Source organism: Mitsuaria sp. GD03876 (assembly GCF_029840635.1).
GTDB lineage: Bacteria > Pseudomonadota > Gammaproteobacteria > Burkholderiales > Burkholderiaceae_C > Roseateles.
Window position 1 is genome coordinate 113,156 of record NZ_JAOCCU010000004.1, and the last position, 57,455, is coordinate 170,610.

A 57,455-nucleotide genomic window follows, 5' to 3' on the forward strand; every position below is an offset into this window, starting at 1 on the left:
CGACGTGCTGCATCTCCTCCAGGCTCGGCGTGATCAGGCCGGACAGGCCGATGATGTCGGCGCCCTCGACCTTGGCCTTGGCCAGGATGTCCTGGCACGGGACCATCACGCCCATGTTCACGACCTCGAAGTTGTTGCACTGCAGGACCACCGTGACGATGTTCTTGCCGATGTCGTGCACGTCGCCCTTGACCGTGGCGATGACGATCTTGCCCTTGGAGCGCACGTCGGCGCCGGAGGCCGCCATCTGGCGCTTCTCCTCCTCGATGTAGGGCACCAGGTGGGCGACGGCGGACTTCATCACCCGCGCGCTCTTGACCACCTGCGGCAGGAACATCTTGCCGGCGCCGAACAGGTCGCCCACGACGTTCATGCCGGCCATCAGCGGGCCCTCGATCACGTGCAGCGGCCGGCCGCCGCCGGCGCGAATCGCCTGCCAAGCCTCCTCGGTGTCCTCGACGATGAAATCGGTAATGCCGTGGATCAGCGCATGCGACAGCCGCGCGCCGACGTCGCCCGCGCGCCAGGCCAGCTTGGCGCTGTCGTCCTTGGCGGCGCCCTTGACCGACTCCGCCACCTCCAGCAGCCGCTCGGTCGAATCGGGGCGGCGGTTCAGCACCACGTCCTCGACGCGCTCACGGAGGTCGGCGGGGATCTCGTCGTAGACGCCGACCATGCCGGCGTTGACGATGCCCATGTCCATGCCGGCCTGGATCGCGTGGTACAGGAAGACGGTGTGGATGGCCTCGCGCACCGGCTCGTTGCCGCGGAAGCTGAACGACACGTTGGACACGCCGCCGCTGACCTTCGCGCCGGGCAGGTGGCGCTTGATCCAGCGCGTGGCCTCGATGAAGTCGACCGCGTAGTTGTCGTGCTCCTCGATGCCGGTGGCGATCGCGAAGATGTTGGGGTCGAAGATGATGTCCTCGGGCGGGAAGCCGATCTCGTCGACCAGCAGCCGGTAGGCGCGCTCGCAGATCTCGGTCTTGCGCCGGTAGGTGTCGGCCTGGCCGGTCTCGTCGAAGGCCATCACCACCGCCGCGGCGCCGTAGCGCCGGATCAGCCGGGCCTGGCGGCGGAACTCGGCCTCGCCCTCCTTGAGCGAGATCGAGTTGACGATGCCCTTGCCCTGGATGCACTTCAGGCCCGCCTCGATCACCTCCCACTTGGACGAGTCGATCATGATCGGCACGCGGGCGATCTCGGGCTCGGACGCGATCAGGTTGAGGAAGCGCACCATCGCGGCCTTGCTGTCGAGCATGGCCTCGTCCATGTTGATGTCGATGACCTGCGCGCCGTTCTCGACCTGCTGGCGCGCGACGCCGAGCGCGGCCTCGAACTCGCCGTTCAGGATCAACCGCGCGAAGGCCTTGGAGCCGGTGACGTTGGTGCGCTCGCCGATGTTGACGAACAGCGTGCCGGCGCCGATGTTCACCGGCTCCAGGCCGGAGAGCTTCATCGCCGGCGGCGCGGGCCGGGTGGACAGGTCGGGGGCGGAGGCGTCGGCGGAGGTCGGGGCGGACATGGCGGCGGGTTCTTGCCGCAATGCCGCGAACGCGGCATTGCTGGTAGCGGAAACGGCGTGCATTCTACCGGTCGAGCCCGTCTTTGTTGGTGCCGGAAAGCCCGGCGACACCGCGTGCGCGCCTATGCTCGCGCGCAAACAACGACAACGGGAAGACCACGTGGAATTGGTCCAGCTTCCTTCCAACAGCCTGCGCGTGGGACAGGTGCTGACGTTCTCGCTGCGCGACGCGGCGGGCCATCTGCTGTTCGCCGCCGGCCATCCGCTGCCCGACACGCCGCAGGTGCGCGAGCTGATCGCGCGCGGCCCCTGGGTGCAGGCGCACGAGACCCGCGAGTACCAGCGCGCGCTGGCCCACAAGCTCGACACGATGATGCTGCAGGGCGCCTCGCTGTCGGCGCTGGCCGCGGCCAAGGCCGAATACAAGCCCACCCGCCCGATGCCGCTGCCCGCGCAGGCGGGGCCGGCGCACGCCGCCATCTGGGCCGACCTGCAATGGCATGCGCAGCAGGTGCTGCGCGATCCGCGGCGGCCGGACTTCCTGCTGCGGCTGACGCAGCTGCTGGACACGGTGCTGTCGCGGCTGACGCAGCAGCCCGACGCGTCGCTGGCGATGCTGATCCACGACGCCGGCCAGGAGCCGCTGCACTACAGCGCGCGGCATGCGCTGCTGTCGCTGGTGCTGGCCGAGATGACGACCCGCCAGCTCGGCTGGGGCGAGGGCCGGCGCCGCGCGCTCGGCCTGGCGGCGCTGACGATGAACCTGGACAGCGGCGCGCAGCAGGACCAGCACGCGCTGCGTTCGGAGGCGCTGGGCGACGCGCAGCGCGAGCAGCTCGCCGGCCATGGCGACCGCGCGGCGGCGACGCTGCGGGAGATCGGCGTCGAGGACGAGTCCTGGCTGGCCGCCGTGCGGCTGCATCACGACGCCGGCCCCGGTCCGCTGACCGGCCGCGCCGATGGCGAGTTGATGGCGCGGCTGCTGCGCCGCATCGACGTCTACGGCGCGCGGCTGAGCCCGCGGCGCAATCGCCGGGCGCTGTCCGCGGCGCAGGCGGCGCGCGCGGTCTACCTGGACGAACTGCAGCAGCCCGACGAGGCCGGCGCCGCGCTGATCAAGGCGATCGGCCTGTACCCGCCGGGATCGCTGGCGCGTCTGGCCAACGGCGAGGAAGGCATGGTGCTCAAGCGCGGCCACAGCGCCAACGAGCCGCTGGTGGCGTCGCTGGTCGGGCGCAGCGGCACGCCGCTGACGGTGCCGGTGCTGCGCGACGCGCGGCTGCCGGCGCATGCCATCACCGCCAGCCTCGCGCCGCATGAGGTTCGCCTGCGGATCCACATGGACGCGATGCTCAAGCTCTACTGAAGGGCATGGAGGCCGAGGGCCTCAGGAGAAGCGGCCTCAGGGGGAAGCAGCCTCGGGAGAAGAGGCTTCAGGGAAAGAGGCTTCAGGCCTCCTCGGCCACCAGCTCGCTGAACAGCTTGCTGCCCCAGCGGCGCGGCTGGTAGGCCGAGACCTTCTGCGCGATCGCCCGGATGTGATCGGGCGTCGTGCCGCAGCAGCCGCCGGCGATGTTCAGGAACCCGGCGGCGGCGAACTCGCCCACCAGCCGGCCGGTGACATCCGGCGTCTCGTCGAAGCCGGTTTCGCTCATCGGGTTGGGCAGGCCGGCGTTCGGGTAGCAGGAGATCGGCGTGTCCTCGGCGGCCTTCGAGAGTTCCTCGATGTAGGGCCGCATCAGCGCCGCGCCCAGCGCGCAGTTCAACCCGACCGCGATCGGCCGCGCATGCCGCACCGAGTGCCAGAACGCCGTCACCGTCTGGCCCGACAGGATGCGGCCCGAGGCGTCGGTCACCGTGCCGGAGATGATCACCGGCAGCCGCTCGCCGGTGTCCTCCATCAGCTCGTCGACCGCGAAGATCGCCGCCTTGGCGTTCAGCGTGTCGAAGATCGTCTCGATCAGGAACAGGTCGACGCCGCCCTCGAGCATCGCCTTGGCCTGGTCGTAGTAGGCGGCGCGCAGCGTGTCGAAGTCGACGTTGCGGGCGCCCGGGTCGTTGACGTCCGGGCTGATCGACGCGGTGCGCGGCGTCGGGCCGAGCGCGCCGGCCGCGAAGCGCGGCTTGTCCGGCGTGCTGTACGCGTCGCAGGCCTCGCGGGCGAGGCGCGCGGCGGCGACGTTCATCTCGTAGGCGTAGTCCTGGAGCCCGTAGTCCTCCTGCGCGACGGTGGTCGTGCCGAAGGTGTTGGTCTCGATGATGTCGGCGCCGGCCTCCAGGTACTGCCGGTGGATCTCGCCGATGACCTCGGGCTTGGTCAGCACCAGCAGGTCGTTGTTGCCCTTCAGATCCTTGGGGTGATCGGCGAAGCGCGTGCCGCGGAAGTCGGCCTCGGTCAGCTTGTAGCGCTGGATCATCGTGCCCATCGCGCCGTCCAGGACGGCGATGCGCCGCGCCAGGATGTCGGGCAAGGCGGCGCCGCGGGTGTAGGCGACGGCGGGACGGGCGGAAGTCGGGGCGTTCATGGCCCCGATTGTAGGAAACGCGTCAAGCCATCGCGCGGCGCCGGCGTTCTTGCCGCCCGGGCCGCGCGCTCAGCCGCCGAAGACCTTCTTCAGGATCGCGCTGCCGGTGCCGACCGGGTCCTGGCGGATCTTCTTCTCCTCCTGGCCGATCATGAAATACAGCCCGTCCAGCGCCTTGTCGGTGACGTAGGACTGCAGGTTGGCGTCCTCCTTGCGGATCAGGCCGAAGCCCGAGGCCTTGCCGGCGACGGCGTTGTACTTCTCGCTGAGCGACTGGCGCTCGGTCGCCTTGGTCACGATCGGCAGGAACTTGGTGGTCAGCGGCGAGCGGGTCTTGTCCTCGAAGAACTGCGTCACCGCGTTGTCGCCGCCGCGCACGATCCGCACCGCGTCCTCGACGCTGATGTTGCGCACCGTGCTGACCAGCAGCTGGCGCGCCTCGGGCATCGCCTGCTCGGCGGCGCGGTTCATCGAGGTGATCAGGTCGTCGATGCGCTTGCCCTGGCCGGTGGTGCGCAGCAGCCGCGCGGCGTCCTTGAGCGCGCCGGGCAGCTCGATCTTCACCTGCGGGTTGCCGAGGAAGCCGTCGGTGCGCCCCAGGTTCGCGAGCGCCGCCTGCGCGCCGCGCTCCAGGGCCGCCCGCACGCCGGAGGCGGCGTCGCCCTCGCTCAGGCTCAGCGCCATCGCCCAGGGCGAGGCGCATCCGGCGCCCAGCAGGGCGATCAGGTCACGGCGAAGCAGGTTCATCGGTGTCTCCTTCTTGAACGGGGGCCGGGGCGTCGACGCCGGCCGTCTCGGATGTCTTGGATGCATCGGGCGCCGAGGCCTGCGCGGCGCCGTCGCCATCGTCGTCGAGCAGCGGCGCGTCGTCGTCCGGGGCGGCCTCGGCGGAGGCCGCATCTTCCGACTCGGCGAGGTCCATGTCGATGGCGCCGAACGGTCCGGGGCCGTCGCCGAGCTTGAATTCGATGCGCAGGCTGTCGCCCGCCTCCAGCGCGATCGTCCGGCCCAGCGCCGGCGAGCCCGCGCCCACCAGCGTGCCGGCGCGCAGCGGCCGGTTGCGGACCGCCTCGGCCAGCAGGTCGCCGAAGGACCACTGCATGCCGGTCTTCGCGTCGACGACCGCCTGCTTGCGGCCGTTGCGCATCACCTGCAGCTGCAGCGCGGCGCGGCCGAGGTACCAGGCGCCCGGCAACTCGTCCGGCGTCACCGCGACCGGCGCGAACTGCAGCGCCGGGCGGCTGTGCAGGGCCGGCCAGCCGTTGGCGAGTTCCTCCTGCTGCACGGGCCGCAGCACCCAGTCGCTGACCAGCAGCAGCAGGCGGACCGATTCCAGCGCCTGCGACGGCACCGCGCCCTGCGCCAGGTCGCCGGTGAGGACGGCGAGCTGCGGTTCGGGCTCCAGGCCCGGGGCGCGCAGGTCGAGCAACTCGGACGGGCCCAGCAGCGATTCCGCGCCGCCGGCGCGCAGCAACGGCGCGCTCAGCCGCTCGGGCCAGGCCAGGCCGCGCTCGCGCAACGCCTGGCCCTGGTCGGGATAGGCCTCGCCGGCGATCCAGCCCGCCAGCCTCGGCAGCGGCGCGAGGCACTGCTTCGGATCGAAGGCGAACGCGTGCCGCGCGCGGCCCTGGTTCAGCGACAGCGACAGCGTCTCGAGCTGCGGCGCCATGAAGTTCCAGTCGTCCAGCACCTGCTGCAGGCGCGTCGCGATGCCGTTGGCATAGCATGCCTGGCTCAGGTCCTTGGACACGACCACCAATTGGCCGTCGCGGGACCCGTCGCGGTAGGTAGCGAGTTTCATCGTTGTGATCGGACAGTCATTCGTCGGGCGAGCGGTGGCGGCATTGTCGCCCCAGGATCGGATCGCGATCGCCACGGCGCTGGTGCTCGCGCTGGCGTTGCATGGCTGGGCGATCGGCCTGCTGCGTCACCGGCCGGCGCCGCGCGCCGTCGACGCGCCGGCAGTGACGGCACGGCTCGTCGCCGCGACGGCTACCCTGCCGGCACTGCCGTCCCAGGCTCGCGCGATCCCGGTGTCGGCGATGCCACGCCCCACGCCGGTCGCGGACCGCCGCACCGTCGACCGGACCGCCCGCGCGGAATCGGTTGATCCAGCGATCGCTCCGGCGATCGATCGGCCGGTCGATTCGCGAGCCGACGCGTCGGCCCATCCGCCTTCGAAAACAGCATCCCCTGCCCCGGCCGGGCCGATCCCGCGCGCGACGCCCGAGACCCGCCCCGCGCCACCCCTGCTCGCGCTGCCGCTGCAAGGCGAAGGCACCCTCGCCTATGCGTTCGTCATCGACGGCCGGCCCGGCGAGGCGACGCTGCGCTTCCGCATCGACGACGGCCGCTACGAACTCACGCTCGAGCGCCGCGCCGGCGACCGCGCGCTGCCGGCCTGGCACAGCGACGGCCTCGTCGGCGCGCAAGGTTTGCAGCCGGAACGACATCGCGTGACCCGCCGCGACCGCGAACGCGAGCGGCTGGTCTTCGACCGGACTTCCGCCCCGCCGGCATTGCTTGTAGGCGCACGCGCCTTCCCGTTGCCGGCCGGCACCCAGGACCGGCTGTCCTGGTGGCTGCAACTGTCCGCCCTGATGGCCGCCGAACCCGACCCCCACATCGGCCTGCGGCTGCGCCTGCCCGTCGCCGGCCCCGCCGGCGTGCACGACTGGGACTTCGAGGTCGCCGAACGCGACGGCGACCGCTGGCTGCTGCGGCGCCACTGGTCGCGCGGCCCAGGGCGCCCCGCGCTGCAATGGTCCGCCTGGCTGGACCGCCAGCGCGGCTTCCTCCCCGTCGAACTGCGCTTCAGCCTCGACGACGAGGAGCAATGGGCGCTCCGATTGCTCGATTGACCCCACGAACACGCTGGCATGTCCGCCATGCGACGGCGTCCCCGCACGCGTGACGATCCGCGAATCCGTGAAACCTTGTGCGGTTGGCACCACAAATGCTGGGAACACCATGAATCCGGTCCGGCAAGTTCTGCCACCATGGGGTCATGGCCTGGTTGGGAGCGAGGGGTCTTGAATCCACCGCGTCAGGCCATAACTCCTCAGCAAAGGAGTCCTTCATGCACATGCTCTACGACTCACCGAGCTACATCGTCGTCCAGTTCGATGTGCCGGTCGCCCTGTCACCCGGCGACGCCGCCCATGCCGTCCAGGCAGACCGCGAAGACGTCCCCGCGCTCCAGCGCGACGGGTTCGAGATCGTCGACAAGTTCACCCGCAAGGAAATCTTCATCGAAGGCGCCCTCGCGCAAACCTTCCAGGAAGGGGTCGAGGCGCTCATCGAGCAAGGACCCGACGTCGACGACCTCGACGCATTCATCGCGCAGTACGCCAATCTGGGTCAGCAGCCAGTCATCATGCATTGATCGGCCTCTCCCGTCCTGGCTCGACCGAGCCGGACGGAGCGAGCCCCGGCCGCCGGCGGAGACGGCCTCGGCGCTCAACTCGGGCCGCTCGCCTTCGGCTCGCTACCCTCAAACAGAACGCGCCTGGTCAGTCCACAAGCCGTCTCCGCCGGCGGCCGGGGCTCGCTCCGTCCCCATTCCCGCGCGTGCGGGGGAAGGGACTTGTCGAGGGACAGGCACTGCGCCAAGATCGTGCGCCACGCACCGCGCCCAGCAGTGCGCCTCCCCACCCCCCGCACCACCATGGGCAAGCGCGCGCAGCCTCCACTGGTCTCACCAGGCTTGTCCGACAGCCCGGTGCTCGACCGCATGTGCTCGCACTTCGTGCTCACGCTCACGGTCCGCCACGCCAATCGCTTCAACCCGCGTCGCGACCTCAGCGGCCTGCTCGCGCTGACCGCCCGCCATCTCGTCTGGCCACCACAAGTCCTGGCGCGCCTGCGCGCCTACCTCGCGCGACGCTGCGAAGGCCACGCCCTCTGGGCCGGCCATGAACGCCTCGGCGACACCGCCTTCCTCGCGCGCCACGGCATCTGGCGCGGCCCGTTCGCCGAAGCCACGCTGTTCTTCTACCTCGACGAATACATCAAGGACGCCCCCAAGGACCTCCTCGCCCTGCTCTCCTGCACCTGCGAAGCGCTCGACCGCCAGCTGCAGCGCCAGTCGACGCTGGTCGAGCAGAACATCGACGTGCTCGGGCGCCTGCTCCAACTGAATGCCGCGGAGCGCGCGCTGCTGCTCTACGGCACGCTGGCCCGCTACCAGCGCGAGTTGCGCGGCGCGCTCGTCGAGTTCAAGGTCAACACCGCGCAGGAAGCCTTCGCCGCGATCGCGGAAGTCGCCGGCGTCGACGCGCACGAGGTCGCCGACGCGTTGCGCGCCGGCTCGCGGCTCGAGCGCGTCGGCATGATCGAGAACCTGATCGCCGAGCACAACATCACCGACCTCTCCGACCTGATGAAGGTCAGCGAGCAGTTGCCGCCCGTGCTGATGCGCGCCTATGACGGCCCGCAGGACCTGATGGCGGTGTTCACGCGCCCGGTGACGCCCAGCCCGCTGCAGCGCGCGGACTTCGACTTCATCGCCGAAGACCTGGCGATCGTCGCGACCCTGCTGCGCAACGCGGTCGCGCAGGGCCAGGCCGGCGTGAACGTGCTGATCTACGGCCCGCCGGGCACCGGCAAGACGGAACTGGCCAAGGTCGCCGCGCGCGACGCCGGCCTGTCGCTGTACGAGGTCGAGTACGCCGACCGCGACGGCAACGCGCTGACCGGCCGCGACCGCTATCGCTCGCTGCAGATCAGCCAGGTGTTCCTGAAGGCGAGCCGCGACGTGGCGCTGCTGTTCGACGAGGTCGAGGACGTGTTCCCGCACCTGAGCGGCGACGCGGCCCACCTGATGGCGCGGCTGGACGCGGCGCTGGAGATGCCCGCGCCGATGTCGGTCAACGGCAAGGCCTGGGTCAACCAGATCCTGGAGAGCAACCCGGTCCCGGTGCTCTGGATCACCAACCGCATCGAGCACATCGACCCCGCGTTCCGGCGGCGCTTCCAGTACCACCTGGAACTGAAGTCCCCGCCGCCGGGCGCCCGCCTGGGACTGGTGCGCAAGGCGCTCGAGGACCTGCCGGTGCCCGAGGGCTTCGCCGAACGCCTGTCCGAGCGCCGCGGCCTGACGCCGGCGCAGGTCCGCACCGCGGTGCGCTTCGCGCGGCTGGCCGGCGGCGAGGGCCCCGCCGGCGGCGCGGCCGATGCCGACGCGAACGAGCGGCTCGTCAGCCGGCAACTGCTGCATGCGGACAAGGCGCTCGGCCAGGGCGACGCCGCGCCGCCCACGCGGCCCGCGGCGCCGCGTTACTCGCTCGACCTGATCCACTGCGAATGCCGCTTCGCGCTGCCCCGGCTGATCGAGGCGCTGCGCCGCCGCGGCATGGGCACGCTGTGCTTCCACGGCCCGCCCGGCAGCGGCAAGACCGCGCTGGCCGAGCACATCGCCTCCGAACTGCAACGGCCGCTGATGGTGCGGCTGGCCAGCGACCTGATGTCCAAGTACGTCGGCGAGACCGAACAGAACATGGCCCGCATGTTCGAGGCCGCCGCCGCCGAAGGCGCGGTGCTGCTGCTCGACGAGGCCGACAGCTTCCTGCGCAGCCGCCGGATGGCGGAGCGCCATTACGAGGTCAGCGAGGTCAACGAGATGCTGGCCGGCATGGAGCGTTTCGCCGGCCTGTTCATCTGCACGACCAACGCGTTCGACGATCTCGACGAGGCGGCGTTGCGGCGCTTCGGCTTCAAGATCCGCTTCAAGCCGCTGCGGCCGGACCAGCGGCTGACGATGTTCGAGCGCGAGCTCGGCGTGCCGCCCCAGCCGGGCCACGCCGATCGGCTCGGCGCGTTGGACGCGCTGACGCTGGGCGATTTCTCCGCGGTGCGGCAGCAGGCGGAGATCCTCGGCGAGGCGCTGTCGCCGGACGAATTCATGACGCTGCTCGAGGCCGAGCATCGCGTGAAGCCCGAAGTGCGCCAACGCCGGCCGATGGGCTTCCGCGCCGGCGAGGCCTGACCCCGCGCCCGCCCCCCGACGTCCCCAACGCGTCTCCCGACGCGTTCCCCGACGCATCCCTCCCAAGGCCCCCCACCGCTCCCCTCTCCAGCGGGTCCCCCGTTTGCCTCGGGCCGGCCATGTTCTATGGCATCGTGCCGGCCATGCTGATCGCGTCCCTGTCCCGTTTCCTCGCCCGCCCACTCGCCGCTTCACTCGCCGGCCCGCTTGTCGACTCACTCGTCGGCCTGCTCGCCAACGGCCGGCTTCCGCGCCGGTCCCGCGCGCGGGCCGCGGGGACCCGCCGCCCGTCCGGGCGGTCTGCCTGGCTCGCGCTGTTGGCGCTGCTGTCCGGCCTGGCAGCCCCGGCAGCGCAGGCCGCGCCGACCAGGCCGTCGTGCCCGCCCGAGCCCGCGCCGCTGTCGGCCGAACGCCTCGCCGCGCAGGCGAAGGACCGCGGCCTGATGTGGACGCTGCGGCGCGACGGCCGCACCTCCTACCTGTACGCGAGCCTGCATGTCGGCCGGCCGACCTGGGCCGCGCCGGGCCCGCGGCTGCGCCAGGCGCTGGACGCGGTCGACGCGGTGGCGCTGGAGCTCGACCCGCTGGACCGCGACGCCTGGAAGATGCCGCCGATGCCGGAGCTTCCGCTGGACGCCTCGATGCGCCAGCGGCTGGACGCCCAGGCCGCCGCCGTCTGCGCCGACCCGCAGGCCTTCGCCGCGATGCATCCGCTGCTGCAGACCAGCACCTACATGCTCTTGCGCGCGCGTTTGCTGGGGCTCGACGTGCGCTACGGCCAGGAGGTGCTGCTGAGCCAGTGGGCCCGCGACCGCGGCCTGCCGGTGCTGGCGCTGGAGACGCTGCAGGGCCAGCTCGAGGCGCTGTTGCCGGCCGACGCCGAAGCCGCGCGCCATGAACTGCGGTCCAACCTGCGACAGCTCGAGCGGCCGAAGTCGCTGCTGCGCACGCTGGACGCGATGGTCGCGGTGTACGACCGCGGCGACCTCGCCCGGCTGAACCGCTACACCGAGTGGTGCGACTGCGTGACCGACGCCGCCGACCGCGCCGCGTTGCAGCGGATCAACGACGGCCGCAATCCGGCGCTGGCCGATCGCATCTCGGAACTGCACCAGCGCGGCCAGTCGCTGCTGGTGGCCGTCGGCGCGATGCACATGACCGGCCCGCAGGCGTTGCAGGCGCTGCTCAAGGCGCGTGGCTTCGAGGTAACCCTGATGCCGAGATCGGGAACGCGATAGGCCAGATGCGGCACACTGAGCCGCCGCCGATCCGGCGTCCGTCCTTCCCGTTCCCCCTCCTCCGGAGTCCCGCATCTTGGACCCCCTGCCGTCCTTCCTCCAATCGCTGTTCCTGGTGCCGCTGACGCTGCTGCCGATCATCAACCCGGTGGGCGTCGCCCCGATCGTCATCGGCGCGGCCGGCGGCGACGACAAGGTCCTCAAGCGGCTGTCGCGCCAGGTCGCGATCAACGGCTGGGTGGTGATCATGGTGTCGCTGCTGGTGGGCACCTACGTGCTGGACCTGTTCGGCATCTCGCTGCCGGTGGTGCGCGTGGGCGGCGGCCTGCTGGTGGCCTACAGCGCCTGGGTGATGCTGACCCGCAACGAGACCGACGACGTGCAGACCGCCGTCGTGCACTCGTCCACCGGCGACATCAGCGAGACCGAGATCGTGCGCCGCAGCTTCTTCCCGATCACCTTCCCGCTGACCACCGGCCCGGGCTCCATCGCCGCGGCGATCGCGCTGGGCGCGCAGATCCCCAGATCGCCGGTCCCCTACGTGATGGGCGCCGGCATCGCGGCGATCGGCGCGGCGATCACCGCCGCCGTCGTCTACCTGGTCTACCGCAACGGCGGCCGGCTGCTGATGCGCATGGGCGAGGTGGGCACGCTGGTCATGATGCGGCTGATGGCCTTCGTGCTGCTGTGCATCGGCATCCAGATCCTGTGGACCGGCTGGGCCGACCTCAACCACATCCCGACCTGAACCCGTCACCGCCCGGACGTAGGATCGAGACCCCGCGGCCGCCCGTGGGGCAGGGCCCCACGCGCCGCCCGCGGCACACCGAGGAGACACCATGGCGGACACCGACTTCAGCAGATTCGTTCCCGGCTTCGACTTCCTGCAAGGGCTCATGAAGAACGCCGGCGCGGCGATCCCGGGCTTCACCCAGTGGGTCGCGCCAACGCTGGACCCGCAGGAACTGGACAAGCGCATCGACGAGCTGCGCACCGTGCAGTTCTGGCTCGAGCAGAACGCCCGCATGCTGGCCGCGACCATCCAGGCGCTGGAAGTGCAGCGGATGACGCTGTCCACGCTGCACGCGATGAACGTGCCGATGGCCGACCTCAAGGAGGTCCTGAAGACGCCGACCGCGGGCTGGCCCTCGCCACCGGCGCCGGCGTCCACGTCGACCTCCGCGCCGCCCTCGCCTTCGCCTTCGCCTTCCTCCGCGTCCGGGCCCTCGTCCAAAGCGCCAGGCGCGCGGGACCAAGCCCGGGACGGGCAGGACTCGCGGGACCGGGCCGCCGACGCGGCCGCCAGGTCCACCGAGGCCCGGACCGCCGCGCCTGGCGCGGACAAGCCCGCGGACGCCGGCCCCCGGCCCGCCGGCGCCGATCCGATGCAGTGGTGGAACGCGCTGACGCAACAATTCACGCAGGTGGCGGCCAACGCGATGAAGACGGCGCAGACCACCGCCACCGCGGCCACGACGGCGGCGGCGAATGCCACGGCGGCAGCCACCGGCGCGGCGAGACCCTCGGCCAAGTCCGATCCCGCGCCGGCGGCGGCCAAGCGGGCCGCCAAGACCGGGAAGCCCGCGCCGAAGCCGGCCGCCAAGGCGGCGCCGGCGCGCAAGACCGCAGCCCGCCGCAAGACCCCCTGAGCCTCCCGCCTGCCCCCGAGGGCCGTCCATGCCTCGCTTCATCCAGGCTCACGCCACCCATCCCGATCCCCACATGGCGCTGGCGCTCGTCGGCGCGCAGCTGGAAGGCCAGCGCGACGGCATGACGCCCACGCTGGGGTTCCTCTACCTCACGCATCCGTATGTGCCGCAGGCGCAGGCGCTGCTGGACGAGGTCCGCCAGCGCTGGCCCGGTTGCGGCTGGGTCGGCGCGTCGGCGCTGGCGATCAGCGCCAGCGGCGTCGAGTACTTCGACGAGCCCGCGCTGGTCGTCATGCTGTGCGACCTGCCCGCGCACCAGTGGCAGGTCTTCTCGGGCGTGCGCCCGCTGTCGTCCGACCGCGAGGCCCGCAGCCTGCTGCTGCAGGCCGACGGCGCCACGCCCGACCTGCAGGACCTGATCGCCGAGCTCGCCCAGCGCTGCAGCAGCGGCTACCTGTTCGGCGGCCTGGTCAGCGGCGGCGACGACGCGGTGCAGATCGCCGACGGCGTGTTCGAGGGCGGCCTGTCCGGCCTGGCGCTCGGCCCGGACGTGCGCTGGATCTCGCGCGTCAGCCAGGGCTGCCAGCCGCTGGGCCGCGAGCGCCGCGTCACCGCCTGCGACGGCCCGCTCGTCACCGAGCTCGACGGCCAGCCGGCTCTGGACGCGTTGCTCGAGGACCTGAAGCTGCCCGCCTACACCGGCGAATCCGGCTCGCTGCGCCAGGCGATGCCGCTGTTCCGGCGCACGCTGGTCGGCCTGAACGACGAACCCGGCGCGCGCCGCGAGTACGGGCCCGAGGTGCGCGTGCGTCACCTGGTCGGCCTGGATCCGGGCCGGCGCGGCATCGCGGTGGCCGAACAGTTGCGCGAAGGCGAGCTGCTGAGCTTCTGCGAGCGCCATCCCGACGCGGCGCGGCGCGACCTGGTCCGCATCTGCACCGAGATCCGCGCCGAGGCCGAGGAACGCGGCGCCCGCATGGCCGGCGCGCTGTATTTCAGCTGCACCGGCCGGGGCGGTCCGCACTTCGGCGCGCCGTCGGCCGAACTGCAGTGGGTGCAGCACGCGCTGGGCGAGGTGCCGCTGGCCGGTTTCTTCGCCAACGGCGAGATCGCGCATGCGCGGCTGCATGGCTATACCGGCGTGCTGACAGTGTTCCTGGAATCCTGATGCCGGCGCGTCGCGAGCTGCTGCAGGCCGGCGCGGCCCTCACCCTCGCCAGCGCCCTCCCCGGCCTGCCCGGCGTGGCCCGGGCGGCGCGCCCCCCGTCGACGTCCGCCGTCCTGCCGCCCGAGCCGACGACGGTCGTGTATCCGCGCCACCTGCCGCAGCAGGACAGGCAGGTCGACTACTTCATCAGCCTGCTGCATGCGGCGCTGCAGCGCAGCGGCGCGCGCTACGCGCTGGTCCAGACCCAGTCGGAGATGGTGCAGAGCCGGGCGCTGCTGGAGATGGCCAGCAACGAACCCGGCGTCGACGTCTTCTGGACGATGACCGACCCGCAGCGCGAGAAGACCTTGCTGCCGATCCGGGTGCCGCTGGACCGCGGGCTGATCGGCTGGCGGCTGTGCCTGACGCGGGCCGCCGACCGCGACCGCCTGCGCGACGTGCGCGAGCTGCGCGACCTGGCCCGGCTGATCGCCGGCCAGATGCACGACTGGCCCGACACCGCGGTGCTGCGCGCCAACGGGCTGCCGGTGCAGGTCAGCACGCATTACCAGGGCCTGTTCCAGATGCTGTCGCAGGGGCGGTTCGACTACTTCCCGCGCTCGATCTTCGAGATCGACGCCGAACTGACCAGCTTCGCCGACCAGGACCTGATCATCGATCCCCACCTGCTGCTGCACTACCCGGCGGCGCTCTACATGTTCGTGCGTCCCGGCCGGCCGCGGCTCGCCGCGGACCTGGCGCGCGGGATGGAGGCGCTGGTGGCCGACGGTACCTTCGAGCGGCTGTCGCGGCAGCTCTTCGGCGACCTGGTGAAGCGGCACCGCGTCGACCAGCGCCGCGTGCTGCGGCTGCGCAATCCGCTGCTGCCGGCGGCCACGCCGCTGGAGCGCAAGGCCCTGTGGTGGCCGCTGCCCGGCGCCCGATGAGCACTCCCCCGGAGGCGGGGAATCCCTCCCCCGCCGGCCCGCGCGCGGTTCAGGCCGCGGTCAGCGCGCGCGGCTACAGTTCGACGCCATGACCGCCGTCCTCCCTTCCACCCACGAGCCGTCCGGCGCTCAGGCCGCCGCGCTGGCCGAGTTCCGCGCCGGACGCCGCGCGCAGCTGGTCCAGGCCCTGCGGGCGGAGCTGCCGGCGCATGCGCTGCTGTGGCAGGACGAACAGACGCGGCCCTATGAATGCGACGGCCTGACCGCCTACCGCGAACGGCCGCTCGCGGTGGCGCTGCCGGAGACCGAGGCGCAGGTGGCCGGCGTGCTGCGGGCCTGCCATGCGCTGGGCGTGCCGGTGGTGGCGCGCGGCGCGGGGACCGGGTTGTCAGGCGGCGCGATGCCGCATGCCGAGGGCCTGACGCTGGCGCTGGCGAAGTTCAACCGCATCGTCGCGATCGACCCGCTGGCGCGGACCGCGCGGGTGCAGTGCGGCGTGCGCAACCTGGCGATCTCCGAGGCCGCCGCCGCCCACGGCCTGTACTACGCGCCGGATCCAAGCAGCCAGATCGCCTGCACGATCGGCGGCAACGTCGCGGAGAACTCCGGCGGCGTGCACTGCCTGAAGTACGGCCTGACGCTGCACAACGTGCTGAAGGTGCGCGGCTTCACGGTCGAGGGCGAGCCGGTCGAGTTCGGCTCCGAGGCGCTGGACGCCGCCGGGCTGGACCTGCTGAGCGTGGTCGTCGGCAGCGAGGGCATGCTGGCGGTGGTGACCGAGGTCGTCGTCAAGCTGACGCCCAAGCCGCAGCTGGCGCGCTGCATCATGGCCAGCTTCGACGACCTGCGCCGCGCCGGCGACGCGGTGGCCGCGATCATCGCCGCCGGCATCATCCCGGCCGGGCTGGAGATGATGGACAAGCCGATGACCGCCGCGGTCGAGGACTTCGTGCACGCCGGCTACGACCTCGAGGCCGAGGCCATCCTGCTGTGCGAGAGCGACGGCACGCCCGAGGAGGTCGAGGAAGAGATCGGCCGCATGAGCGCGGTGCTGCGCGACAGCGGCGCGACGCGGCTGGAGGTCAGCGAGACCGAGGCGCAGCGGCTGCGCTTCTGGAGCGGCCGCAAGAACGCGTTCCCGGCCTCGGGCCGGATCAGCCCGGACTACATGTGCATGGACTCGACGATCCCGCGCAAGCGGCTGGCCGACATCCTGCTGGCGATCCAGGAGATGGAGAAGAAGTACGCGCTGCGCTGCGCCAACGTCTTCCACGCCGGCGACGGCAACCTGCATCCGCTGATCCTGTTCGACGCGAACGATCCCGACCAGCTGCACCGGTGCGAGCGTTTCGGCGCGGACATCCTGGAGACCAGCGTCGCGATGGGCGGCACGGTGACCGGGGAACACGGCGTCGGCGTGGAGAAGCTCAACAGCATGTGCGTCCAGTTCTCCCCGGCGGAGCGGGAACGGATGCTGGCCCTGAAGCGGGCCTTCGACCCGCAAGGGCTGCTCAACCCGGGCAAGGTGATCCCGACGCTGCAGCGCTGCGCCGAGTACGGCCGCATGCATGTGAAGCGCGGCGCGCTGGCCTTCCCAGAACTGGAGCGATTCTGATGACGGTGCAAGCAGGGGACGCGGCCGAGGCGGCCGTCGCGCTCGACGCGACGCAGGCCGCGGCGCTGCGCGAGATCCAGGACCGCATCCGGCAGGGCGCGCCGCTGCGCGTCGCCGGCCACGGCAGCAAGGATTTCTATGGCGGACCGCTGACGCCCGCGGGCGCGGCCGAGCCGTTGCCGGTGCTGTCGTCGGCGGGATTGAGCGGCGTGCTGGCCTACGAGCCCAGCGAGCTCTACCTGACCGCGCTGGCCGGCACGCCGCTGGCGGAGGTCGAGGCGCTGCTGGCGCGGCACGGCCAGCACCTGGCCTTCGAACCGCCGCGCTTCGTCGGCGCGGCCTCGGGCGGCACCGGCACGATCGGCGGCATGGTCGCCACCGGCCTGTCGGGTCCGGCGCGCGCGACCGCCGGCGCGGTGCGCGACCACGTGCTGGGCCTGTCGATGCTCGACGGCCAGGGGGAGCTGCTGCACTTCGGCGGCACGGTGATGAAGAACGTCGCGGGCTACGACGTCTCGCGGCTGATGGCCGGCGCGCTCGGCGTGCTGGGGTTCCTCGCGCAGGTGACGGTCAAGGTGCTGCCGGTCCCGGTGGCTTCGGTGACGCTTCGCTTCGAGGCCGGCCAGGACGACGCGCTGCTGCGGATGAACCAGTGGGGCGGCCAGCCGCTGCCGGTGTCCGCGACGGCATGGTGGGACGGCGCGCTGGTGGTGCGGTTGTCCGGCGCCGAGGCGGCGGTGGCCGCGGCGGTGCGCAAGCTCGGTGGCGACGCGATCCCGGAGGCGATGGCCGCGCCGTTCTGGCAGGGCCTGCGCGACCAGAGCGACGAATTCTTCCTCGGCGCGCGGCGCGCGGTGCACGGTGGCGCGGCGATGTGGCGCATCGCGGTGCCGGCGACGACGCCGGCGATGGCGCTGCACGGCGAGCAGCTGATCGAATGGGGCGGCGCGCAGCGCTGGGTCGTGACGCCGATGGCGCCGGCGCAGTTGCGCGAGACGGTGGCCGCCGCGGGCGGCCATGCGACGCTGTTCTACGCGAACGACAAGTCGGCGGGCGCCTTCTCGCCGCTGGGCCCGCAGCTGACGCGGATCCACCGGGAACTGAAGCGGCAGTTCGATCCGGCGGGGATCTTCAATCCCGGCCGGCTCTATCCGGACCTCTGACCGTCCCCGCCGCACCGCCCGCCCGAACGCCAGCCCGCCTCCACGATGCAAACCCACCTGGCCCCCGAATTCCAAGACACCCCGGAGGGCCGCACCGCCGAGGCCATCCTGCGCCGCTGCGTGCATTGCGGCTTCTGCACCGCCACCTGCCCGACCTACCAGCTGCTCGGCGACGAGCTCGACGGTCCCCGCGGCCGCATCTACCTGATCAAGCAGGTGCTCGAGGGCGCCCCCCCCACCGAGGCGACGCAGCAGCACCTGGACCGCTGCCTGACCTGCCGCAACTGCGAGAGCACCTGCCCGTCGGGCGTTCAGTACGGCCAGTTGGTCGAGATCGGCCGGCAGGTCGTCGAGGCCAAGGTCGAGCGCCCGCGCGAGGAGCGCCTCAAGCGCTGGCTGCTGAAGGAAGGGCTGACCTCGCCGCTGTTCAAGCCGGCGCTGCGCCTGGGCCAGGCGCTGCGGCCGCTGGTGCCCGGCGCGCTGAAGGACAAGGTGCCGCCGCGGCCCGACCCGCGCGCGCACCAGTGGCCGCAGCGCGCGCATCCGCGCCGCGTGCTGATGCTGCTGGGCTGCGTGCAGCCGGCGATGATGCCCAACATCAACGCGGCCACGGCCCGGGTGCTCGATGCCGCGGGCGTCCAGACGCTGGTCGCCGACGAGGCCGGCTGCTGCGGCGCGATCCGCGCCCACCTGAACGACCACCACGGCGGCCTCGACGACGCGCGCCGCAACATCGACGCCTGGTGGCCGATGGTCGACGGCCATGGCGGCGAGGTCGAGGCGATCGTCATGAACGCCTCCGGCTGCGGCGTCCAGGTCAAGGACTACGGACGGCTGCTCGCGCATGACCCGGACTACGCCGACAAGGCCGCGCGGGTGTCGGCGTTGACGCGCGACCTCAGCGAATACCTGCCGGCGCTGGCCGAGCCCTTGCGCTCGCGGCTCGGCGCCCCGGCGTCCGGGCGCCGGCCCAAGCTCGCCTACCACCCGCCCTGCACGCTGCAGCATGGCCAGCAGCTGCGCGGCGGCGTCGAGGGCCTGATGCGCGACCTGGGCTTCGACATCGCGATCGCGCCGGCCGAGAGCCACCTGTGCTGCGGCTCCGCGGGCACGTACTCGGTGCTGCAACCGATGCTGTCCAAGCAACTGCGCGACCGCAAGCTCGAGGCGCTCGCGCCGATCGAGGCGGAGGCGATCGTCTCGGCCAACATCGGCTGCATCCAGCACCTGCAATCGGGCACCGGCACGCCGGTGCGCCACTGGATCGAGGTGCTGGACGAGGCGCTCGGCACCTGAGCGTCGCATCGGCGCATCAGTTCGCATGCAAACCCTTCCCACCTGAGAAGGAGTTCTCACCTGGAAGGGGTTGCCAAGGGCAAACCCGGGCATGTCCATTGCCTGCGGCCCGCACAATCGCGCTCAATAACAGGAGGGGAGCGCGTCAAGCGATCCAACCAGAAAGCGAAAGAGGCCGGTCACCGCGTGGTGACCGGCCTTTTTTCCGTCCCGCGCCGCTGAACGCGCGGGCGCCGGGCGCGGGAGCGCTCAGGGTTTTCCCGTCGCGCCAGGCGAGCGCCGCGGATCGATGGACGCACCGCTGCGTCGGGTGCGCGCCGATACTGCGCTGTCATATTTCCTTCATCCGGCTTCCCGCGAAGCCCGATCCGCCATGACCCTGACCCGTCGCACCTGGCTGCTGATGCCCGTCCTGGCCGCGCTGGCCGCCTGCAGCACCCCCTCGACGCCTCCCTCGACCCCCTCGTCGACCGCCGCCACGCCCTCCGCCGGGGCAACACCTGGCCCCTTCGCGGCGAAGCAGCCGCCCCGGCTGGTGGTCTTCATGGTGGTCGACGGGCTGCCGATCCGCCAGGTCCTCGGCTACCGCGACCAGTTGCAGCCCGACGGCTTCCTGCGCTTCCTGGACCGTGGCGCCTGGTTCGCCAACGCGTATTACGGCCACGGCTACACGGTGACGGCGGCCGGCCACTCGATCATGCTCAGCGGCGCCTACCCGCAGCGCAGCGGCATCATCGGCAACGAGTGGCGCGACCCGGCGACCGGCACCCCGCAATACAACACCGCGGATCCGCGCTACCACTACCTCGGCAACAAGACCGAGCCGCTGGCCGGCACCAGCCCCGAGAACTACAAGGCCGAGACCGTCGGCGACGTGCTGCGCACGCTGCAGCCGGCGTCCAAGGTGATCGGCATTTCCGGCAAGGACCGCGGCGCGATCCTGCCGGCCGGCCACAAGGGCACGGCCTACATGTACATGGGCGGCACCGGCCAATTCGCGTCGTCCACCTATTACATGGACCAGCATCCGGCCTGGGTCGACGCGTTCAACGCGGCCAAGCCGGCCGACCGCTTCTTCGGCAAGACCTGGGCGCCGATGCTGCCCGAGGCGGCCTACGCGCGCAGCGTGCCGGACGGCCAGCCCTGGCAGGCCAACAGCGGCAACGGCAACCGGCTGCCGGCGGTGCTCGGCGCCGGCATGGACGGTCCGGGGCCCCGCTTCTACGGGAACATCCTGCCCTCCCCGTTCGGCGACGAGCTGACGCTGGCCTTCGCCCGCGCGGCGGTCGAGGGCGAGCAACTGGGCGCCGGCCAGCGGACCGACATCCTGTCGGTGAGCCTGTCCAGCCATGACTACATCAATCACGCGTTCGGGCCGGAATCGCGGCTGTCGCATGACCACTTCCTGCACCTGGACGCCTACCTGCAGGCGTGGTTCCAGTTCCTCGACGCCAAGGTCGGCCGCGACCGCTACATCGCGGTGCTGACCGCCGACCACGGTTTCACCGACACCCCTGAATGGGCGAAGTCGCAAGGCCGCGACGCGGGCCGGATCAATCCGGCGCAGGCGGTCGGCTTCGTCAACGCGGGCCTGGCCAGGCAGTTCGGCGAGGAGCGTTGGGTGACCGGCATGTCCGGCACCGGCTTCATCTTCAACGAGGCCGCGATCCGGGCGAAGGGGCTCGACGCCGACACCGTCTACGCCGCCGCGCAGGCGCTGGTGGTGCAGGTCGACGGCGTGCAGGCGGCTTTCACCCGCGCGCAACTGGCCGGCACCGACACCGCGACGCCCTTCCTCGAGCAGATGCGCAAGTCCTGGTATCCGGGCATCGCCGCGCCGCTGCAGGTGGTGCCGAAGTCGGGCTGGATGTTCGGATCCCGCATGACCGGCACGACGCACGGCAGTCCGTACGAGGTCGACACCCATGTCCCGCTGCTGACCTGGGGCCCGGGCTGGGTCGGCCAGGGCCGGATCGAGCAGCGGGTGGAGATCGTCGACCTCGCGCCGACGCTGAGCGCGATCCTGCACATCCCCGTGCCGAAACAGGCCCAGGGCCGCGTGCTGCCGCTGCCCGCGAAGTAAGCCAGCCGTACGGCGATTCCCCCCATCCAGCGCAAGCGCCCGCCACCGAAGCGGGGGGAAGGTGCGAACGACAAACGCCTCCTGTAGGCTGGTCGGTCTCGCAGAAGACAGGGAGTCCGCCGTGTTTGGCTGGTTCGAAAAACTCGTCGATCCGTTTCCGCAAAGCCCCGCGCCTCAGCCGCCGAAGGGCTTTTTCTCGTTCGTCTGGGCCGGCTCGCAAGGCATGCGCGGACTGGTGCTGGTGCTGGTGTTCCTCACCGCCGCGATCGGCGCGTTCGAGGCGCTGCTGTTCTCGATGCTGGGCTCGGTCGTGGACTGGCTCAGCCAGGTGCCGCCGGCGCAGTGGTGGTCCACGCAGCAGGACAAGCTGCTGCTGCTGGGCGGCATCCTGCTGGCCAGCCCGCTGCTGATCGCGCTGCAGGCGATGAGCAAGTACCAGGGCCTGTCCAGCAACTTCCCGATGCGGCTGCGCTGGAACTTCCACCGGCACCTGCTCGCGCAGAGCATGAGCTTCTACCAGGACGAGTTCGCCGGCCGCGTCTCGGCCAAGCTGATGCAGACGGCGCTGGCGGTGCGCGAATGCTGGCTGATCGTCACCGACATCCTGGTCTTCATCACGATCTACTTCGTGACGATGCTGGGCGTCGTCGGCAGCTTCGACGCGACGCTGCTGCTCCCGTTCCTGGGCTGGCTGGCCTGCTACGTCGTCGCGCTGACCTACTTCGTGCCGCGCCTGGGCAAGGCCGCCGCCGCGCAGGCCGACGCCCGCAGCCTGATGACCGGCCGCGTCACCGACGCGTACACCAACATCAGCACCGTCAAGCTGTTCTCGCACTCGAACCGGGAAGCGGGTTTCGCCCGCGGCGCGATGCAGGACTTCCTGGGCACCGCCTACCGCCAGATGCGGCTGATCAGCGCGTTCGAGATCGTCAACCACGCGCTGTCGATGGGCCTGATCGCCTCGACCGCCGGCATGACGCTGTGGCTGTGGACGCAGGGCCAGGTCGGCATCGGCGCGGTCGCCGCGGCCACCGCCATGGCGCTGCGCCTGAACGGCATCTCGCACTGGATCATGTGGGAGATGGCCAGCCTGTTCGAGAACATCGGCACCGTGCAGGACGGCATCACCACGCTGTCGCGCCCGATCGCGATCCAGGACGCCACCGGCGCCCGCGCGCTGGACGTCACCCGCGGCGAGGTCCGCTTCGAGCACGTCGACTTCAGCTACGGCGGCCGCAAGACGGTGCTGCACGACCTGTCGCTGACGATCCGCCCGGGCGAGAAGATCGGCGTGGTGGGCCGCTCCGGCGCCGGCAAGTCGACGCTGGTCAACCTGCTGCTGCGCTTCTACGACATCGACAAGGGCCGCGTGCTGATCGACGGCCAGGACATCGCCACGGTGACGCAGGACAGCCTCAGACGGCAGGTCGGCATGGTCACGCAGGACACCTCGCTGCTGCACCGCTCGGTGCGCGACAACCTGATGTACGGCCGCCCCGACGCCACCGAGGACGAGATGCGCGCCGCCGCCCACCGCGCCGAGGCGCAGGACTTCATCGACGGCCTGAGCGATCCCAAGGGCCGCCAGGGCTACGACGCCCACGTCGGCGAACGCGGCGTGAAGCTGTCCGGCGGCCAGCGCCAGCGGATCGCGATCGCCCGCGTGATGCTCAAGGACGCGCCGATCCTGCTGCTGGACGAGGCGACCAGCGCGCTGGACTCCGAGGTCGAGGCCGCGATCCAGCGCAGCCTGTACCGGCTGATGGAAGGCAAGACGGTGGTGGCGATCGCGCACCGGCTGTCGACGATCGCGGCGATGGACCGGCTGATCGTGATGGACCAGGGACGCATCGTCGAGCAGGGCGACCATGCCTCGCTGCTGGCCCAGGGCGGCCTGTACGCGAAGCTGTGGACGCACCAGAGCGGCGGTTTCCTGGTCGAGGAAGGCCTGGACGAGGCCCCGGACGGCGCGGCCGCGCAACAGCCCGGCGGCCGCGGCGCCCAGCGGGCCAGCGACGACCGTGACGTCGTGCACGACGAGGCGGACTGAGCGCGCCGCTCCCCCCGGGACCGGTGTCGCCGGAACAGGGGCGCCGGGGATGGCGCGTTCGGCTCAGCGGCGCTTCCGCGCGCCGCGTCACCTTCGCGAGCAGCATTGCCTGGCAACGATTTCCACGTAAGCCGGCGCTGACTTTCAGGAGCTGTGACGGACGCCGCACGCCACCCGTTCAAGGGGTTCGGCGGGGTTTCCGGTCGAGGGCTTGTATGAAACACTGCGCTGGCAGATCGGACGGGAGCGCCGATCGGCTTGACCGTCCGCCCGAACCAGGGCCACGCGCATCACGAAAGCTGAGCATATGGACAACAGCAGCGACACCACCCCGCAGTCTTCGGCCACCCCGACCCCCGTCGCGGGCTCCGTCGTCTCGCAGCGCCGCCGCCGTTTCATCCAGGCGGGCGTGGTGCCGGTCGGGCTGACGCTGGCCAGCCGTCCGGCGATGGCCTGGCACTGCAACACGACCTCGGCCTGGGGCTCGGCGATCCTGCGCAATGGCGGCGCCAGCGTGCAGGCCCGCGCCGACGCGGCGGTGATCAACAACACCGAGTGCTGGTACATCTCCAACTGGTCGGCCAACACCGGCCGGTCGCAGGTGCGCGGCGGCACCTCGCCCTGGACCTACGTGATCGCGCAGTGGTACTCCGGCAAGTCGCTGACCTACGCGCGCAACAACCTGACGGTGGCCAAGGTGTTCCCGGGCGGCCTGAAGAACGTCAGCAGCACCGCCAACGTCTACAACCTGCTGAAGAACGACGCGGGCGGCTACGGCACGATGATGCTGGTGGCGCGCCTGAACACCCTGTTCGCCGGCAACAGCGTCGCGCAGTGCGTGCTGTCGTCGACCGGCCAGGACATGCTGGTGCAGATGGCCACGCAAGGCCCGGGCACCTTCAAGCCGGCGAACTCGACCGGCTCGGCCTGGAGCCAGGCCGACTTCAAGAACTACCTCTACAGCAACTGGCTCGTGGCCTGATGCCCGCGCCGGCGTGGCGTTGCGCGCAGCCGCTCGCTGACGTGCTGCTCGCCTGGGAGGGCGAACAGCACGCGGTCTATTTCGACCCCGCCAGCGGGGACACCCACCTGATCGCCGCGCTCGGCGCGCAGCTGGCCGAATGGCTGGCCGCCGAGCCGCTCGACCGCGACCAGTTGCTGCGACGCCTGGCGCGGGACGTCGACTGGGACGAGCCGCCCGCGCCCGACGCGCTGGCCGAGCTGCTGGACCTGCACCTGACCCGCCTGGCCGAGATCCACCTGCTGAGCGAGGCCCCGGCGGAGGAGTCCGGCGCTTGAAGCTCCAGGAGGTCGGTACCGAGGGGCTGCGGGCCCGGATGCGCGACGGCGGCGTGACGCTGCGGCTGTCGCCGTTCACCGTGCGCGTGCGCTCGGACATTCCCCACCTGGCCGCCGACGTCGCGGCGATGTACCGCGACTTCGAGCTCGCCACCGACGAGGCCTTCGTCGACTTCCACGTCGCCGTGCTGCGCAGCCCGCACTGGCTGAGCCGGCTGCAGGGGCGCGCGGAATTCTGGTTCGACGGCCAGCGCTCGTTCACGCCGCTGCCCGCGGCGCAGGCGCTGGCGATGCTCGAGTGGGGCATCAACTGGTGCATCGCCGCGCACGCGCATCAATTCCTGCTGATCCACGCCGCGGTGCTGGAGCGCGACGGCCGCGCGCTGCTGATGCCGGCGCCGCCGGGGTCGGGCAAGAGCACGCTGTGCGCCGCGCTGGCGCATCGCGGCTGGCGGCTGCTGTCGGACGAGCTCGGTCTGCTGGACCTGCGCACCGGCCTGGTCCACGGCATGGCGCGGCCGATCAACCTGAAGAACGCGTCGATCCCGCTGATCCGGTCCTTCGCACCGGAGGCCGTCTTCAGCGCGTCGATGCCCAATACCTCGAAGGGCACGGTGGCGCTGGTGCGCGCGCCGCAGGACGCGATCGACGCGCGCCTGGCACCAGCCCGGCCAGCCTGGGTCGTGCTGCCGGCCTGGCGCGCCGACGCGCCGGCCCAACTGCTGCCGATCGAGCGCGCCCGCGCCTTCATGGACCTGGCCGAGCAATCGTTCAACTACGACGTCCACGGCCAGGCCGGCTTCCAGGCGCTGGGCCGGCTCGTGGGCGCCTGCGACTGCTTCCGCTTCGAGTACAGCCGGCTGGACGAGGCGCTGGCGCATTTCGACCGCCTGTCGGAGACCGCGCCATGAGCGCCGACCGCCGCCGGCCGCTGCTGGTGCGGGTGCTGCTGCAGCCCGCCGTCGCCGTCGGGCTGAGCCTGACGGAATGGGACCTGCTGCTGCGCCAGGCGCGGCGCTCGAACCTGGCCGGCAAGCTGGCCGAGCAGATGGCCCAGGGCGGCTGGCTCGACACGCTGCCCGAGCCGGTGCGGCCGCACCTGCGCTCGGCGCTGCTGCTGTCGCGCCGCCAGGTGCAGATGCTGCGGCGCGAGGTCGACCTGCTGCGCCAGACACTGGCCGAGCTGCCGGGCCCGCTGATCCTGCTCAAGGGCGCGGCCTACGCGCTGGGCGGCCACGCGCCGGCGCCGGGCCGGATGTTCAGCGACATCGACCTGCTGATCCCGCCCGAGCAGCTGCCGCGCTGCGAGACGACGCTGCTGGTGCACGGCTGGGATTTCGACGACGGCCTGGACGCCTACGACCAGCGCTACTACCGCGAGTGGATGCACGAGCTGCCGCCGCTGCACCACAAGCGCCGCGGCACTTCGCTGGACGTGCACCACACGCTGCTGCCGCCGACGGCGCGCACGCCGCTGGACGCGCGCGCGCTGTTCGACGCCCCGCGACCGTTGCCCGACCTGCCCGGCGTGTTCGTGCTGCCGCCGGAGGACATGCTGCTGCACAGCGCCGCGCACCTGTTCCACGAGGGCGAGTTGCCCAATGGCCTGCGCGACCTGTTCGACCTGGACGCGCTGCTGCGCGAGTTCGGCGCGCTCGACGGCTTCTGGCCGCGGCTGACCGCGCGCGCGCGGCGCATCGGCCTGGCCCGGCCGTTGTGGCTGGCGCTGCGCTACACGCGGATGCTGCTGGACACGCCGTATCCGGACGAACTGCCGGCGGCGCTCGGTCCGCCGCCCGGGCCGGTGGCGCTGCGGCTGCTGGACGCCTGCTACCGGCGCGCGCTGCGCCCGGCGCACGACAGCTGCCGGCTGCCGGGACACGACCTGGCCGAGGGCGCGCTCTACGTGCGCTCGCACTGGCTGCGGATGCCCTGGGGCCTGCTCGCGCGGCACCTGGCGCGCAAGGCCTGGGGCCGGATGACGGCGATGCCGGAAGCTCCCAAGGTCGACGTGCCGGGCGCGGCCCGCGGCGACGGCTGAGCGGACCACCCCGGGCGCGGCCTTTGCCGCGTCGCCAGGGGCCTTCGCTTATGCTCGCTTCCCATGAATCGACCCAAGCCTTTCTCCATGATCCGCGAGTTCCATCTGGCGGACTGGTTCACCCTGGGCAACGCCTTCTGCGGGGTGGGCGCGCTGTTCTCGGTGATGACCTACCTGCAGACCGGCCTGACGCTTCACCTGTACTACGCCTGCGCGCTGATCCCGGCCGCGCTGGTCTTCGACGTGCTGGACGGCCGCATCGCGCGCTGGCGCCAGAAGAGCTCGGCGATGGGCCGCGAGCTGGACTCGCTGGCGGACGTGATCTCGTTCGGCGTCGCGCCGGCGGTGATCGCCTACGGCTGCGGCATGCAGGGCCTGTGGGACCGCATCGTGCTCGGCTTCTTCGTCGCCTGCGGCGTGTCGCGCCTGGCCCGCTACAACATCACCGCCGAGACCCTGTCCGGCGGCGGCGACAAGGTCGCCTACTTCGAGGGCACGCCGATCCCGACCTCGCTGCTGCTGGTGATCGTGCTGTGGATCGCCGCCTGGCAAGGCGCGACCGGCGAGGCCCTGTGGTTCGGCTCCGTCAAGCTCGGCGGCTTCACGCTGCATCCGCTGGTGCTGCTGTTCGCGATCTCGGGGTCGCTGATGATCAGCCGGATCCGCATTCCCAAGCTCTGAGATCCGGCCGCTCCGGCCTCAGCGAGGCCCGGCCAGGAACATGTTGCCCTCCAGCGGATGGCGCCGCCCGCGCGAGGACCCCGGGCCGCTGCCTCGCATGACGCGGTCGGCGCTCGAGGCCGTCGCCTGGCCCGCCTGCTGCACCGGGCACCGGCTGTCGATCCGGTAGCCCAGCGCCGCGGACAGCAGACGCTCCCGGCTGTCGCCCAGGTCGTGCGCGAGGTCGTCTTCGACCCGGCAGCCCGGCACGCCGGCCACGCCCTGGCCGCCGGGCTCGAAACCATCCGCGTAGTCCGCGAAGCCCCGGTCGTTGGCGAACATCGAGTCGACGGCGAAGTAGTGGTAGCCGCAGTTGTCCTTGCCGGTGAAACCGAACGGCTTGCCGCAGGTGGTGTCGCCGATGAGCACGACCTCCACGCCGATGCCGCGCAGCGTATTGATGAGCGCCTCGCTGGCGGAGCAGGTGTCCTGCTGCGACAGGGCGAACACGCGCCGCAGGTCCAGCGTCGGCAGCGGCCGGATCGAGCTGCACTGGCCGTCGACCAGGTGGCAGGACGTCGCCATGAACGGCAAGCCGCTCGCGGTGGCCGATGCGGGATCGTTGGTGAGCAGCTTCGCGAAGGCCTTGCCGGCGGTGGCCGTCGGACCCGCGACCATGTAGGCCAGCTGGTTGGCCAGGTAGACCAGCCCGCCGCCGTTGAAACGCAGGTCGACGACCAGGTCGCGGATCTTCCGCTCGCGAAAGGTCGTCACCGCCTCGATCAAGGCGGGCTCCGCCGGCGCGATGTGGGCGTTGAAGAGCAGATACCCCACCGAGGCGCCATCCTCGCCGGTCAACACCTGGTGAAGGGGAACCGGCTTGCGGGTGATCTCCTCGCTGGTCACCGCCACCTGCCGGGGGACCCCTTGGGTCGAGGTCAGCGTGTAGGACAAGGCCTGCCCCGCCGTCGACGGGGACAGCAGTTCGTCGAGGACGTCCTCGTCGAGCTCGTCGAGGGCCGTGCCGGCGACGGCGGCCAGGCGGTCGCCGCGCTTCACGCCGGCCCGGTCCGCCGGAGCACCGGGCTCCACGAAGTCGACGCGGATGTCCCGTGGTGGCCGGTCCGAGCGAACGGCCCAGCGGATGCCGGCGCCCAGGTCACCCTGGCCGCGATCGAAGGCCTCCACCGACTTGGACGTCGCCATGAAGCTGTAGGCGTCGCGGGCCTTGCCGCTGGCGGTGCGCGCCGGCGTGCGCAACGCCGTGAAGTAGGCCTTCAGGGCGGTGCGCACGGGGCCATCGCTGTGCTTGGCCGCCCCGGCGTCGACGTCAGGCACCTCGTTCCGCCAGAGATAGACCTCGTCGACACGGGAACGGATCCACTGCTTCTCGGTCGTCAGGCTGCCGGTCCGCTGCGAGGCCTGTGCCTCGACATTGGCGGGGCTGCATTGCCCGGCGTACGCGCCGCTGGGCATCAGCGCCGGACGTCCGCCGGACGCGCCGGCACCGCTGCCCGTACCGGCGCCTCCGCCGCCGCCATCGCGTCCATCCCTGCCGTCGCGGCCATCCTTGCCGTTGACGCCATCCTTGCCATCGGCGCCGTCTCTGCCGTCAGCACCGTGTCTGCCGTCATTGCCGTCGACACCGTCCTTGCCATCCGTGCCGTCGCGTCCATCGCCACCATCGCGACCGTCACGACCGTCTCCCCCATCCCGACCGTCCTTGCCGTTGGCGCCATCCCGGCCGTTCGCACCGTCCTTGCCGTTCGGCCCGTCACGGCCGTCCGCGCCGTCCCTGCCGTTCGATCCGTTCGTGCCATCCCGGCCGTTCATGCCGTCCCGGCCGTCGTCGCCGTCCTGCCCATCCCTTCCTTCACGGCCATCCCGGCCGTCCTTGCCATCCTTGCCATCCTTGCCATCCTTGCCATCCTTGCCGTCCCGCCCGGCGATCACCGTCGGCTCCGCGGTGCCGGTATCGTGGCAGGCCTGCAGCGCCATCGCGCCCATCGCGCACGCCGCGACGATCGACAGCCGGCGCGCGCGGCGCCCCATCGAGAGTTCCCTCATTCGATCCCTTCCGCCGGAGCCACCGGCCGCGATTGACAAGCGGCGGTGGTCCTTCGGCGATGCCGCCGGTTCATTCGTGCGACAAGGAGTCCGATGCGTCCGTGCAATGAAAAAGGCCGCTCCGAGGAGCGGCCCTGGCCGGCATCGCGCGCGTCGTCGCGCGCGCTCGCGGGGGTCAGTGGCGTCCGCCGACGATCCGGTTGTTGCGCGCGGCCAGCTTGCGCATCTGCAGCGCCACCGCGTCCTCGCCGACCGCCCGCGCCGCCGTCGCCCGCGCCATGCCGCTGTCCGAGGCGCGCGCCGCCGGGCAGGTGCCGTTGGCGCGGTATTGCAGCGCCGCGGCCAGCATCGCCTCGGCGGTGTCGCCCAGCGGGTGCTCGAGGTCGTCCGCCACCTGGCAGCCCTTGATGCCGGTCGCGCCGGTGCCCGCGGGCACGAAGCCGTCCGCGTAGTCGCCGAAGCCCTTGTTGTTGGTGCCGACGAACTCGATCGGGAAGTAGCTGTTGCCGCAGTTGTCCTTGGCGGTGAAGCCGTACGGCTTGCCGCAGGTGGTGCCGCCGACCAGCACCACTTCCACGTCCACGCCGCGCAGGCCGTTGATCAGCGCCTCGCTGGCCGAGCAGGTGCCCGACTGCGCCAGCACGAACACGCGCTTGAGGTTGAGCGCCGGCAGCGGCTGGCGCGACGAGCAGTTGTCGCCCACCAGCAGGCAGGACGTGTCGTAGAACGGGGTCTTGGCGTCGTCGCTGTTGGTCTGGGCGGTGCGCTTGCTGTTGTAGCGCAGCTGCTCGAAGGTCTTGTTCGCCGTCGGGCCGCTGCCCGCGATCATGTAGGCCAGTTCGCTGGCGATGAACAGGTAGCCGCCGCCGTTGTAGCGCAGGTCGACGACCAGGTCGCCGATGTTGGCCGCGCGGAAGGTCTGCATCGCGTTGATGAGCTGCTGCTCGGCCGGCAGGATGTGGTCGTTGAAAACCAGGTAGCCGACCGTGCCGCCGCCGGCGACCGACAGCACCTGGCTGGTCGGCACCGGCGTCTTGGTCACGTTGCCGGCCGCCATCGCGACGCCGCGCGACACGCCCGCGGTCGAGCTCAGCACGAAGCTGTGGCTCGATCCGCCGCTGCTCGGGTACAGCGCGGCGTTGAGCACGTTCACGCCGGCCGTGTCGCCGGCGTCGGCGGAGGTGCCGTCCACGCTCACCAGCGTGTCGCCGCGGCGCACGCCGGCCCGGTCGGCCACGCTGCCGGGCTCGACGAAGGCGACGCGGATGTTGCGCGGCGGCGTGGCCGACTTCATCGTCCACTCGATGCCGTAGCCGAGCTCCACGCCGCCCTGCGACAGCGCGTTCCACTCGCGGGTGCTGAGCATGAAGCTGAACTGGTCCTTGCGCTTGCCGCTGGCCGTCGTCTGCGGCGACAGCAAGGCCTCGAAGTAGTTGTTCAGCGCGGTGCCGACATCGGTGCCGCTGTAGGGCGCGGCCGCGGCATCGACCGCGGGCACGTCCTCGCGCCACAGGTAGGCCTCGTCGAAGTAAGAACGGATGAAGTTCTTCTCGATCGCCAGCGAGCCGGTGCGCGTGTTGACCGGCGCCTCCGGGTTGCCGGCCGCGCACTGGTTGGCGTAGGTCGAGCTGGGCTGCAGCGTCGTGTTGCCAGTGCCGCCGGTCCCGCCCGTGCCCCCGGTGCCGCCACCGATGACCGAGCCGCCGCCGCCCCCGTTGTTGCCGCCGCCGCCACCGACATTGCCGCCGCTGCCGCCCAGCACCGGCGTGCCGCTGTCGGCACCGCCGCCGCCGCAGCCGCTCAGCAGCACGGCCCCGATCGCGCCGGCCACGGCCAGGCGCGCCACCCGCAACATCGCGGATCGATTCATCGCTTACTCCCTCGAGGGACCCGGTCCCGGTGTTCTTGTCTCGGCGCCGATGTCGTCACGACACGGGCGCCAACCTACGAGGGTCGATTTATAGCGGGAAACCCGCAGCGGCTGGCGATCTCAGGCCAAGGCTTCCGCCTTCAGGGTGACGAGTGACGCGCCCTCGCCACTGGCGAGGATCCGCCATCCGAACCAGCTGGGCGACACCGGCAGGTCCAGCGTCTGGCCGGGCTCGAGCCAGTGGTCGTCCGGCCACCCGTCGCGGGTGATCCAGGCGCGCCCGCCATGGACACGCAGTCGCACGGGGCGGCGCACGCGCAGCGCGAGCGGGCTGCCGTCGGTCGGCAGGACCACGGCATCCGGCCCGGGGTCGGGGGCGACACAGGCCGGCGGCGGCGCGAGCCGGGGCCGGAACGGCAGGTGGAGGCGGAGGAGCGGTTGCATTCCCTCACGATAAAAAGCGGCTGTGTGGCGCTCCATCCACAGGCGGCGGCCGACGCGGCGCATACAGCCTGCGCCCGCGCGGCACCTGTGCTGGCCGGCTTGCCGTTCATCTGTATTGGTTACCGCGAGGTGACAACACACAGAATCGACGCATGGACACGCCGCAGTTACCGCTGTACATGCAACTCGCCGACCGGATGGCCCGGTCGATCCGCTCCAGCACGCTCAAGCGCGGCGAGCGATTGCCCTCGGTGCGGGAACTGGCGGCGCAGCACGGCGTGTCGCTGTCCACGGCGGTGCAGGCCTACCGATGGCTGGAGGATGCCCGGCTGATCGAGGCCCGGCCGCGCTCGGGCTACTTCGTCGCGGCGCGTCCGCCGCGGCTGCCCGAGCCGCAGGTCTCGCGGCCCGACCCGGCCTCGCGGATGGTGCAGCTGGACCACCTGGGCGCGCAGGTGATGGCGCTGTCGCAGGACCCCGCCTTCGTCTCCTTCGGCGCGGCCTGCCCGGGGCCGGAGCTGTTCGACGCGGACCGCGTGCGCCGCGCGATGGCGCGCGCGGTGATGCGCCACCGCGACCTGCTGTGCACCTACCCGATCGGCCCCGGCATGGAGGAGGCGCGGCGGGCCGTCGCGCGCCATGCGCTGGGCCTGGGGTGCGTGCTCGATCCGGACGAGGTCGTCATCACCAACAGCTGCATCGAGGCGATCAGCCTGTGCCTGCGCGTCGTGTGCAAGCCCGGCGACGTGGTGGCGCTCGAATCGCCGACCTATTACGGCTTCCTGGAGATCCTGCAGAGCCTGCACCTGCGCGCGCTGGAGATCCCGACCCATCCGCGGCACGGCATGTCGCTGGACGCGCTGCAGCTGGCCTTCGAGACGCAGCAGGTCAAGGCGGTGCTGACGGTGCCGACGTTGTCCAACCCGCTGGGCGCCTGCCTGCCGGTGCCGGAACGCCGCCGCCTGGCGGCGATGCTGGCGCAGCACGACGTCGCGCTGATCGAGGACGTGCTCTACAACGACCTGGCCGAGCAGGAGGACAAGCGCCGCGCGGTGAAGTCCTTCGACACGACGGGGCACGTGATGATCTGCGGCTCGTTCTCCAAGACGATCGCGCCGGGGCTGCGGCTGGGCTGGGTCGAGGCCGGCCGCTGGGGCCGCGTGCTGCGCCAGACCAAGGCGGTGCAGTCGGGCGCGCAGACCAGCGTGCTGGAGCTGGCGCTGGCGGACCTGCTGACGCAGGCCGGCGGCGGCGCGGCGCTGCGGCAGCTGCGGGCGACGATCGCGGCGCGGGTCGACGACGCGCGCCGGCTGATCGCCGAGAGCTTCCCCAAGGGCACGCGGGTGTCCGATCCGGCGGGCGGCTTCATCCTGTGGGTGGAGCTGCCGGAATCGCTCGACGCGGCGCAGCTGTACGAGGCCTGCCTGGCCGAGCACATCGTCATCGCGCCGGGGCTGATGTTCTCGGCGAGCCCGCGCTTCCGGCACTGCGTGCGGCTGGGCGTCGGCGGCCAGTGGGGACCGGAGCATCCGCGCGCGCTGCGGCGCATCGGCGCCTTGGCCAAGGCGCTGCTGATGAGCCCGGACAGCGACGAGATCGCGGCCTAGGCCCTCCCGCCCCGGCTCATCCCTGCAGCCACTCGTCGTCCGCGTCCAGGCCCTTGGGCGCCTTCAGCCGCGTCGCGGCGGCCTCGTCCTCGAGCAGCCGCCAGCGCCACCAGTCCGTGGAGACCGCCTTGATCAGCGCCGCATGGTGCGCGGCAAGCTTTTCCGGCAAGGGATCGCGGCCTCGACCCTCCAGCCGTTGCGCGAATCCCTGGCCGCGTTCGCCGCCGCCGCCGAAGCTCATGTGGTCCGCGCCGTCCAGCCACAGCTGCGCCTTGGCGCCGGCGGGCAGCGTGTCGTAGACCGCGCGGCGGTAGCGGCCGTCGCGCTCCTGGCCGAGCGGGTTGCCGTCCAGGCTGCCGGTCAGGCACAGCATCGGCCGCGTGATGCCCTTGATGCCGCCCGCGAAGTGTCCCGCCGACGGGCTGAACGCGACGAAGGCCTTGAAGTGCGATTCCGACAGGTCCGGCGCGCTGCGGGCCTGGAAGTCGCGGCCGGCGACCGCCAGCGTCGTCTGCGCGCCGAAGGAATGGCCCGACATGCCCAGCGCCTCCGGCCGCACCCGCGCCCAGGGGCCCTGCCCGGCCTTGTGCAGCTTGAGCAGTTGCTCGACGGCGAACTGCACGTCATGGCCGCGCTCGATCAACTGCTCGGCGCTGGCCGCGGCCTTCACCGCCGGCAGGCCGCCGCGCCAGATCGCCCGGTCGCTGCCCGCGTGCTGCAGGTGCAGCGTCGCGATGCCGGCCTCGGCCCAGGCCTGCGCCCATTCGGTGCCGGCGTCCAGGCTGCCGCCCAGGCCGTGGGAGAACACCACCAGCGCCACCGGGCGGTCGCCCTCGGGCAGGCGCAGCCGCCAGGGGATGTCGCGCGAACGGGCCGGGTCGCGCCAGCTGCCTTGCGTGACGCCTTGCGTGACGCCGGGCGTGGACGGCGGCGCGGACGCCGCCGGCGCGGCCTGCGCGTGGGCGGCCCGCCAGGGCAACGCGCCCAGCGCGGCGGTCAGGGCCGCCGAGCGCAGCAGCGCGCGGCGGGCGGGGTCGGGGGAGTGGGAAAACGTGGCGGGGTCCATCCGTCGATTCTGCAAAAACGGGCGCCGGCGGCGCCAGCTTTTACCCATCTCCGCGGCGGCCGTCGCCGGCCGCGCTCACGCGGACGAGGCGGGCAGATCCCGTTCCCGCCCCGGCGGCACCGGCTTGAGGCGCAGCGCCCAGCAGACCCCGCCGACCAGCAGCGCGACGCCCGCAGCGCCCAGCAGCGGCGGCCATTCGCCTCGATGCAGTTGCGCGTAGGCCAGCGCGGCCAGGGTCTCGAACACGATCAGCTGGCCCACCAGCGCGGTGGGCAGGCGCTGGCTGGCCTCGTTCCAGCACAGCGTGCCGAGCCAGGACGCGAACAGGCCGATGGCGACCATGAGCCCGACGAAGGGCCAGACGCGCGGCCCGGCCGGGAAGTCGAAGCCGGCCGGCAGCAGCGGCCAGCCCGCCGCGTCGGCGGCGGCGATCACGACGAAGGCCAGCGCCGCCATCGGCAGCGTGACCAGGCCCTGCGCCGTGGCCCAGGCGCGCGGACTGCGGCCGGCGTGGTCGCGCAGCCAGTCGGCGTTGCGGATCGGATACCAGGTCCAGCAGGCCAGCGCGATCAGCGCCAGGCCCGCGCCCTGCAGGTAGCGGCCCAGCGCCTGCGGCGCCAGCGCTTGCTGCTCCACCTGGTTGACGCAGCCGATGCCCAGCGCGATCAGCGCCAGCGCCGGGGCCAGGTCGCGCCAGCGGTAGTGGCCGTCGCGCGCGGCGTTGCGCCGGTTGGCGCAGATCGCGATCACCACCGGCAGCGTGCCGATGATCATCGTGGGCAGCGGCCCGCCGGCGCGCTGGATCGCCGCGGCCAGCGTCAGGTAATAGAGGAAGTTGCCGATCGCGCTGAGCTTGACCGCGTCCATCCAGTCGGCGCGGGTCAGGCGGGCGAGCTCGCGGCGGTCGAACAGCGCCAGCGGCACCGCCAGCAGCCCGAAGGCCAGGTAGCGGCCGGCCATCAGCATGGCGGCCGGGTACTCCGGCAGCAGCAACGGCGTGACGAACACCAGGCCCCACATCAGGCCGGCGGCGAGCGCGAACAGGAATCCGGACAACATCCGCGCAGTCTCGCGCGCGGTCAGGGCCGGCGTCTTGTACCGAGTTGCTGCTGGTAGCGCGCCGGCGTGACGCCGTAGCGGCGCGCGAACGCGCGCGTCAGGTGCGCCTGGTCGGTCAGGCCGACGGCCGCGGCGACCTGCGCCGGCGCGTGCCCGACGGCGAGCTGGCGCTTGGCCTCGTTCAGCCGCAATGCCATCAGCGCCTGCTGCGGCGTCGCATGGTGCTGGTCCTTGAAGCTGCGCAAGAAGTGGAACGGGCTCAGCCCCGCGACGGCGGCCAGGCGGGCGGTGTCCAGCGATTCGTCCAGGTGGGCGCGCATGAACTCGATCACCGGTGCGAAACGCGGCGCGGCGCCGTCGGGCCGGCGCGGCGCGCGATGCGCGTGGCGGCTCAGGCCCTGCACCAGCGCCAGCAGCGCGCTGTCGAAGGCCAGCGGCTCCCGGGCCTGCCAGAGCGCGGCGATCAGCGCCGCGGCGCGGGTCGCGGCCTCGGCGTCATGGGCGACGGCGGCGTCGAAGCGCCAGGCCGGTCCGCCGTAGAGCTCGGCCAGCAGCGCCTCGTCGAGGTAGACCATCCGGTAGCCCCAGGCGTCGGCGGTGGCGGCCTCGCCGGTATGGATGTCCTCGGGGTTCATCAGCATCAGCGTGGCGCGCGGCGCCAGGTGCTCGCCGCCGCGCCAGCGGAAGCGGCCGACGCCCTCGGTGATCGCGCCCAGGCCGTAGGCCTCGTGCGTATGCGGCTCGAAGCTGTGCCGCAGGATGTGGGCGTGGTACAGCTCGACGCCCGCGCGATGGGCGGGGCGCCGGTACGCGGCCTGGTCCTGGGGATGCTCGAACGCCGTGGGCATGGGACGCGAGTCTAGGCCCGGCATCCCCACCGGCGCGGCACGAGCCTTCGTGCCTCGGGAACCGGGGACGCCGCCGACACCGGCAGTCAGTCAGTCAGGCAGGCGGGCAGGCAGGCAGGCGGGCGGTCAGGCACGGCAGGGCCGGCCGGACGCGGCGCCACGCTTCAAAGCAGCCCCGGCGTCATCCCCGTCCAGCGCTTGAACGAGCGCCGGAAGTTGCTCTTGTCGTTGAAGCCCAGCGAGCGCGCCACCGCCTCGCCGCGCTGGCCGCGCAGCGTCATCAGGTAGAGCGCGGCATGCGCGCGGACCTGGTCCAGTTGCGCCTGGTGGTGCGTGCCAAGCAGCGCCAGCTGGCGCTTGAGCGTCGCCGGGCTGATGCCGAAGCGCTGGGCGCTGCGCTCCAGCGACGGCGCGCCGCCGACTTCCGCCAGCAGGTGGTCGTAGAGCGCCGCGAGCTGGCCGCGCCAGCCGGCTTCCGGATCGGCGCCCTGCGCCAGCGCGCCCAGCGCCATCGCCGGCCGTCCCGCCTGGGCCGCCGGCCAGGGCGCGACCGCCTCGGCCAACGGCACCCGCATCGCATCGACCTGGCAGCCGAAGCGCAGGTCCGGCCCGAGATAGGCCGCGTGCTGCGACAGCTCGCGCGGCCGGGTGCGATTGAAGGAGAAGGCCCAGGGCAGCGTCCGGCCGCCGCCGAGCCATTGCGCCATCGCCACCACCGCGCTCATCTGCAGGTCCACCAGCAGCGGCTGCAGCGCCGGCGGCGCGCCGTTGGCCTCGGTCCAGACCAGCAGCAGCTCGTCGGCGGTCTCCACCAGGCGCGGCGTCAGCAGCGGCGACAGCCGCGCGGACCAGTCGCACAGCACGCGCAGCGCCTGGCGCAGGTCGGCCGCCTGCTGCAGCGCCTGGCTGGCCAAGCCGTAATGGCCCGGCAGGCTGAGTTGCCCGACGACGAACCCCACGTCCCGCGCCAGCGGCTGCAACGCCGCCAGCATCGACAGCAGCTGCCGCGGCGACAGCGCCTGCCCCGGCGTCACGCCGCAGCGGCCGAGCCACTCCGGCGCCTCGATCGCGCGGCTGCGGGCGAACTCGGCCAGCAGCGCGCCCTGGTAGGCCCAGGGGATGAAGGCGTGATCGGCGCCATACCGCGGCGCGGCGCGCGCCGGCAACGCCTGGCGCAGCGCGGCCAGGGCGTCGTCGGGCGCGCTCGCCGCCGGCAGGCTCACCGCAGCCGCTCCAGCAGGCGCAGCAGCTGCGCCTCGGCGTCCTCGTCCGGATCCAGCGGCGCGCTGGCCAGCCGCGCGCCCAGCCGGGCGCGGGTGCGGCCGTCGGCGCAGGGGTGCACATGCGCCGACAGCGCCGACAGCAGGTCACCCGGCAGCGCGGCATCGGCCTGCGGCAGCAGCGCCACGAAACGGTCGGCGGCGTAGCGGCACAGCAGGTCGCCGCCGCGCAGTTGCAGCAGCAGCAGCGGGCCGGTGGCCTGCAGCAGGCGGTCGGCCTCGGCCAGCCCGTGCTGGCGCGCCAGCGCCGGCAGGTCCTGCCAGCCCAGCATCGCCAGCGTCGCCGGCGTGCCCAGCCGCTGTTGGTGGCGGATCTGGTCGAGCAGGTAGGCGCCGTCGCCGAGCTGCGTCAGGCCGTCGATCTGCGCGTGCTCGCGGTAGCCGCGCTCGCGGCCGGCGCGCAGCGCGTTCAGCGCGAGTTGCTCCTGGCGCCACAGGTGCAGGCCGAAGGTCAGGCCCACCATGCCCACCACATGGCAGGTCGACTCCATGCCCATCAGCAGCGTGTAGTCGCGCGGCAGCTTCCAGAACTCGTCCATCAGGTCGGCCCAGCCGCCCAGCAGCATCCCCGACAGCCCCAGGCACAGCCAGGTCGTGACGCGGCCGGCGGGCCGGCTCGCGCGCAGCTGCACCAGCCACAGCGCCAGCATCGCCACGATCGCGGACTCGCTGACGATGTCGATCCAGCGCCAGACGGCCATCGGCTTGGCCACGGCCCAGTAGCCGAAGGCCCAGGTAATGGCGGCCATCGCCAGCAGCAGCGCATGGCCGAAATGACGCGAACCCGCCACCGGCGCGAGCACCAGCGGCGGACGAGGCAGCACGAGTTTCATGGCGCGCGATGCTAGGCAGCCTGTGTGACAGCCGCTGTCACACGCCGCGACGGGGGTCGGATCGGCTCACGAACGGTTTCGCCGCTTCACTCACCGCCCTCCCGTGGCTTGCCACATCGACCGGAGGGCTCCATGCCAACCCGTTTGCGATTCCTGACTCCCCTCGCCGCCGCGCTGCTGATGCCGCTGGGCGCGTCCGCCGTCACCGCGATCCCGCCGGACGCGGCGGCCGCCTCGGCGACCTGCGGCGGCGAGGCCATGCCCACCGACCTGGAACCCCGATTCCATCTGACCTGCGCGCTGGACCAGGGCATCCAGCCCGGCCTGGACACCGACCAGGCGCCGCGCATCGCGGAGGCGCTCCAGGCGCTGGCCACGCAGGATCCGCCGCGCGGGCTCTTCTTCCCGGCGGGACGCTACGTCGTCGCCCATCCGCTCGCGCTGCGCACCGGCAACGTCCTGGTGGGCAGCCGCCTGCGCGGTGGCGCGACGCAGTTCGTCAACCCGGGCGCCCGGACCGTCTCGATCACGAAGGGCTTCCACAGCGCGAAGCGGATCCTGGTCGAAGGCCTGGTGCTGGACAACATCGCGCTGGCCGTGGCGGGCGACGCGACCGGCGACGACGGATGGGTCGTCCGCTACAACGGCCTGCGCGCGACGCGCTCGGCCGATCCGCAGATCCTGCTGTCGAGCGGCACGCAGACGGTCCAGGGCAACGTGCTGTGGCGGACCGCCGAGCATCCCGGCGTGGGCGTGCGCATCGCCGGCGGCGATGGCTCGACGGTGCGGGGCAATCTGATCGGCGCGGCGGCGCCGGCGGCGGGAGACCGCTTCGTCGATGCCCGCACGAGGCGCCTGCTGACGACCTTGGCCCAACTGCCGCTGCCCGATGGCCACGCGCCCCCGCCGGCACCCGAGCGCGGGCATTACACGGACGCGATCGCGTCGGAAGCCGGCCCGACGCAGCTTCGCGTCGAGCGCAACGACGTCGCCCTGAGCGCGTCGACCGCGGCGGCCGGTGACGCCACGCTCCGCCACGCGGCGCTGTTCATCCGGCCGGATCGGCTGGCGCTGTCCAAGAACCGCTTCTCGGATCCGACGGCGTCGGGCCTGACGCGGGCGACGCTGCAATCGCCGGTCGATGCGCTGGTCCGCGGCAACGTGATGCGCGGCGTCGACCTGCACATCGACGCCGCGCCCGCGACGCCGGCGACGCCGACCAAACGCACCCGCGTGCGCGGCAACACCTTCCTGCAAGCGGTCGCGGAGACCTCGCTGATCGCGACCGGCTGGAGCGACACCGACACGACGCCGAGCGACCTCGCGTTCACCGGCAACACCTTCGTGCTGGTGCCGCCCGGCACCTGCCTGCTGCGGGCGCCCTTGCCGCCGCTGGGCGATGGCGCCTTCAGCGAATCGGACACCACCGCCGTCGCGCCCAGCGTCTTGCTGACCTGCGGCCTGGCGCATCGGGAGACGGCGGCGCCCTGACGCGGCTTTCCGGCCACACGGGGGTCATTCCGGCTCACCGCGCGCCTCGTCCGGAGCCATCCGCGCCGGGGCGCGCCGAGAATGCCGCGCTGTCACGGACCCGCCATCCGCGGTTCCTAACGTGCGCCGCCATTCGTGACTCACCGGAACCGCCCCATGCGCACGCCGCCCCGCCCCACCCTGCTCGCCCTGTGCCTGTCCAGCCTGTTCGCCGCCACGCCGGCGCTCGCCCAGCAGGCCACCGACGCCAAACCCGATCCCAAGGCCGACACCCGGACTGACAACCGGACCGACGCCGCCAAGGACCCGAAGGACGCCAAGGACGCCCGCGCCGACGCCCGCAAGCTCGAGACCGTCGTGACCGTCGGCCAGGCCGCGGCGCTGCGCTCGGCGCTGGACAAGCAAAGCGCCGCGCAAGGCATCGTCAACGTCGTGCATGCCGACGGCATCGGCCAGCTGCCCGACAACAACGCCGCCGAGGCGCTGGCCCGCATGCCGGGCGTGTCCGTCGAGCGCGACCAGGGCGAGGGCCGCTTCATCCGCGTGCGCGGCCTGGGCCCGGACTACAACGCCGTCAACATCAACGGCGCGCTGACGCCGGCCTCCGAGTCCGACCGCCGCGCGCCGGGCCTGGACCTGGTGCCCGCGGGCCTGATCCGCTCGCTGGAGGTGCAGAAGACGCTGACGCCGGACCAGGACGCCAACTCGCTGGGCGGCACGGTGACGGTGCGCACGCTCAGCGCCTTCGACCAGCCGGGCCGGCTGTTCACGCTGGAGCTCGGCGGCAACTACGACGCCAACGCGGGCAAGACCAAGCCGCGCGGCTCGGTCGCCTTCGCCGACCGTTTCGCCGACGGCAAGCTGGGCGTGGCGGTGGCGCTGTCCGGCGACCAGCGCCGTTTCGCCAGCGACAACGTCGAGACCGGCGGCGACTGGGACGGCGGCAAGCTGGGCAGCTTCGAGCTGCGCCGCTACACGATCACCCGCGAGCGCCTGGGCGCCGCGCTCAACCTGGACTTCAAGCCCGACGAGGCCTCGCTGGTCTACCTGCGCAGCTTCAGCAGCCGCTTCACCGACCAGGAGAACCGCCAGTCGATGAAGGTCGCCTTCGACGAGCCGCAGGCCCCCGGCGAGACCGGCGAGGGCACCGTCAGCCGCGGGCTGAAGGCGCGCAAGGAGATCAACACCTCCAGCGCGGTCGTGCTCGGCACCGAGCTGTCGCGCGGCGACTGGAAGTTCTGGGGCGAAGCCGGCGTCGGCCGCGCCAGCGAGCGCAAGCCCGACACGCTGGCGTCGTCGGCGTTCGAGGCCGACTTCGCCGGCCTGGGCTACACCGACACCGCCAAGCCGATGCCGCTCGCGGTCGCCGGCCTGGGCGACGCGTCGAAGTACGTCTTCAACAAGGCCAAGATCGAGAAGAGCTCGGCCACCGACCGCGTGCGCCATGCCAAGGCCGACGTGCAGCGCGAGTTCGATGTCGCCGGCTGGGACGTCGATGTCAAGACCGGCCTGAAGGCGACGCGCCGCGACAAGGACAACGAGCAGGAGACCTACGCCCCGAGCGCCAAGGTGCTGAAGAAGGCGCCGTACAACGTGCCCTCGTCGCAGCTGGGCCTGGGCGGCTACGTCGGCGGCGACGCGGTCGACTACCCGTGGACCTCGTTCGGCCCCGGCATCGACGCCGACAAGCTGCGCGGCCTCTACGGCAACCGCGACCTGAACGCGTTCCGCGACGCGGTCGATTCGACGGTCAACGACTTCGGCATGAAGGAGCGCACCGACGCCGGTTACCTGCAGGCGACGCTCGAGCAGGGCGGCACGCAATGGCTGGTCGGCGTGCGCCACGAGCGCGTGCGCTTCACCGCCGACGGCACCGCGTGGAAGGACGGCGTGTTGAGCCCGGTGCACCAGGAGAGCCGGTCGCGCCATTGGCTGCCGGCGCTGCTGCTGCGCCAGAAGCTCAGCGAGGGCCTGGTGCTGCGCGCGGCGCTGACGCACTCGGTGGTGCGGCCGGCCTTCGGCCAACTGAGCCCCGGCGTGACGGTGGACGGCGACGAGGCGACGGTCGGCAATCCGACGCTCAAGCCGCTGCGCGCGCGCAACCTGGACCTCGGGCTGGAACAGCGCCTGGGCCGCGACGGCGCACTGTCGGCCTACGTGTTCCACAAGAAGATCCGCGACTTCGCGTTCCAGACCGACCTGGCCGGCACGCCGGGCTGGGAGGCCTTCAGCCATGTCGAGTCCTTCGCCAACGGCGGCGACGCGACGGTGCGCGGCGTCGAGCTGTCCTGGAGCCAGGCGCTGAGCACGCTGCCGGCGCCGTGGAACGGGCTGGTGGTCGGCGCCAACGGCAGCTTCGTGCGCTCCCGCGCGACGATCGGCGGCTTCGACGACGGCCAGTTCGTCAGCCGCCGGATCGCGCTGCCGAGCCAGTCCAACCGCAGCATCAACCTGAGCCTGGGCTGGGAGTCGCCGGCCTTCGGCGCGCGCGTCGCGCTGAACCACAAGTCGCCCTACCTGCTGGAGGTCGGCAACGTGCTGGACGCGTCGCAGGACCGCAAGGTCGACACGCAGAACCAGGTCGACGCGTCGATGCGCATCCAGCTCACCAAGCAGCTGCAGCTGAACCTGGAGGCGCTGAACCTGGGCAACGAGCGCTACTACGTCTACCAGGGCAGCAAGGCCTTCAACACGCAGTACGAGCAGTACGGCCGCGCCTACAAGGTGAGCCTGAAGCTGGCGATGTTCTGAGGAGGACGCGCGTGATGTCGATGATGAAACACAAGACGATGGCGGCGGCCCTGGCGCTGGCGGCGGCCTTCGGCGCGCAGGCCGCGCCGGTGCTCGAGCTCGGCAAGGGCGGGCTGAAGCTGCTCGACGCGAAGGGGCAGGCGCTGGATGAATTCGGCGTCCGCGCCAAGCGCTGGGACCGGCGCCAGCTCGCCGACGGCACGACGGTGGCGCTGCTGCAGGACGCCGACACCGGCGCGCTGCGGCTGATCGAAGTCCGCGGCGCCCAGTTGCACGAACGCGCGCGCTGGGCCGGACCGGCCTTCGACGTGGAGGCCGTCTGCCTGTACCTGGAGCCGCGCCAACAGACGCTGCAGGCCTTCCTGCTGGGCAGCGATGGCCTGGCCGAGCAGTGGTTGCTGGTCGACCCGCCGGCGGCGCCGGGAGCGGCGACGGGTCGAGCCACGGGCCAGCCGACCGGCTCGAGGCGCGCGCTGGCGACTGGCCAGGCGGCGGGGGCGGTCCAGCCGGGCCCCGCCGCCGGGCAGGTGCTGCGGCAACTGGCGACGGTGCCGGATGCCAAGGGCTGCACGGTGCGCGACGACGAGGCGACGCTGTTCGTCGCGGAGGCCGAAGTGGGCCTGTGGGCCTTCGAGGCCGATGCCGAGAGGGCCGGCCGGACCCTGGTCGCGCCGGGCCTGGCGCCGCAGGACATGGCGCTGTGGCTGGAGGCGCGCGCGCCGCGGCCGCAGCCGGCGATCCCGGTGGCGATGCCGTCGGCGCAGACCGAGCCGGTGCGCGGCGGCGGCGACGCGGCGGACGATCCGGCGATCTGGGTGCATCCGACGCAGCCGGCCAGGAGCCGGATCCTGGGCACCGACAAGAAGCGCGGCCTGGCGGTCTACGACCTGCAGGGCCGCGAGACGCAGTTCCTGCCGGTGGGCCGCATCAACAACGTCGACCTGCGCCAGCGCGTGCGCTACGACGGCCGCGACTGGGACCTGGCGGTGGCGACGCAGCGCGACCGGCACAGCGTGGTGCTGTTCGGCATCGACGGCGCGGGCCGTGTCTCGACGCTGGCGGAGTTGCCGACGGGGCTGGAGGACGTCTACGGCGTCTGCAGCGCGCGCAATCCGGCGGGCGGACTGGACGTGTTCGTCAACGACAAGGACGGCCGGCTGCTGCAGATGCGCCTGACGCGCCGCGGCGGCGCGTGGTCGGCGGACACGGTGGCCTCGCTGAAGCTGGCGAGCCAGCCCGAGGGCTGCGTGGCCGACGAGGCCGGCCGGCAGTTCTTCGTCGGCGAGGAGAAACGCGGCCTGTGGCGCGTGGCGTTGGATGCCGACGGCCGGCTGGGTGACCTGTCGCTGATCCTGCCGGTGGGCGAGGTGCTGCATGCCGACGTCGAGGGCATGGCGGTGCACCGCGGGCCGAAGGGCGCGTGGCTGGTGGTGTCCTCGCAGGGCAACGACAGCTACGTGGTGCTGGACGCGGACGCGCCGCACGCGGTGAAGGGGCGCTTCCGCGTCGGCCTGAACCCGGCGCGCGGCATCGACGCGGCGTCGGAGACGGACGGGCTGGACGTGACCTCCGCGTCGCTCGGCGGGGAGTACGGCGAAGGCCTGCTGGTGGTCCAGGACGGCCACAAGCGCTGGCCGATGGGACGGCAGAACTTCAAGCTGGTGCCGTGGGGGGAGGTGGTACGAGTGATCGGGGGTCAATCGGCTCGATGATCGAGATCCCGGCATCCAGGCACGGATGTCGGGGTCCATATGCCATCGCAGATTCTTCAAGCTCACCTTCATTTGCCGGAAGGCGGCCTCCGACCTGTTGCGCACCTGACCCGGTGCGAGGACCAATTGCGGGTGATCTTCGACGACGACTACGTCGCCGATCCCATCAGACCCACGTTGTCGTTGTCGTACCCCTTCGACGCGGAGCCGGCAGACAACGTGCTACCCATGGCGGCCTCCCACTGGCTTGCCCGTGCCGATCGCCATTGGCCCGCCTACTTTAGGAATCTGCTGCCCGAGGGCTCGAATCGCGTCCGCCTCTCGCGAGTGCGCGAATGCACGGAGGACGATGAGTTCGAACTGCTCGCCGCAGGCGGCCGTGACCTGATCGGAGCCCTTGAAATCACTCCCGTCGACCCAGGAAGCGCATTGCCAACATGCGTGATGGCAGCCCTCGTCGACTCGGACGCCGGAGGATCGATCGATCCAGTAGTCCCGCCAATCGACGACGCCGCACTGCTTCCCGGCGTCGTGATCAAGTTCTCCGCGATCCGGGATGGCCGGCGCTACACGGTCAAGCATCGCGGGCAGGCGGGTTCATACATCCTGAAGTTGCCGACGGCCACGCATCCGGACCTTGTCGAGAACGAGTTCACCGGCTATCGCCTGTGCGCCGCGCTCGGCATCGACTGCGCGGAGGCGGCCATCGTCCGAAGCGCCGATGTCGACGTGGCCGAGCGGATTCCGTTCGACCGCGTCCTCAGCGTCAAGCGATTCGACCGCGCCGGGATCACGCGCGACGACGGCTCGACCGCGTCGCGACGCGTGCACTTCGAGGAGCTGTGCCAGGCGCTCAACCGGCCGCCGATGCGGAAGTACTCGAAGGACCTGCGCGACTACGCCGCCATGCTGGGCATGCTCCAGGCCTTTTCAGACCGCCGCGTGCGCGACCTCGAGGACTTCATCGCCCGTTTCGTGGCGTTCATCCTCATGGGCAACTGCGACGCGCATCTGAAGAACTGGGGTTTCGTCTATCCGGACGGGCGGCGTCCCCGACTCGCGCCGGTCTATGACCCGGTCTGCGTCGCCGCGCTCTTCAAGGCGGACGATCCTCGCTACCTCAGCCACAACCGCGCGGCCGACGCGGCGATCCGCGCCATCGATGAACAGGCGCTGGAAACGATGCTTCGACAGGCCGCGCTGCCGTCGACGCTGCGCGCCAAGCTGATGCGACGTGCACGCGACACGGTACTTCAGGCACGGGCGCTGTGGCCCGGGATACTCGCGGACGCCCCGCGGGCCGTGCGGGACACGGTGCTGGCACGGCTCGACGACGGCACCGCCTTGTCAGCGCTGCGGTGAACGCGCCGATCCCCCAGCCCCTCCACGAGCCCACCTTGAGCAGTCCCGTTCTCGTCCGTCCGATCGCCCCGTCCGACCTCGCCGCCTGGCGGCCGCTCTGGGACGGCTACAACGCCTTCTACGGCCGCGCCGGGGAGACCGCCCTGCCCGAGGCCGTCACGGCCTCGACCTGGGCGCGTTTCTTCGACGAGCGCGAACCGGTCCACGCCTTCGTCGCCGAGCTCGACGGGCGCCTCGTCGGGCTGACCCACTACCTGTTCCACCGCAGCACGACCCGCATCGAGGACACCTGCTACCTGCAGGACCTGTTCACCTCGGAGGACGTCCGCGGCCGCGGCGTCGGGCGCGCGCTGATCGCCGCCGTCACCGACGCGGTGAAGGCCCGCGGCGGCCACCGCCTCTACTGGCAGACGCACACGACCAACGCGCCCGGCCGCGCGCTGTACGACCGGGTCTCGGAACACAAGGGATTCATCATCTACGGCCAGGACTTCTGACCGCGCGGCGCCGGCGTCGCGCCGGCACGGTCCTCAGACCACCCGCCGGCGCAGGTCCTGGCGCGCGCTCTCGGCCAGGTCGGCCCCGCGCACGCCGCCTTCCGGGAAGGACGCCGAGCCCATCTGCAGCCGCACGTGCATCGTCGCGGCGTCCACGCCGTACGGGCCGTTGAGCCCCGCCGACAGCCGCTGCTGGACCAGCCGCGCCTCGCTCAGGCCGGCATCCAGCAGCAGCACCGCGAAGCTGGACTCGCCCACCTGCAGGACCATGTCGGTCCCGCGCACCCGGCTGCGCAGCCGGCGGCCCACCGCCTTCGTCAGCTCCATCCGGGCCTCGATCACCGCGGCCTGCGCGGCGGCGGCCGCATCGGCGGCCACGGCATCGGCCGCGCCGGGCGCCGCCAGCACGGTCGTCGGACCGGTCGCGGGCTCGGCCTCCAGCCACAGCACCGACAGCCGTCCGCCGTAGCGGCGGCATTGCGTCAGCTGGCGCGAAATCATGAGGCCGAACTCGGCCAGCGAATCCACCCGCGGCACCCACAGCGCCGGCGTCGGACGCGGGGGCTTGGCGCGTTGCGAGGTCCCTTCCTCCACGGCGGCGGCGGACGCGACGGTGGCGGGCGACGGGCTCATGCGCAACGGCTCCAGGCGGATGGACGGGGCACGCCCGCGCGCCGGTCTCGGCGCCTGCGCGGGGTGCGGATGCAGGAATTGGGGGTGAGGACACGACCCGCTGCTAGCAGCCCGATCCATGCCGGCCTCCCTTGCCACACTGACCAAGCCGTGTCCTCATCTATCTAAAACGGATAACCGGCCGGCCTCCCGACATGCCGATCGCAAAAATCTTCTAAGTGGAAACCCTTGGATTGATGTCCGCACCCACTGGTTTGTGTCATCGCTCGCCCGGGCTGGGAGAACAAGGTCACAACACGCCGCTAGAGTTCCGCTCCATGAAGGACATCACCCAGCTGCTGCAAGAAGCCGGTCAAGGCGACCGGGCCGCCGCCGACCAGGTGGTGGCGCAGCTGTACGGCGACCTTCAGCGCCTGGCCCGGCAGCGGATCCGGCAGGCCGGGGACCTGACGCTGCTGGACACCACCGCGCTGGTGCACGAGGCCTGGCTGCGGCTGGCCGGCGCCCAGGGCCAGAACTTCCCGGACCGGCGCCACTTCCTGGCCTACGCCGCGCGCACGATGCGCCATGTGGTCATCGACCTGGTGCGCGCGCGCCAGGCCGAGCGCCGCGGCGGCGACCAGCGCGACCTGACGCTCAACACCGCCGTGGTCGAGGGCACGCCTCAGTCCGACGAGCACATCCTGCGCGTGCACGAGGCGCTGGAGGAGCTCGCCACCATCGATCCGCGCCTGGCGCAGGTGGTCGAGATGCGCTACTTCGGCGGCCTGCTCGAGCAGGAAATCGCGGAAGCCCTCGGCGTCACCGAGCGCACGGTGCAACGGGACTGGCAGAAGGCGAGAATCCTGCTTTCGATGAGCCTCAAGGACTGACCCCCGGGTCGGTGCCGCGGGGTCCGTCTCCACCGCCACAAGACGCCCACCGATGGACGCACTCGACAAACAGCGCTGGATCGCGCTGAGTCCGCTGCTCGACGAACTGCTGGACCTGGAGGAGCCCGATCGCGGCCGCCGCCTCGCGCAGATCCGCGCCGGCGACGCGGCCATGGCCGAGCACCTCGAGGCGCTGCTGGCGCGCGACGCGGTGCTCAACGAGGATCGCTTCCTGGAACAGCCCGCGGCCGAGGCGCTGCAGGGTCCGACGCCGTCGCCGGTGGCGGCGCTGGACCTGGCCGGCGAGACGCTCGGCCCCTACGTGCTGGAGCGCGAGCTCGGCCAGGGCGGCATGGGCGCGGTCTGGCTGGCGCGCCGCGCCGACGGCCGCTTCGAGGGCCAGGTGGCGGTCAAGTTCCTGAAGTCGGGGCTGTTCGGCAAGGGCGACAGCGGCCGCTTCGAGCGCGAGGGCCAGATCCTGGCCCGGCTGTCCGACCCGCACATCGCGCGGCTGCTGGACGCGGGCGTGCACCACGGCCACCAGCCCTACCTGGTGCTGGAGTACGTCGACGGGCTGCCGATCGACCGCTACTGCCAGGTCAACGGGCTGGACGTCGAGTCGCGGATCAAGCTCTTCCTGGACGTGCTGTCGGCGGTGGCGCACGCGCACCAGCGGCTGATCCTGCACCGCGACCTGAAGCCGAGCAACATCCTGGTCACGCACGACGGCCAGGTGAAGCTGCTGGACTTCGGCATCGCCAAGCTGCTCGACGACGCGACCCAGTCCGGCGCGGCGACCGAGTTGACGCAACGCGCCGGCAGCGCCTTCACGCCGCAGTACGCGGCGCCGGAGCAGGTGCAGCAGGCCGACGTCACGACGGCCACCGACGTGTACGCGCTGGGCGTGCTGCTGTATCAGATGCTCGGCGGCCGGCATCCGACGGCGGACGACACGCAGACCCACCTCGACCGGCTGCGCGCCGTGGTGGACCTGGTGCCCAAGCGGCTGTCGGACGTGGCGCGGGACCAGCTGGACCCGGTGATCGCGCGCCAGGCCAAGCTGCTGCGCGGCGACCTGGACACGATCGTCGGCAAGGCGCTGAAGAAGAAGCCGTCGGAGCGGTATGCCAACGCCGAGTCGATGGCCGTCGACCTGCGGCACTGGCTGGCGCACGAGCCGATCACGGCGCGGCCGGACACGCGGCTGTACGTGCTGGGACGCTTCGTGCGGCGGCATCGCTGGAGCGTGGCGGCGAGCAGCGCGGCGGTGATGGTGCTGGTCGGGCTGACCGGAGTGAGCGTGCTGCAGGCGCGGCGCGCGGAACGGGCGGAACACCAGGCGCAGGAACGCCGGCAACAGGCGGACGACCTGCTGAGCTACATGCTCGGCGAGTTCGCCGACAAGCTGCGGCCGGTCGGGCGGCTGGAGCTGCTGGACAGCGTGGGCAGCAAGGCGCTGACCTACCTGGCGCAGGACCAGGACGCGACGCCGATGGAACGGCTGCAGCGCGCCAAGGCGCTGACGGTGATCGGCGAGGTGCGGGTGTCCAAGCGCAACCTGAAGGAGGCGCTGGAGCCGCTGGAGGCGGCGCGCAAGCTGCTGGAGGGGGCTCCGCCGTCGGGCGAGCTCGTCGGCGAATGGCGCAAGGCGCAGGGCGCCGCCGCCTTCTGGGTCGGCCACGCCCATTACTACTCGCGCGAGCTCGACAAGGCGACCGAGGCCTGGCTCGCCTACCGCGATGCCGAGCAGGCCTGGGTCGATGCCCAGCCCAAGAACCGCGAGGCGCTGATCGAGCTCTCCTACGCCTACAACAGCCTGGGCACGGCCCGGCTCGACGGCGCCGACCTGCGTGGCGCGGCCGAATACTTCCGGCGCTCCATCGAGCTCAAGCGCGAGGGCCTGGCCCTGGGCGACCGGTCCGACAACGCGGCGCGGATGGACCTCGCGGACAGCCTGAGCTGGCTGGGCAGCGTGACGCTGTGGCAGGGCGACGCCCGGGCCGCGGAGGCGATGTTCTCGGAGGGCGCGACGGTGATCTCGGCGGTGCGGGTCGGCGCGCCGAACGAAGGCGCATGGTCCTACCGCGAGGCGATCATGCGGCGCTGGCGCTCCGAGGCGCTGGCGCGCATCGGCCGGCTGCCGGAGGCGGTGACGGAGGCGCGGACCTCGGTCGACATGCTGCGCAAGCTGCATGGGCAGGACGCTTCCAACGTCCAGTGGTGGGTCAACCTGCTGCTGAGCGAGGCCGGCGCGCTCGACTTCGAATGGCCCCGGCTGAGCCCGGAAGGCCGCGTCGAGCAGGTCGCCGCGCTGCGGACCAAGATCGAGGAGCTCGCCCGCAGCCAGTCGGCGGGCGTCAAGTCGCGGCTCTCGGAGGTCTGGGCGCGTTGGGCCTGGGTGGCCGCGCGCACGCAGGCCGCCGCCGGTCATCCGGCGCTGGCCGCGCAGACGCTGCGCAAGATGGCGGAGGACCAGGCGCAACTGGTGTCCGCGCGGGGCGCGGACCTGCGCTTCGCCTCGGTCTATGGGGACACCCGGCGCCGGATGATCGTGACGGCGCGGCAGCATGGCCTGCCGCTTCCGACCGATGCCTGCCGGGAGATCAATGACATCACCATGAAGATGCCCTCCGCAATTGGCGTTCATCTCCAGATCACGCAGGCCTGGGTTGAGGCCCAATCCTGCCTGGGGAGCGGAAATCGCGATGAGGTCCGGCGCGCAGCCGATTGGGCGGCCGCGCGTCAATCACACGAGTCGACTCCCTGACAACGAAACTGCTCAAGGAGAGACCCCATGGCTTACACCATCTACGTGAACGGCTCCGTCAGCGAAGACGGGAACTTCGCCGACTGCACCTACTGGCAGAACGCCGACATGACCGGCCCGATCATCGGCCCCGAGCTGCGCATCCCGCAGAATGCCGGCGAGTGCGTCTTCACCCAGGTCGACGATCCGGACCTGCTGCTGATCGGCGCGACGTTCAAGACGATCGGCTCGGCGCCCGGCATGAACGCCAGCAACTTCGCGCCGGCCAACGACGAGAACTCGGTCAGCTTCTCGATGCCGGCCAACCCCATCACCAAGGGCGTCGTGCTGCTGTTCTCCACGCCCGGCACGGTGCAGAACCTGTACCCCAGCAGCGACCCGCAGGTCATCAACGACCAGCCGCCGACCTGCTGAGCGCTCAGCGCCTGTCGGCGCCGGGCGCGAGGCTCGGGAGAGCCTCCTGCGCCATGACCCGTCCCAACCGGGACGGGTTCACCCGCTCCATCACGCGCGCGTCGAGCGCGTATTCCTTCTGCTGCGTGTAGGCCACCGCGCCGATCCGCACCTGGCTGCCCGCCGCCTGCGGTCCCAGCAGCCCCAGCACCGGATAGACGCGCAGCCGCGCGATCAGCAGGCCCTGTTGGTCGTCCGCGAAGATCGCCGTCTCCAGCACCTTCGCGCAGCCGCGACGCTGCACCTCGGCGAGCACGCCCTGGAGGTTCCTCGGCACGTCGGTCGCCGCCACCGGCAGCATCAGGTTCACCACCGGCAGGCCCGCGGCCACCAGCGGCTCGCGCGCCGCGAGGTTGAAGGCGCCGTTGGCCTCGTCCCAGCGGCGGTTGGCGGCCGGCTCCGCGGGATCGAAGTTCCGCCCCTGGCCGAACAGCAGCACGCAGGGCTGGCCCGCCTTCGGGGCCGGGGCGGACGAGGGCATCGCGGCGGTCGGATCCATCTGCATCGTCGATTGCGCCATCGCGCGCGGCGCGATCGCCGTGCCGGCGAGGACGAGCAGCACGACTGCGAGCGCGCGCGAAGGGAATGCCTGACGGCAGTGCGGATTCGACATGGGGGCGGATTGTGCGCCGCGACGCTCGCCGCACAATGGCCGGTCCGACTTCGTGGAGAGCGCGATGCGCGAGTGGACGACCCTGGAGACCCTGTGCACGGCCACCGTCGCCGTGGTGGCGAGCGTGACGCTGGGCGGCTGCGCGACGCCGGCGCGCGACGAGCGCCTGCGGCCTGGCGCGACGACCGGCGCCGAGATCCAGCAGTACTACGGCCCGCCGACGCGCGTCTGGCCCGAGGCCGATGGCGGCCACACGCTGGAGTATGCGACGCAGCCGTTCGGACGCACCTGCTACATGGTGCGGCTGGACGCGCAGGACCGCTTCGTCCAGACGGTCGACGGCCTGTCGCCGGCCAGCCGCAACCGCATCGTGCCGGGCATGACGCCGGAGCAGGTGCTGCGCGTGCTGGGCCGGGAGCGCACGCGGGTGTTCTTCAAGCTCAGCGGCGAGGACGTCTGGGACTGGAACATCGAGCCGGAGATGAACGGCTACCTGCTGCGCTTCAACGTGCACTTCAAGGACGGCGTGGTGCTCCGCACCTCGCAGAGCGTGGTCTATCCGGACCGGCGGTTTTTCTGGGATGACTGAGCTGTCGCGCGGTCCCGACATCGACACAGGTTCGAGTCGGTCACGATCTCAAACGAGTCATTGAACCGATCGCCCGTCCTGGCGAGGATTCCCGATCGCGACCCACCGCGTCGCGCATCGAAAGGAATCGATCGCATGACTTCCATTGAAATCCAGTTGCCCGACGGCTTGGCACGAGAAGCGACCTTGGCTGGCTTGCTCGCCCCGGGGCGCATCGCCGCAATGCTGTGCCGGCAACTCCAGACCGAAGCGTTCCTTGCTTCCCTGCCAGAAATGAACGCGGCGTTCGAGCCGATGTCCACGCAAGAAATCCAGGCGGAAATCAATGCAGTCCGAGCAGAGCAACGCCGTTCGGCTCGTACTTGATACCAACACCGTCGTCTCGGCGTTGATCTACTCCGGCCCCGTCACCCAGTTGGTCAAGCTGGCGACGACCGGCTCCATCGCCGTGACGCTCGTCAGCAGCGTGCTGTTGCTCGCAGAGCTTCGCAGGGTCATCTCCAAGCGGAAGTTCTCCAAGAAGTTCGCAGAGATCGGCCGAACTGCAGACGACATCTTGGCGGAGTACGAACGAATGTCGACGTTGGTCCTTCCGACCCCCATTCCGCCAACCGTGTTGCACGACCCGCCCGACGACGTGGTGTTGGCGACCGCTTTCGCATGCCGCGCTCATTTGCTCGTCAGCGGCGACGCGGACCTCTTGCGACTCGGGCGCTTCAGGTGCGTGCCGATCGTCACCGCAGCCGCGGCGATCTCCATGCTGGGCGGCCCCCCACTCCGCCGCAGGACACGCCACCGGCCTCCTCCCAAAGGGGGAACCCCACCGCCCCGGCTGTGACGGATTCAATACAGCCCGCACGCTGCCACGGGACTGACAAGCGCCGCGCTTCACCCACTCTTTACACTCGCGCCCCGAGAGGGAGAGAAGAGGATGTCGAATCAATCCGTCGGCCTGGCGCCCCGCGCCCTGGCCATGGCCATCGACGGCGTGCTGATGGTCGCCGCGAGCACGCTGCTGATGTGGGCCGTCTACGGCGATCCGGTCGCCAAATGGAACGACCTGCGCCCCGCCACGATCGCGATCCACTGGCTGCTGCCGCTGATCGTCTGCGTCGTGTTCTGGAGCTGGCAGGGCGCCACGCCCGGCAAGCTCGTCGCCGGGCTCAAGGTCGTCGACGCCCGCAGCGGCAAGCGCCCCTCCCCGCCGCAGGCCGCCCTGCGCTGGCTCGGCTACCTGGTCTCCACGATCCCGCTGTTCGCCGGCTTCCTGTGGGCCCGCGTCGACGCCGAAGGCCGCACCTGGCATGACCGCCTGTCCCGCACCGCCGTGCTGCGCAGCCGCGAGGCCCCCGCCAACGGCGAAGGCCTGCTGATCGGCTACATCGCCAGCCACTGGCGCGGCGAGCAGGGCCTGGCCCAGAGCTTCTGGATCAACCACGTCCTGCTGACCTGGCCCGTCGCCGCCGGCGTCCAGGGCCTGGTCGCCTGGCTCTCCACCAAGAGCGACGGCCTGCAGGGCGTCGCCATCGCGCTGCTGATCGTCTGGCCGCTGCTGATCGTCATCGAGGTCTGGAGCGCCGTCGGCGCCTGGCGCGCGATCCGCCCCTACGTCGACGACGGCGGCTCCTACCTGATGGCCGGCCTGGCCCGCCTCGCGCTGGGCCTGTCGCTGCTGCAGATCGCGTTCTCGCTGGCCATCGGCGTCTTCGCCGAATTCCCCGACCTCTGGAAACTCGCCCGCGGCATCGATCCGATCGGCAACGTGCGCCTGAGCGTCAGCGCCGACGGCCGCACGATGCAGCTCAGCGGCCCGATCGGCGCGGGCGACGCCAGCCGGCTCGGCGCGCTGCTCGCCACGGCGCCGGCGGTGAAGCTGCTCGAGGTCGCCTCCCCCGGCGGCCGCCTCACCGAGGCCGAGCGCATGGTCGCGCTGATCCGCCAGCGCACCCTGGGCACCCGCGCCGTCGGCAACTGCGAAAGCGCCTGCACGCTGGTGTTCCTGGCCGGCAACCGGCGCCAGATGATGCCGGGCGCGCAACTGGGCTTCCATCGCGCCAGCAGCGGCTCGTTCAACCCGGCCTTCGACGAGATCGCCAATCAGGAACTCGCCCGCACCTACCGCCGCATGGAGCTGCCCGAGGACTTCATCCGCAAGACGCTCGACACGCCGTCGCGCCGCATGTGGTACCCGGCCGCCGACGACCTGGTGCGGCACTCGCTGATCCTGCCGCCGCCCAAGACGCTGGACGTCGCGCTGCCCGAGGGCGACAAGCCCGGCCACCACGCGCCGCTGACCGACTACGTCAACGCGCTGCGCGCCAGCGACGCGTGGTTCAAGCTCGAGCAGCGCTTCCCCGGCCTGATCGACGAGGCCGCGAGCCGCATGCGCACCGCCCACGTGGCGCTGGCGGAGTCGGAGCACGCGGTCGACGGCGCGCAGATCGCCGCGCAGGACGTGCTGGCGCCGCGCGTGCGCGAGCTGCTGCTGACGGGCTCGCCGTCGCTGCGGCGCAGCTACCTGCAGGTGCTGCGCGTGCAGCTGGCCGCCGCGCAGGGGCTGGGCCGCGAGACCTGCCAGTCGTGGCTGTCGGGTTCGCCGGTGCCGCGCCGGCTGCTGTCGGAGGACGCGATGGCCTGGGAGGCCCGCTGGCTGATCGAGGCCGCCGACGATCCCCCGCCGCTGCGCAACCGCGCGACGACGCCGACGGCACTGGAGCTCGAGGTGCTGAGCCGCTCGGTCGGATCGACCGCCGCGGGCGCGTTCTCCAAGCTCTGGACCGGCGGGACCGCCGGCGCCGCGCCGATCACCTGCGAGCGCGCGGGCCAGGTGCTCGACCAGATCCAGCGCACGCCGGTCGCGCCGCGCGAGCTGGCCGAGCGGATCGTGTTCCAGAACCCGCGCTGAGCGCGAACCCAGCATCGCACGGTCCTTCATCGGGACCGGAAACGACAAGGCCCTCGTCACGAGGGCCTTTTCCTTGGGGCGGATCGGAACGCCGCTTCGTCGATGCCGCCGACATCGCCCGGCGCGAGGTCAGTCCTCGTCGCCGAGCCCGGCGGCCGCCTTCGCCCGCAAGCGGGTGTGCACGTAGGCGCCCTGCGGGATGTGCAGCAGGTCGGCGATGCGCCACATCGTGTGGCGCTCGATGTCGCCCAGCTTGCCGTCCGCGTAGGCCACGCCCCACATCAGCTCGACCAGGCGCAGCTTCCCGGGCATGTCCCAGCGCTCATCGATCGGCGAGGTGAAGGCGAACAGGTCGGATGCGGTGCGGGCGGTGCGCTCGGCCTGCGCGGTGAGCGCGTCGGCCTCGTCGTCGGCCATGGCGAACAGCTCGGTCAGCGCGCGCCGGACGGCGGCGCGCTCGGGGCCGGCGTGGTCCGCGTCGGCGCGCATCACCTCGACCAGCAGGACCGCCGCGGCCAGCGGCAGCGACGGCGCGCCGCCCCGCGAACGGAACGCGTCATCCGGCGCCAGCGTGTCGAAAAGGTCGATCAGCGACTTGAACATGCCCCATGGTGGCACTTCCCGCCGGCCGGGCCTTACGGGCGCCTTAAGCCGACCGAACCAAAACCTTTCGGCAAACCACCCGACCTCCCGGCACGCCCGCTCCCGCACCGCGGGAGAGGGTTGGGGTGAGGGTCTCCTCTCCCGCGGTGCGGGAGAGGGAGCCGGGAGAGGGGGCTGCGAGGGGCCAGGCGCTTACCGCACCTTCCCTTCCTTCCAAGCATTCAGCAGCTTGTCGTACGCGATGGTCTCGCCCTTGGGCTTCTCGTTGGCCAGCTTGGCCCACGGCGCGCCCTTGTCGGAGAGCCACTTCTTCGGGTCTTCCTTCTTGTTGAGCTTGGGCGCGCACTTGGCCATGCCCGCGCGCTCCAGCCGCGCCATCACCGCGTCCATCTCGTCGGCCAGCGTGTCCATCGCGGATTGCGGCGTCTTCTCGCCGGTCACCGCCTGCGCCACGTTCTTCCACCACAGCTGCGCCAGCTTCGGATAGTCCGGCACGTTGGTGCCCGTCGGCGTCCACGCCACCCGCGCGGGCGAGCGGTAGAACTCGATCAGGCCGCCGTACTTCGTCGCGTTCTTGGTGAAGTAGTCGCTGCGGATGTCGCTGTCGCGGATGAAGGTCAGGCCCTGGATGCTCTTCTTCAGGCTGACCGTCTTGGCCGTCACGAACTGCGCGTACAGCCAGGCCGCCGCGGTCCGGTTGGCGTCATGCCCGCTGAAGAAGGTCCAGCTGCCCACGTCCTGGTAGCCGTTCTGCATGCCGGCCTTCCAGTACGGGCCGTTGGGCCCCGGCGCCATGCGCCACTTCGGCGTGCCGTCGGCGTTGACCACCGGCAGGCCCGGCTTGGTCATGTCCGCGGTGAAGGCCGTGTACCAGAAGATCTGCTGCGCGATCTGCCCTTGCGCCGGCACCGGCCCGGCTTCCCCGAAGGTCATGCCGGTCGCTTCCTTGGGCGCGTACTTCTTCATCCAGTCGACGTACTTGGTCAGCGCGTAGACCGCCGCCGGCGAGTTGGTCGCGCCGCCGCGCGCCACCGACGCGCCCACCGGCGTGCACTTGTCGTCGGCCACGCGGATGCCCCACTCGTCCACCGGCATGCCGTTGGGAATGCCCTTGTCCGCCGCGCCCGCCATCGACAGCCACGCGTCGGTGAAGCGCCAGCCCAGCGACGGGTCCTTCTTGCCGTAGTCCATGTGGCCGTAGATCGGCTTGCCGTCGATCGTCTTCACGTCGTTGGAGAAGAACTCGGCGATGTCCTCGTAGGCGCTCCAGTTCAGCGGCACGCCCAGGTCGTAGCCGTACTTGGCCTTGAACTTGTCCTGCAGGTCCTTGCGCGCGAACAGGTCGGCGCGGAACCAGTACAGGTTGGCGAACTGCTGGTCGGGCAGCTGGTACAGCTTGCCGTCCGGCGCCGTCGTGAAGCTGGTGCCGATGAAGTCCTTCAGGTCCAGCCCGGGGTTGGTGTACTCCTTGCCCGCACCGGCCATGTAGTCGGTGAGGTTCATGATCTTCCCGTAGCGGAAGTGCGTGCCGATCAGGTCCGAATCGCTGATCCAGCCGTCGTAGATCGACTTGCCCGACTGCATCGAGGTCTGCAGCTTCTCCACGACATCGCCCTCCTGGATGATGTCGTGCTTGACCGTGATGCCGGTGATCTCGGCGAAGGCCTTGGCCAGCACCTTGCTCTCGTACTCGTGCGTGGTGATGGTCTCGGAGACGACCGAGATCTCCTTCACGCCCTTGGCCTGCAGCTTCCTGGCCGCCTCGATGAACCACTTCATCTCGGCCAGCTGCTTGTCCTTGGGCAGCGTCGAGGGCTGGAACTCGCTGTCCACCCACTTCTTGGCCTCGGCCTCGCCGGCCCACGCGGACGTCGCGCCCAACGCCATCAGCGCCGCGATCGCCAGCGCG

The 57,455-nt window shown here is 71.7% G+C and carries 48 protein-coding genes (1 of these 48 cut by a window edge); 32 read left to right on the forward strand and 16 right to left on the reverse strand.

All coding sequences use genetic code 11. From position 1 onward, the window contains the following. Nucleotides 1–1,525: the 5' portion of a methionine synthase gene (gene metH / locus N5D62_RS04160; protein WP_279756299.1), read on the reverse strand. It extends 1,244 nt beyond the left edge of the window; only the first 1,525 of its 2,769 coding nucleotides appear in the window; it begins with the start codon at nt 1,523–1,525; its stop codon lies beyond the left edge, outside the window. 160 nt (nt 1,526–1,685) lie between these two features. On the opposite strand from metH, the gene N5D62_RS04165 reads away from it, so the two are divergent. Continuing rightward, on the forward strand, nt 1,686–2,891 hold the full coding sequence (locus N5D62_RS04165; protein WP_279756300.1) for a hypothetical protein: 1,206 nt from the start codon (nt 1,686–1,688) through the stop codon (nt 2,889–2,891). An 82-nt stretch (nt 2,892–2,973) separates the two neighbouring features. Here N5D62_RS04165 and N5D62_RS04170 read toward each other — a convergent pair whose 3' ends face one another. From N5D62_RS04170 to N5D62_RS04180, 3 genes are all read right to left on the reverse strand, one after another. Then, entirely contained in the window at nt 2,974–4,050 is a 1,077-nt protein-coding gene (locus N5D62_RS04170; protein WP_279756301.1) for a homocysteine S-methyltransferase family protein, read from the reverse strand. A 69-nt stretch (nt 4,051–4,119) separates the two neighbouring features. Then, nucleotides 4,120–4,797 (reverse strand): DUF4197 domain-containing protein, encoded by a 678-nt coding sequence (locus tag N5D62_RS04175; protein ID WP_279756302.1) that lies wholly within the window; start codon nt 4,795–4,797, stop codon nt 4,120–4,122. Then, nucleotides 4,778–5,851: a fumarylacetoacetate hydrolase family protein gene (locus N5D62_RS04180; RefSeq protein WP_279756303.1), complete on the reverse strand. Its 1,074-nt coding sequence runs from the start codon at nt 5,849–5,851 to the stop codon at nt 4,778–4,780. The genes N5D62_RS04175 and N5D62_RS04180 overlap by 20 nt, the downstream gene beginning before the upstream one ends. Nucleotides 5,852–5,894: 43 nt before the next feature. Between N5D62_RS04180 and N5D62_RS04185 the strand changes: the two genes are divergently transcribed. From N5D62_RS04185 to pssA, 18 genes are all read left to right on the forward strand, one after another. After that, complete coding sequence (locus N5D62_RS04185; RefSeq protein WP_279756304.1) at nt 5,895–6,911, forward strand: hypothetical protein; 1,017 nt, start codon at nt 5,895–5,897, stop codon at nt 6,909–6,911. Nucleotides 6,912–7,129: 218 nt separating this feature from the next. Further along, nucleotides 7,130–7,435, forward strand: coding sequence for a DUF3567 domain-containing protein (locus N5D62_RS04190; RefSeq protein WP_279756305.1), 306 nt, complete (start codon nt 7,130–7,132; stop codon nt 7,433–7,435). A 282-nt stretch (nt 7,436–7,717) separates the two neighbouring features. Further along, entirely contained in the window at nt 7,718–10,036 is a 2,319-nt protein-coding gene (locus N5D62_RS04195) for an ATP-binding protein (RefSeq protein WP_279756399.1), read from the forward strand. A gap of 317 nt (nt 10,037–10,353) precedes the next feature. Beyond that, on the forward strand, nt 10,354–11,274 hold the full coding sequence (locus N5D62_RS04200) for a TraB/GumN family protein (RefSeq protein WP_279756306.1): 921 nt from the start codon (nt 10,354–10,356) through the stop codon (nt 11,272–11,274). A 76-nt stretch (nt 11,275–11,350) separates the two neighbouring features. Continuing rightward, on the forward strand, nt 11,351–12,022 hold the full coding sequence (locus N5D62_RS04205) for a MarC family protein (protein WP_279756307.1): 672 nt from the start codon (nt 11,351–11,353) through the stop codon (nt 12,020–12,022). A gap of 91 nt (nt 12,023–12,113) precedes the next feature. After that, on the forward strand, nt 12,114–12,923 hold the full coding sequence (locus tag N5D62_RS04210; RefSeq protein WP_279756308.1) for a PhaM family polyhydroxyalkanoate granule multifunctional regulatory protein: 810 nt from the start codon (nt 12,114–12,116) through the stop codon (nt 12,921–12,923). Between the two features lie 28 nt (nt 12,924–12,951). Then, nucleotides 12,952–14,091 carry an FIST N-terminal domain-containing protein gene (locus N5D62_RS04215; RefSeq protein ID WP_279756309.1) on the forward strand — a complete coding sequence of 380 codons (1,140 nt, stop codon included), beginning with the start codon at nt 12,952–12,954 and terminating at the stop codon, nt 14,089–14,091. Beyond that, nucleotides 14,091–15,017 carry a hypothetical protein gene (locus N5D62_RS04220; RefSeq protein ID WP_279756310.1) on the forward strand — a complete coding sequence of 309 codons (927 nt, stop codon included), beginning with the start codon at nt 14,091–14,093 and terminating at the stop codon, nt 15,015–15,017. Before N5D62_RS04215 ends, N5D62_RS04220 begins: the two co-directional genes overlap by 1 nt. Nucleotides 15,018–15,105: 88 nt before the next feature. Further along, nucleotides 15,106–16,632, forward strand: a complete 1,527-nt coding sequence (locus N5D62_RS04225; RefSeq protein ID WP_279756311.1) for an FAD-linked oxidase C-terminal domain-containing protein — start codon at nt 15,106–15,108, stop codon at nt 16,630–16,632. Next, nucleotides 16,632–17,795, forward strand: a complete 1,164-nt coding sequence (glcE, locus tag N5D62_RS04230; RefSeq protein WP_279756312.1) for a glycolate oxidase subunit GlcE — start codon at nt 16,632–16,634, stop codon at nt 17,793–17,795. Before N5D62_RS04225 ends, glcE begins: the two co-directional genes overlap by 1 nt. A 45-nt stretch (nt 17,796–17,840) precedes the next feature. After that, a complete protein-coding gene (glcF, locus tag N5D62_RS04235) occupies nt 17,841–19,091 on the forward strand; it encodes a glycolate oxidase subunit GlcF (protein ID WP_279756313.1) in 1,251 nt (416 codons plus the stop codon). A gap of 373 nt (nt 19,092–19,464) precedes the next feature. Further along, entirely contained in the window at nt 19,465–21,174 is a 1,710-nt protein-coding gene (locus N5D62_RS04240; RefSeq protein ID WP_279756314.1) for an alkaline phosphatase family protein, read from the forward strand. Nucleotides 21,175–21,295: 121 nt separating this feature from the next. Beyond that, nucleotides 21,296–23,224, forward strand: coding sequence for an ABC transporter ATP-binding protein (locus tag N5D62_RS04245; protein ID WP_279756315.1), 1,929 nt, complete (start codon nt 21,296–21,298; stop codon nt 23,222–23,224). Nucleotides 23,225–23,531: 307 nt separating this feature from the next. Continuing rightward, complete coding sequence (locus N5D62_RS04250; RefSeq protein WP_279756316.1) at nt 23,532–24,206, forward strand: hypothetical protein; 675 nt, start codon at nt 23,532–23,534, stop codon at nt 24,204–24,206. Further along, nucleotides 24,206–24,523 carry an HPr-rel-A system PqqD family peptide chaperone gene (locus N5D62_RS04255; RefSeq protein ID WP_279756318.1) on the forward strand — a complete coding sequence of 106 codons (318 nt, stop codon included), beginning with the start codon at nt 24,206–24,208 and terminating at the stop codon, nt 24,521–24,523. The genes N5D62_RS04250 and N5D62_RS04255 overlap by 1 nt, the downstream gene beginning before the upstream one ends. Next, complete coding sequence (locus N5D62_RS04260) at nt 24,520–25,434, forward strand: HprK-related kinase A (RefSeq protein WP_279756320.1); 915 nt, start codon at nt 24,520–24,522, stop codon at nt 25,432–25,434. The genes N5D62_RS04255 and N5D62_RS04260 overlap by 4 nt, the downstream gene beginning before the upstream one ends. Continuing rightward, the gene (locus N5D62_RS04265) at nt 25,431–26,564 is read left to right on the forward strand and encodes a nucleotidyltransferase family protein (protein WP_279756322.1); all 1,134 of its coding nucleotides are present in this window, start codon (nt 25,431–25,433) and stop codon (nt 26,562–26,564) included. The genes N5D62_RS04260 and N5D62_RS04265 overlap by 4 nt, the downstream gene beginning before the upstream one ends. A 63-nt stretch (nt 26,565–26,627) precedes the next feature. Beyond that, the gene (pssA, locus tag N5D62_RS04270; protein ID WP_279756324.1) at nt 26,628–27,245 is read left to right on the forward strand and encodes a CDP-diacylglycerol--serine O-phosphatidyltransferase; all 618 of its coding nucleotides are present in this window, start codon (nt 26,628–26,630) and stop codon (nt 27,243–27,245) included. 18 nt (nt 27,246–27,263) lie between these two features. Here pssA and N5D62_RS04275 read toward each other — a convergent pair whose 3' ends face one another. The 3 genes from N5D62_RS04275 to N5D62_RS04285 all read right to left on the reverse strand — a co-directional run bounded on the left by N5D62_RS04275 (nt 27,264) and on the right by N5D62_RS04285 (nt 31,605). Next, nucleotides 27,264–29,291 carry a S41 family peptidase gene (locus tag N5D62_RS04275; protein ID WP_279756326.1) on the reverse strand — a complete coding sequence of 676 codons (2,028 nt, stop codon included), beginning with the start codon at nt 29,289–29,291 and terminating at the stop codon, nt 27,264–27,266. A gap of 175 nt (nt 29,292–29,466) precedes the next feature. Continuing rightward, the gene (locus N5D62_RS04280; RefSeq protein WP_279756328.1) at nt 29,467–31,161 is read right to left on the reverse strand and encodes a S41 family peptidase; all 1,695 of its coding nucleotides are present in this window, start codon (nt 31,159–31,161) and stop codon (nt 29,467–29,469) included. Between the two features lie 120 nt (nt 31,162–31,281). Then, nucleotides 31,282–31,605, reverse strand: coding sequence for a DUF2917 domain-containing protein (locus tag N5D62_RS04285; RefSeq protein WP_279756330.1), 324 nt, complete (start codon nt 31,603–31,605; stop codon nt 31,282–31,284). 152 nt (nt 31,606–31,757) lie between these two features. On the opposite strand from N5D62_RS04285, the gene N5D62_RS04290 reads away from it, so the two are divergent. After that, nucleotides 31,758–33,212 (forward strand): PLP-dependent aminotransferase family protein, encoded by a 1,455-nt coding sequence (locus N5D62_RS04290; protein WP_279756331.1) that lies wholly within the window; start codon nt 31,758–31,760, stop codon nt 33,210–33,212. Nucleotides 33,213–33,228: 16 nt separating this feature from the next. Here N5D62_RS04290 and N5D62_RS04295 read toward each other — a convergent pair whose 3' ends face one another. The 5 genes from N5D62_RS04295 to N5D62_RS04315 form a co-directional block, all read right to left on the reverse strand. Then, a complete protein-coding gene (locus N5D62_RS04295; protein WP_279756332.1) occupies nt 33,229–34,278 on the reverse strand; it encodes a hypothetical protein in 1,050 nt (349 codons plus the stop codon). A gap of 75 nt (nt 34,279–34,353) precedes the next feature. Continuing rightward, nucleotides 34,354–35,337: a DMT family transporter gene (locus N5D62_RS04300; protein ID WP_279756333.1), complete on the reverse strand. Its 984-nt coding sequence runs from the start codon at nt 35,335–35,337 to the stop codon at nt 34,354–34,356. A gap of 20 nt (nt 35,338–35,357) precedes the next feature. Further along, complete coding sequence (locus N5D62_RS04305) at nt 35,358–36,185, reverse strand: AraC family transcriptional regulator (protein ID WP_279756334.1); 828 nt, start codon at nt 36,183–36,185, stop codon at nt 35,358–35,360. A 164-nt stretch (nt 36,186–36,349) separates the two neighbouring features. After that, complete coding sequence (locus N5D62_RS04310; protein WP_279756335.1) at nt 36,350–37,408, reverse strand: AraC family transcriptional regulator; 1,059 nt, start codon at nt 37,406–37,408, stop codon at nt 36,350–36,352. Beyond that, nucleotides 37,405–38,298: a diguanylate cyclase gene (locus tag N5D62_RS04315; RefSeq protein WP_279756337.1), complete on the reverse strand. Its 894-nt coding sequence runs from the start codon at nt 38,296–38,298 to the stop codon at nt 37,405–37,407. The genes N5D62_RS04310 and N5D62_RS04315 overlap by 4 nt, the downstream gene beginning before the upstream one ends. Nucleotides 38,299–38,430: 132 nt before the next feature. On the opposite strand from N5D62_RS04315, the gene N5D62_RS04320 reads away from it, so the two are divergent. From N5D62_RS04320 to N5D62_RS04340, 5 genes are all read left to right on the forward strand, one after another. Continuing rightward, nucleotides 38,431–39,789: a hypothetical protein gene (locus N5D62_RS04320; RefSeq protein WP_279756338.1), complete on the forward strand. Its 1,359-nt coding sequence runs from the start codon at nt 38,431–38,433 to the stop codon at nt 39,787–39,789. A 156-nt stretch (nt 39,790–39,945) separates the two neighbouring features. Continuing rightward, on the forward strand, nt 39,946–42,540 hold the full coding sequence (locus N5D62_RS04325; protein WP_279756339.1) for a TonB-dependent receptor: 2,595 nt from the start codon (nt 39,946–39,948) through the stop codon (nt 42,538–42,540). Nucleotides 42,541–42,554: 14 nt separating this feature from the next. Further along, nucleotides 42,555–44,252, forward strand: a complete 1,698-nt coding sequence (locus N5D62_RS04330) for a phytase (protein ID WP_279756341.1) — start codon at nt 42,555–42,557, stop codon at nt 44,250–44,252. A gap of 39 nt (nt 44,253–44,291) precedes the next feature. Continuing rightward, entirely contained in the window at nt 44,292–45,614 is a 1,323-nt protein-coding gene (locus N5D62_RS04335) for a HipA domain-containing protein (RefSeq protein WP_279756342.1), read from the forward strand. Between the two features lie 35 nt (nt 45,615–45,649). Beyond that, nucleotides 45,650–46,111 (forward strand): GNAT family N-acetyltransferase, encoded by a 462-nt coding sequence (locus tag N5D62_RS04340; protein WP_279756343.1) that lies wholly within the window; start codon nt 45,650–45,652, stop codon nt 46,109–46,111. Nucleotides 46,112–46,144: 33 nt separating this feature from the next. Here N5D62_RS04340 and N5D62_RS04345 read toward each other — a convergent pair whose 3' ends face one another. Beyond that, nucleotides 46,145–46,744 carry a diguanylate cyclase gene (locus N5D62_RS04345; RefSeq protein ID WP_279756344.1) on the reverse strand — a complete coding sequence of 200 codons (600 nt, stop codon included), beginning with the start codon at nt 46,742–46,744 and terminating at the stop codon, nt 46,145–46,147. 317 nt (nt 46,745–47,061) lie between these two features. Between N5D62_RS04345 and N5D62_RS04350 the strand changes: the two genes are divergently transcribed. The 3 genes from N5D62_RS04350 to N5D62_RS04360 are packed head-to-tail and all read left to right on the forward strand — an operon-like array spanning nt 47,062 to nt 50,797. Then, nucleotides 47,062–47,616 (forward strand): ECF-type sigma factor, encoded by a 555-nt coding sequence (locus tag N5D62_RS04350; RefSeq protein WP_279756345.1) that lies wholly within the window; start codon nt 47,062–47,064, stop codon nt 47,614–47,616. Nucleotides 47,617–47,668: 52 nt separating this feature from the next. Further along, nucleotides 47,669–50,383, forward strand: coding sequence for a serine/threonine-protein kinase (locus N5D62_RS04355; RefSeq protein ID WP_279756346.1), 2,715 nt, complete (start codon nt 47,669–47,671; stop codon nt 50,381–50,383). A gap of 27 nt (nt 50,384–50,410) precedes the next feature. After that, nucleotides 50,411–50,797 (forward strand): hypothetical protein, encoded by a 387-nt coding sequence (locus tag N5D62_RS04360; protein WP_279756347.1) that lies wholly within the window; start codon nt 50,411–50,413, stop codon nt 50,795–50,797. A gap of 4 nt (nt 50,798–50,801) precedes the next feature. Here N5D62_RS04360 and N5D62_RS04365 read toward each other — a convergent pair whose 3' ends face one another. After that, nucleotides 50,802–51,398, reverse strand: a complete 597-nt coding sequence (locus N5D62_RS04365; RefSeq protein ID WP_279756348.1) for a hypothetical protein — start codon at nt 51,396–51,398, stop codon at nt 50,802–50,804. Nucleotides 51,399–51,513: 115 nt separating this feature from the next. On the opposite strand from N5D62_RS04365, the gene N5D62_RS04370 reads away from it, so the two are divergent. The 4 genes from N5D62_RS04370 (at nt 51,514) to N5D62_RS04385 (ending at nt 54,943) form a co-directional block, all read left to right on the forward strand. Further along, on the forward strand, nt 51,514–52,038 hold the full coding sequence (locus N5D62_RS04370; RefSeq protein ID WP_279756349.1) for a hypothetical protein: 525 nt from the start codon (nt 51,514–51,516) through the stop codon (nt 52,036–52,038). Nucleotides 52,039–52,173: 135 nt separating this feature from the next. Beyond that, nucleotides 52,174–52,404, forward strand: a complete 231-nt coding sequence (locus N5D62_RS04375) for a hypothetical protein (RefSeq protein ID WP_279756350.1) — start codon at nt 52,174–52,176, stop codon at nt 52,402–52,404. Then, on the forward strand, nt 52,364–52,876 hold the full coding sequence (locus N5D62_RS04380) for a putative toxin-antitoxin system toxin component, PIN family (RefSeq protein WP_279756351.1): 513 nt from the start codon (nt 52,364–52,366) through the stop codon (nt 52,874–52,876). The genes N5D62_RS04375 and N5D62_RS04380 overlap by 41 nt, the downstream gene beginning before the upstream one ends. Before the next feature lie 93 nt (nt 52,877–52,969). After that, nucleotides 52,970–54,943: an RDD family protein gene (locus N5D62_RS04385; protein ID WP_279756352.1), complete on the forward strand. Its 1,974-nt coding sequence runs from the start codon at nt 52,970–52,972 to the stop codon at nt 54,941–54,943. Nucleotides 54,944–55,072: 129 nt separating this feature from the next. Here the strand turns inward: N5D62_RS04385 and N5D62_RS04390 are convergent, their stop codons facing one another. Further along, nucleotides 55,073–55,546: a TerB family tellurite resistance protein gene (locus tag N5D62_RS04390; RefSeq protein WP_279756353.1), complete on the reverse strand. Its 474-nt coding sequence runs from the start codon at nt 55,544–55,546 to the stop codon at nt 55,073–55,075. A 192-nt stretch (nt 55,547–55,738) separates the two neighbouring features. Beyond that, entirely contained in the window at nt 55,739–57,433 is a 1,695-nt protein-coding gene (locus tag N5D62_RS04395) for an ABC transporter substrate-binding protein (RefSeq protein WP_279756401.1), read from the reverse strand. Nucleotides 57,434–57,455: the final 22 nt, after the last annotated feature.

Coding starts and splice junctions, on each gene's coding strand:
- N5D62_RS04330 (WP_279756341.1), top strand. CDS start 42,555: ATGTCGATGATGAAACACAAGACGATGGCGGCGGCCCTGGCGCTGGCG.
- N5D62_RS04280 (WP_279756328.1), bottom strand. CDS start 31,161: ATGAATCGATCCGCGATGTTGCGGGTGGCGCGCCTGGCCGTGGCCGGC.
- N5D62_RS04345 (WP_279756344.1), bottom strand. CDS start 46,744: ATGAGCCCGTCGCCCGCCACCGTCGCGTCCGCCGCCGCCGTGGAGGAA.
- N5D62_RS04380 (WP_279756351.1), top strand. CDS start 52,364: ATGCAGTCCGAGCAGAGCAACGCCGTTCGGCTCGTACTTGATACCAAC.
- N5D62_RS04375 (WP_279756350.1), top strand. CDS start 52,174: ATGACTTCCATTGAAATCCAGTTGCCCGACGGCTTGGCACGAGAAGCG.
- N5D62_RS04250 (WP_279756316.1), top strand. CDS start 23,532: ATGGACAACAGCAGCGACACCACCCCGCAGTCTTCGGCCACCCCGACC.
- N5D62_RS04325 (WP_279756339.1), top strand. CDS start 39,946: ATGCGCACGCCGCCCCGCCCCACCCTGCTCGCCCTGTGCCTGTCCAGC.
- N5D62_RS04355 (WP_279756346.1), top strand. CDS start 47,669: ATGGACGCACTCGACAAACAGCGCTGGATCGCGCTGAGTCCGCTGCTC.
- N5D62_RS04285 (WP_279756330.1), bottom strand. CDS start 31,605: ATGCAACCGCTCCTCCGCCTCCACCTGCCGTTCCGGCCCCGGCTCGCG.
- N5D62_RS04300 (WP_279756333.1), bottom strand. CDS start 35,337: ATGTTGTCCGGATTCCTGTTCGCGCTCGCCGCCGGCCTGATGTGGGGC.
- N5D62_RS04180 (WP_279756303.1), bottom strand. CDS start 5,851: ATGAAACTCGCTACCTACCGCGACGGGTCCCGCGACGGCCAATTGGTG.
- N5D62_RS04335 (WP_279756342.1), top strand. CDS start 44,292: ATGCCATCGCAGATTCTTCAAGCTCACCTTCATTTGCCGGAAGGCGGC.
- N5D62_RS04360 (WP_279756347.1), top strand. CDS start 50,411: ATGGCTTACACCATCTACGTGAACGGCTCCGTCAGCGAAGACGGGAAC.
- N5D62_RS04175 (WP_279756302.1), bottom strand. CDS start 4,797: ATGAACCTGCTTCGCCGTGACCTGATCGCCCTGCTGGGCGCCGGATGC.
- N5D62_RS04290 (WP_279756331.1), top strand. CDS start 31,758: ATGGACACGCCGCAGTTACCGCTGTACATGCAACTCGCCGACCGGATG.
- N5D62_RS04350 (WP_279756345.1), top strand. CDS start 47,062: ATGAAGGACATCACCCAGCTGCTGCAAGAAGCCGGTCAAGGCGACCGG.
- N5D62_RS04215 (WP_279756309.1), top strand. CDS start 12,952: ATGCCTCGCTTCATCCAGGCTCACGCCACCCATCCCGATCCCCACATG.
- N5D62_RS04195 (WP_279756399.1), top strand. CDS start 7,718: ATGGGCAAGCGCGCGCAGCCTCCACTGGTCTCACCAGGCTTGTCCGAC.
- glcE (WP_279756312.1), top strand. CDS start 16,632: ATGACGGTGCAAGCAGGGGACGCGGCCGAGGCGGCCGTCGCGCTCGAC.
- N5D62_RS04220 (WP_279756310.1), top strand. CDS start 14,091: ATGCCGGCGCGTCGCGAGCTGCTGCAGGCCGGCGCGGCCCTCACCCTC.
- N5D62_RS04305 (WP_279756334.1), bottom strand. CDS start 36,185: ATGCCCACGGCGTTCGAGCATCCCCAGGACCAGGCCGCGTACCGGCGC.
- N5D62_RS04390 (WP_279756353.1), bottom strand. CDS start 55,546: ATGTTCAAGTCGCTGATCGACCTTTTCGACACGCTGGCGCCGGATGAC.
- N5D62_RS04395 (WP_279756401.1), bottom strand. CDS start 57,433: ATGGCGTTGGGCGCGACGTCCGCGTGGGCCGGCGAGGCCGAGGCCAAG.
- glcF (WP_279756313.1), top strand. CDS start 17,841: ATGCAAACCCACCTGGCCCCCGAATTCCAAGACACCCCGGAGGGCCGC.
- N5D62_RS04210 (WP_279756308.1), top strand. CDS start 12,114: ATGGCGGACACCGACTTCAGCAGATTCGTTCCCGGCTTCGACTTCCTG.
- N5D62_RS04265 (WP_279756322.1), top strand. CDS start 25,431: ATGAGCGCCGACCGCCGCCGGCCGCTGCTGGTGCGGGTGCTGCTGCAG.
- N5D62_RS04255 (WP_279756318.1), top strand. CDS start 24,206: ATGCCCGCGCCGGCGTGGCGTTGCGCGCAGCCGCTCGCTGACGTGCTG.
- N5D62_RS04370 (WP_279756349.1), top strand. CDS start 51,514: ATGCGCGAGTGGACGACCCTGGAGACCCTGTGCACGGCCACCGTCGCC.
- N5D62_RS04170 (WP_279756301.1), bottom strand. CDS start 4,050: ATGAACGCCCCGACTTCCGCCCGTCCCGCCGTCGCCTACACCCGCGGC.
- N5D62_RS04190 (WP_279756305.1), top strand. CDS start 7,130: ATGCACATGCTCTACGACTCACCGAGCTACATCGTCGTCCAGTTCGAT.
- pssA (WP_279756324.1), top strand. CDS start 26,628: ATGAATCGACCCAAGCCTTTCTCCATGATCCGCGAGTTCCATCTGGCG.
- N5D62_RS04320 (WP_279756338.1), top strand. CDS start 38,431: ATGCCAACCCGTTTGCGATTCCTGACTCCCCTCGCCGCCGCGCTGCTG.
- N5D62_RS04275 (WP_279756326.1), bottom strand. CDS start 29,291: ATGAGGGAACTCTCGATGGGGCGCCGCGCGCGCCGGCTGTCGATCGTC.
- N5D62_RS04240 (WP_279756314.1), top strand. CDS start 19,465: ATGACCCTGACCCGTCGCACCTGGCTGCTGATGCCCGTCCTGGCCGCG.
- N5D62_RS04315 (WP_279756337.1), bottom strand. CDS start 38,298: ATGAAACTCGTGCTGCCTCGTCCGCCGCTGGTGCTCGCGCCGGTGGCG.
- N5D62_RS04225 (WP_279756311.1), top strand. CDS start 15,106: ATGACCGCCGTCCTCCCTTCCACCCACGAGCCGTCCGGCGCTCAGGCC.
- N5D62_RS04295 (WP_279756332.1), bottom strand. CDS start 34,278: ATGGACCCCGCCACGTTTTCCCACTCCCCCGACCCCGCCCGCCGCGCG.
- N5D62_RS04385 (WP_279756352.1), top strand. CDS start 52,970: ATGTCGAATCAATCCGTCGGCCTGGCGCCCCGCGCCCTGGCCATGGCC.